The following is a 55,975-nucleotide window of genomic DNA, read 5'->3' on the forward strand; positions in this document are numbered from 1 at the left end:
ACAAGGTGAGCTGGAACTTCGACATGGTTCTGATGAGCCAGAACCGCGACAGCGTGCTGGTCGAGGACGGCACGCGGGTCGATGTGCCGGCCGGCCAGCAACACGACAATCCGTTCATCCATCAGATCGAGGTCGAGGGGCTGGGCAGACTGGAAGCCTTCCCCAATGGCGATGCGGCGCACTATGCCGGCATGCTTGCAGCCGCCAAGGGGCTGCAGCGCTCCGGCCGCTATTCGCTGCGCTGGCCGGGCTGGTCGGCGTTCTGGGCGCCGCTGAAGGAGCTTGGCTTCCTTTCCGAAGACAAGGTGCCCGGCGTTGGCGCCAGCCCGCGCGAATTTCTCGGCCGGCTGCTCGGCCCGCAACTGCACTATGGCACCGATGAGAAGGACCTTTGCGTGATGCGCAACGTCTTTACCGGCATCCAAGGCGGTCGCTGCAAGACGGTGACGTCGGACCTGGTCATCGAACGCGATCTGGCCTCCGGCCTGTTCGGCATGAGCCTCGGCGTCGGCTATCCCGCCAGCATCGTGGCGCAGATGCTGGCGCGGGGCGAAATCACTGAACCCGGGCTGCTCAACCCGCTGCTGCATGTGCCCGACGGCCGCTTCCTCGACGAACTGGCTCGGCGCGGTATACGAGTATCCGAAACGATCAGCTGGGACTGAAGGATTTTCGAACGGTGGTCGCCGCCGGCAACGGCGCTGCCGCTCAAAAAGCACCCGCCAAGGGTGGAACAACAAAGTGAAAACAACAAACGACAACAAGGAGGAATGCCCAATGAAGATTGCCAAGCTTTTCATCGCAGGCCTTGCGCTCGCCGGCCTCACAGCCGCCGCCAGCGCTGGAACGCTCGACGACATCACCAAGCGCGGTGAGCTGCGCGTTGCCGTGCAGACGCAAGGACCGCCCTTCTCGCTGGTCGGCGCCGCCGGCGAGCGCACCGGCAGTTCGGTCGAGCTCGCTGAGCTGATGGCCAAGGAAATGGGCGTGAAGATCACCTTTCTCGATTTCGACTGGGATGGACTGATCCCGGCGCTGCTCTCGGGCAAGGCCGATCTTCTGGTCGCCGACATGACGCCGACGCTGGCGCGGGCGATGAAGGTCGCGTTCACCAAGCCCTACATGTACACGGGCAGCACCGTCTTCACCAAGGCAGACGGCAAGTTCAAATCCACCGAGGATTGCAAGGCGAAAGGCACCAGGATCGCAGTGCTGCTCGGCGCCACCGGCGAGAAAGAGGCCAAGACGGCCTTCCCCGATGCCGAGATCAAGAGCTACAAGGGCGGCGGCCCGCTGCTGCTCGACGCCGTCAACAACGGCCAGGCCGATTGCGGCGTCAACGACGTGTCGGCGGTCAAGGGCCAGTCGACCGCCTATCCGGCCGGCAGCTTCACCATCATGCCGGACATGCTGTCGAAGGAGCCGCTGGCCTTCGCCACGCGCTATGACGAGCAGGACCTGCTGATCTGGATGAACCTGTTCCTCGACCAGGTCAGCCTCGACGGCCGCCTGCAGAAGAACCTCGACTACTGGGTCAATTCCGACGACTGGAAGAAAGACCACTAAGCAGCAATAGGCCCGAACAGCTTTGCGCGCGCCTCGCGCCGCGAAGCTGTTCGGAATCCGTTTCGCCCGGGGGAAATCCGCCCAACGATGCTCGAAAACTTCAGCTTCCGCACCATCGTCGAATATCTGCCCTTGTTCGGGCAAGGACTCGTCACGACCGTGTGGCTGTCCCTTCTCTCCTTTGCCGGCGCGCTTGCCGTCGGCATCTTGCTTAGCGCCATGAACCTGCAGCGCGGGTGGCTGTTTCGCGTGCCGGCCAAGGCCTATATCGACGCGGTGCGCGCCACGCCCTTGCTGGCGCAGCTCTATTTCCTCTATTTCGGCCTGCCCCGCCTCGGCATCATCCTGCCCGAGCTCGTCGTCGGCATTCTCGCTTTGTCGCTGAATAGCGGCGCCTATGTCGCCGAGATCATTCGCGCCGGCATCCTGTCGATCCCGCGCGGCCAGGTCGAGGCCGGCGTCGCCTCGGGGATGACCTATGTCCAGCGCATGCGCCTGGTCATCCTGCCGCAAGCGTTCAAGGTCACGATCCCGCCGCTGCTCGGACAGGCGATCGTGCTGGTCAAGGATTCCGCGTTGCTATCGCTGATCGCGGTCGCCGAACTGACGCGCGCCGGACAATTGCTCGCCTCCGACCGCTTCATGCCGGCGGAAGGTTTTATCACCATCGCCGCCTTCTATCTCCTGCTCTATTACGGGCTGAAGGGACTGGCGGCGCTGTCCGGGCGCTGGCTCGGCCAAGCGGGGGCCCGGACATGATCTGGCAGCAGCTGCAAAGCCTCGCCGGCAGCTATCCCCTCGCCTTGCGCGGCCTCGGCATGACTGTGATGCTGTCGCTGATCAGCCTGGTGCTAGGCACGCTGATCGGCTTTGGCCTCGGCATCCTGCGGACCGGCGGCAACCGGCTGATCAGCAGCGTGATCGGCGCCTGGGTCGACCTGATCCGCGGCACACCATTCCTGGTGCAGATCTTCCTGATCTTCTTCATCCTGCCGGAACTCGGCATCGAGCTGGACGCCTTCAGCGCCGGCATCATCGCGCTGACCAATCTGGCTGCTTGCTTCATCTGCGAGATCGTCGTCGCCGGCATCCGCTCGGTGCCGACCGGCCAGGTCGAGGCGGCGCTGGCGTCCGGCCTGTCGCGTTGGCAGCGTATGCGCCAGGTGGTGCTGCCGCAGGCGATGCGCATCGTGCTGCCGCCGCTGGTCGGGCAATATGTGCTGCTGATCAAGGATTCCTCGGTTGTTTCGGCCATCGGGCTCACCGACCTCACCCGCGTCGGCTGGCTGGTGGTGCAGCGTGTGCCCAACGGGCTGCTGGTCTTCTTCCTCGTCGGCCTCGGCTACTTCATCGTCTGCTATCCGCTGATCATGCTGGCCCGCCGGCTGGAGCAGCGCATCGGTGCGGCTCATGGCGAGGTGCAATTGTGACGAACTCCAGCAGCAGCACCGGCATGATCGAGTTTCGCGGCGTCAACAAATGGTTCGGCACGCTCAATGTGCTCAGGGATATCACGCTGAGCGTCGAGCCGCGCGAAGTGGTCGTCGTCTGCGGGCCGAGCGGCTCGGGCAAGAGCACCTTGATCCGCTGCATCAACGGTCTGGAGACGATCCGCGACGGCGACCTGGTGGTCGACGGCCAGCGCCTCGGCGACCCCGCCACCAACATGGCGCGGCTGCGCACCGAGATCGGCTTCGTCTTCCAGTCCTTCAACCTCTATCCGCACAAGACAGCGCTCGAAAACGTGACGCTGGCGCCGATCCATGTCCGCAAGATCCCGCGCGCTGAAGCCGAGAAGGCCGGGCGCGAGCTGCTCGCCAAGGTCGGCCTTGCCGACAAGGTGAATGCCTATCCCGCGCAACTCTCCGGCGGCCAACAGCAGCGCGTGGCGATTGCGCGCTGCCTCGGCATGCGCCCCAAGATCATGCTGTTCGACGAGCCGACCTCGGCGCTCGACCCCGAGATGATCTCGGAAGTCCTCGACGTCATGGTCGCGGTCGCCGAGGAAGGCATGACCATGATGGTGGTGACCCACGAGATGGGCTTTGCCCGCAAGGTCGCGCAGCGGGTGGTGTTCATGGATGCCGGCGCCATCGTCGAAAGCGGTACGCCCGACGAGTTCTTCTCGCACCCGAAGACCGACCGCAGCCGTGCCTTTCTCAGCAAGATCCTGCGGCATTAGGGCCAAACTCAATCAGCTGGCCGCCGCCAAAGGCCGAGGGAAACGGACATTCGAAGCCGGTCGTCCAAAAGGCCGCTGCGCGCCAAGAGCGGTCATCGCCGAACCACTACTCAGGCGTCGCGTTTGGGCCGGAAGCGGAATGGCGGCTTTTGGCGTCCGAAGAACGATAGCGGACGTTCAGCCCAGTGGGACCAAGGTCTGAAGCTGACTCTTTCGAGACCTCCGGGGGTCGATGCTCTATCCCGAAACCGGACGTTGATCGCGACCAGCGCGGATGACCCTATCCGGACCTTGCTGCCAAGAAATCCCTCCCCGAAAGCGGACGTCGAGCACAACCAGCGCTGGACCCAATCCTGACCTTCCCTACATGACCTCATTCCCGAAATCAGACATTTCGCCCGACGGCATCATACCCATGGTTCCTTGTCCAACTCCGTCCGGGTGGCCGGCGTTCGGCTCGTGGTTCATGCGGTCAGGACATCCTCAATCTTGATCGGCAATGTCCGCACACGCTTGCCCGTCGCGTGGAACACCGCGTTGGCAATTGCCGGAGCGGTACCAACCAGCGCGATCTCGCCCAGCCCTTTCACGCCAACCGGGTTCACATGTGGATCGACCTCATCGACGAACAGCGCCTCCAGCTTCGGAGTATCAAGATTCACAGGCACGAGATAGTCAGCCATGTGGGCGTTGACCGGCCGTCCGTCACGCACATCCAGAACAGTGCGTTCCATCAACGCCATGCCGATACCGCCGATCATGCCGCCCGTGCATTGGCTACTGGCAAGCAGCGGGTTAACTACCCGCCCGATGCCATACGCACCGGCAAGGCGACGTACCCTGATCGTTCCGACGTCCGGATCGACCGAAACTTCGGCAAAAACTGCCCCGAAGGAATGCATCGAATACTTTTCGGCAATCTCCGGATCGCGTTGGGCCGAACCGTCAGCCTCGATCGGATTGCCCGCCTTGGCCAAGATGTCCTGGTAGGACAGTCCCGGCGATGCGTCTCCGCGTCGACGGAGGCCTCCGTCCACCCATTCAAGAACTTCCATCGAAGCCTCAAAGACAGGCGAGCCAGCATCGGCAATCGCCTGGCGAGTTGCCTGAGACTGCACTTCCAGGCAAGCGGCACGGATGGCGGACCCCACCGAAGCCATCGTCCAGGAGCCGCCGTGCGACGGTGTTGGCGGGTAGTCCGTCGTGCCAAGCCCGAACCGTACCTGTTCCGGCTGCAGCCCCAGGAATTCTGCCGCCACCTGCGTCATTGACGTATAAGTGCCCGGCCCCATGTCGCTGGCGGCCGCTTCAACTTCGGCAGTTCCGTCCGCGAGCAGCCGCACCCTGGCGCTCGAGGGCGCATGGAAAGCTGGGTAGGTGGCGGTTGCGGTGCCCATGCCGATCAGAAGACGTCCATCGCGCATGGAACGCGGTTCGGGAGTCCTTCGAGCCCAACCGAAGCGTTCGGCACCAAGTTCGTAACACTGGATCAGGGAGCGACTGGAGAAAGGCTTGTTTTCAGCTTCGTCAATCTGCGGCTCGTTCCGGCGTCTCAACTCGATCGGGTCGATCCCTAGCTTGTAGGACAGCTCGTCCATGGCGCTTTCGAGCGCAAAGATGCCGCTTGCCTCGCCCGGGCCGCGCATGTGGTTCGGCGTGGCGGTATCGAGTTGTGCAAGGCGGTACTGGGTGCGCAAGTTCGGGCAGGAGTACAGGTACTCGGTGACCGCAGTCAGGGCTTCCGTGAACTGCTCGTAGCGGCTCGTCTCTCCGGTACCTTCGTGGATAACGCCCGTAAGCTTGCCATCGGGAGTGGCACCCAGCGCAACCCTCTGAAGCGACCGCGGCCGATGGCCCGTCGTGAAGAACATCTGCTTGCGGGTGAGCACAAGCTTGACGGGCCGCTGGACCTGCCGCGCTGCAATTGCCGCCAGCGTCACGTGCGGCCATGTCCTCAGGCTCGTGCCGAAGGCTCCGCCGATGAAGGGGCAGATGACCTCGACGTTCTCGATAGGCAGGCCGAACACCGCGGCGATCTCGGCCTGCTCGTTGACGAGAAACTGGCTCTTGCTCCACAGGGTCAGCCGATCGCCATTCCAGGCAGCGACCGTCGCATGCGGCTCCATAGGGTTATGGTTCTCACGGGCGATGTCATAGTTCTCGTCGACCTTGATGGCGGCCTCCGCCACTGCGGCATCGGCATCGCCCCGCGATCGGTCCGCCTTGCCCGTCCCTGGAACGATTCTGGCTACCTCCTCATCTGCGTGATCGACGATCGGTCGGTGAGCGTCATAGGCAATACGGAGCGCCGCGGCAGCGCGCTCGGCATGGTCGATGGTATCCGCCACGACGATGGCGACGGGCTGGCCGTAGAAGCGAACGCTGTCGTCCTGCAGCACGTGCAGCCGTTCACCGACCGCTGGATCGATGATGCCCTTGTGCGGCAGATAAGGCAGTTTCGGAGCATTGCGATGGGTGATCAACGCGACGACGCCGGGCATGCGCTCGACCTCGACGCCTTCGATTCCCGTGACTCGGCCAAGACCGACGGTCGCGCTTACGAGCGCGGCGTAGAGCTGACCTGGCTGGTTGAAATCGGCGGGGTAGCGCGCCTTGCCTGTGACCTTGGTGCGGCCATCGACCCGCGTCAAAGGTTTTCCAATGACGTTCATGCTCATGCGACCTCTCCCGCCATCTGCAGCGCCCGGACGATCGTCCTGGGCAAGAGCGCGACCTTGAAGGCGTTGTGGTGCAACGGCCGAACGCCCTCGGTGGCAAGTTGCGCGGCTTCCTCGAAGGCCTGCCTGTCCGGCTTCCTTCCGGCAAGCGCGGCCTCGCAGGCGCGAAGCCGCCACGGACGCGTGCCTACGCCGCCTGCTGCAATTCGCGCCTCGCGGATCACGCCGTCCTCGATGGCAAGGGCGGCTGCGGCCGACACCAAAGCAAATTCGTAGGAGGCACGGTCGCGGACCTTGAGGTATCGAGCTCTGAGCGCATAGGGTCCGCCCGGCACGCGGATTTCGACAATCAGTTCGCCCGGCAGCAATGTGTGTTCGAGATGCGGCGTATCACCTGGCAGCCGGAAGAGTTCCTCCACCGGGAAGCTGCGCTCGCCCTGCGGACCTTGCACGCGCATGGCGGCATCGAGTGCGACCAGCGCTACCGCGACATCCGACGGGTGCGTCGCCACGCAATGATCGCTCGTGCCAAGGATGGCATGGCCAGCGTTCAGCCCGTCGATGGCGGCGCAGCCTGATCCGGGAGTGCGCTTGTTGCAGCCGACATCAAGCATGCGGAAGTATGGACAGCGCACCCGCTGCAACATGTTCCCGCCCATGGAAGCCATGTTCCGCAATTGTGGCGAAGCGCCTTCGATCAGGCTTTCCGCGATCAGTGGCTGCAGGCGCTGAACGTCGGAATCCGCGGCGACTTCGGCCATGCGCGCGAGCGCGCCAATGACCAGGTCTTCGCCTTCCAAACGGATGCCGCCCAGAGGAAGCCTATTAATGTCGACCAGCCGCTCCGGGCGCTCCACCTCGTCCCGCATCAGATCGACGAGCGTGGTGCCGCCGGCAATGTAACGTGCACCCGTAGCGGCAGCGGCGATGGCGGCCTCGGTGCTGCCTGCCTTTTCCAGCGTGAAGGGAAACATGGGTCAGCTCCTTTCCGCCGCGTCCGCGACTGCCGCGACGATGCCCGGGTAGGCGCCGCAGCGGCAGATGTTGCCGCTCATCCAGAACTGGATTTCGTCAGGCGATCGCGCGTGACCTTCGGCGATGCAGCCAAGACCGGACATGATCTGGCCGGATGTGCAGAAACCGCATTGGAGGCCCTCGTGCTCCACGAAAGCCGCCTGAAGAGGGTGAAGCTCACCGTCCTTTTCCAGCCCTTCAATAGTCTGGATCTCGGCACCATCGTGCATGGACGCAAGTGTCAGGCATGAGACGATGCGCTTGCCGTCGACAAGGATGGTGCACGCACCACAGGCACCCTGGTTACAGCCCTTCTTGGTTCCGGGGAGATCGAGCGTTTCTCGCAGGACATCGAGGATAGACTGACGCGGGTCGACAGTGAGGGTATGGGCACGACCGTTCACGGTCATCGATACGGCCATGACACTGCTGACACCTGCCGGGGAGCTTGTTGCCGCCGCTGATTGAAGCGGCAATGCGGCCAGCGCTACCGCCCCGGCTGTTGCCTGAAGCGCTTCCCGACGCGAAATGATTGGACCAGGCGAATGCATTTCCGACGAATTCTCGGCCATGAAGGAACATCCTCTTCAGCTCAGATGATCGCGAAGAGGATAGTTCCTATGCCGCTGTGTCACTGTCGCGATATTTCGGGAATTGTCTGAATCTTGCGGCCATCGGCGGACAGCGAGACGGCTCCGCGCAAAGGCTTGTGCGGACCCCGTTCAGGGCATTTGATGGCAGGACGCTCGCCCTGTTCGACGGCTGGGGTCTGGGGTGGCACGCAATTTCATAGTCGGCGCCGGAACTCGCTCGGCGTGAGGCCAACCACCTTGTGGAAATTCGCCGAGAAAGATGAGGGTGTTTGGTACCCTATCACAAGAGCGATGTCGGTGATGCGCAACGTCCGGTCTTTCAGGAGCTTCTTCGCATAGGCGATCCGCTGCCGGGTCAGCCATTCATGCGGCGTACACCCGGTCGCCATGCGGAAGGCCGTGCAAAAATGGAAGCGGCTCAAATTGACCAGATCGGCTAATTCCTGGACCCGGATATCCTGCGCAAAATTTTCCCGCACATAGGCGGTGACGCGCTTGACCTGCCAGCCCGCCAGCCCCCGCCGCGGTCCAGACGAGATCGGCATCGAAGTTGCTGAGTGGGCTCTGAGGAGCTGAAGGCACACAAGATCGAGGAGCTGCTCAACGAACAGGTGCGACATCGCGTCTCCCGAACTGATCTCGTCGTTGATCAACGACATGATCGTGAACAGTTTGGGATCGCTAAAATTCACGCGGTCAAGCAGCTCGGGCTCGCGGCCATTGCCTACCTGATCGGCACACGACAGGAGGCGATTATGGCCCAAAAAGATGTTCGAGACCTCGACGGCACCGTCCGCCCGCCACTGACCATCATGCCCTCTCGCTGCGAATGTTATGGTCCCGATCGCCGCGGGAGCACGAATAATCTGGCCGCCGATCTTCACCGAGGCCATACCATGCCCGGCGTACTTCGCAGAGATGACATGATCTTTCAGGGGCGGTAAATTGTATTCGAACGGCTCGTTCCGCCATCGGCCGACTAAACGGGTATCGCCTGAAAATACCTCTGGAATCACGGGTGGCATAATGCCCCGTTGCAAACGACTTATATGAACCGTCGCGTCCGCAAGCGCTTGTTGTCGCCCCATCTGGGATTTCTCTTGTCGAGCTGTAAGAGCCTATGCCCTTGCGCAACACTAGCATTTGTCGTTTCGCCCGAAAACATCGTTCAAACAGTCAAACCTACTGTCTTGCGCGAATTGCAGCTTTGAATCGTGGCTGCTTTTCTGCCTATCGGCAGGTCGCCGGCGTGCCCACACCGCTCAGCTGAACATCCGCAATGGGTCCGATTCCGGCCGCACCGCGAGCGTCAGCTTCGGAGAAGCGCCGGAAAGTCGGCAATTGGCGCAACCACGACCAATAGCTTCGCGCTGCCGATGTCCGCTTTCGAGTAACAGCGAAATTGCTTCGAATGACCAAGATGGGCTCAAAGCTGTCATTCGTGGCCGACCGCTTTGATCTGCGGACTTGTCGATTGGTTGCACTGGCGCTTCCGTCGGACGAAGATTGACCGGCGGGATGAGTGGGCGTGGCTGTCTGTTGTCATCCGAGTCCTGCAGGGGGAGCTAACCAGCGGACCGGGCCCACTGGTGTAGATAGCGAAACTACGCACTCGTCTGCATCGAGCTCAGTAGGCGTCGCTCTTCTTCGACAATATAATCGCGGATGACTGGGACATCGTCACGGCGAGTCGAGATCAGTATCTGGAAGACAAAATTTGAACCGTTTAGGAAGCCGAGTTCGGCCGACGCCAGATAGAAATCCCACATACGGCAGAAGCGTTCGCCCATCATGGCGACTGCCTCCTCGCGCCTGGCCTCATAACCGAGACGCCAATCGTGGATCGTCCAGTAATAGTGCAGCCGCAAATTTTCGCAGTCGGCGCACCAGATCCCCGTGCGCTCCAACGAGGCAAACACCTCTGACAAAGCCGGCACATACCCACCTGGAAAGATATACTTGCGGATGAACGGCGCCGTCGTACCAGGCGGTGACATGCGTCCGATCGCATGAACCAATGCGAAGCCGCCCTCCTTTAACAATCTATTAATGATCGTGAAATAGCTGTCGAAATGAACGACGCCCACGTGCTCCATCATTCCGATCGAGACAACACGGTCGAACTGTCCGCTGATCTCGCGATAGTCGACCTCGCGAAAATCGATCTGATGAGCGACCCCGGCCTCGATCGCTCGAAGCCGAGACGCCGCCAATTGCTCCGTCGAAACGTTGATCGCCGTGACCTTCACGTCGCAATACTTGGCGAGATAGATGGCGAGAGCGCCCCAGCCTGAGCCGATTTCCAGCACATGCATGCCCGGCTCTAGCTTGAGCTTCGCGGCAATGTGGCGATGCTTGTCCATCTGCGCTTGCTGCAGACTGTTGTCCGGTGCCGTGTAATAGGCGCACGAATAGGTCATTGTCTCGTCGAGCCATAGCTCATAAAATTTCGTCGGGATGTCGTAGTGATGCTGAACGTTTTTGGCGGCGAGACCGAGCTTGTTGTTCTGCTGGCGCCGGCGCAACGCACGCCAGACTTTCCGCAACGCCTTCTGAACAGGGTGGGCTGCCAACCCAGTGCGGTTGACGGAAAAAAGTGACAAGAGGTCAAATGCTTTGCCACCGTTCTCGATCGACAAGCGGCCATCCATGTAGGCTTCGGCCGCCTTCAGTTCCGGATTGAAGAAGATCTCGCGTTCGACCGCTCTGTCGGTTAGGCGGATCGTCACGTCGGGCCCATCCTGTCCACTGCCGAAGGCTTGCCTGAAGCCGTCCTCGAATATGACAGTCAGGCACCCGTTTTTTACAAAACGGGAAAGCAGATTTGGCAGCAGACGCATTGTGGCTCGTTTCTCGTCACTTGCCCCGTAAGTATGACTACCAAGTGTCGGTACATCAATACCGATCTGGGGGCGGAGAGGGATCGGACTTCAGAAGTCTCCTCCCAATGCCGAAGTAGCGACCCATCCGGGGCAGCCTGCCCGGCGATCAGAAATGTCTGCTTCTGGCGCAATAAGATGTCCAGGGTGGTCGCCGGCAGCGTCTGCTATCCGCAATCGCAAAGATCGCCTCAAGGGCGGACATTCGGCGCAAAGGTGTCATGCACGGCTCCGTTTGCGAGAGTCTGCTTCGGGTCAGATCGCGTCATGCGACGCTCGCAATTGAACGACCGCAGAGGGATCAGATCGCGTCATGCCTGCGTTCCTCAGAGCGTCGCCAGCCGGGAATTTGTTATGGTCTTTCCATAGGCTCGGCGCAGCGTCCGCTTCTCCTCCAGCGCAACGATGACGGGTGTGGCAAAATCCGTGTTGTACATGCCGGCAAGCCGTGTCAGCCCGCCTGGCGTGAAGACGTTGATCTCCAGAAGTTTGTCGCCGACGATGTCGAGCCCAACCAGAAACATGCCGTCGCTGATCAATTTGGGGCGCACCATCTCGGCAATGCCCAACATCGTGTCCGTTACCTTGACCTTGCGGGCTGTTCCGGCAGCATGGATATTGGACCGGACGTCGCCCTTGGCTGGAACGCGGCGAAAGGCTGCGTAATTGCCGTCGCGCGCCAGCGGCAGGCCGTTCATCAGGAAAAGACGCACGTCACCAGCCTTGGCCTCCGGAATGTAGACCTGCGCGATGAGATAGCCGGCGCCGCTGGCCGCCTCGAAGATCTGGTTGAGGTTGGAATCGGTAGGCTTTGCGATATGGAATACGTTCTTGCCACCCGACCCTTGCAGCGGTTTGACGATGCAGCCCTTCGAGTTTTTGTCGATGAATGCGCGGATCTCGGTGATATTGCGCGATATCAGGGTAGCCGGCCTGACCGCCTCGGGAAAGGACTGAAGGTAGAGCTTGCTCTGTGCCTGCCCCAGGCCGTCCGGATCGTTGACGACGATCACGCCGCGTTCTGCTGCGAGCCGCCCGAACATAACGCCTGCGTTAGCGGCCCATGGTCGATCGGTGACGTCCAGCGACGGGTCGTTGCGCAGAAACACAATGTCGATATCGCTTATCGCGAAGGTCTTTTTCTGCTTCGCGGCATCCTTCAGGGCAGCATGCAGCTTGTCGGGCGTCTTGTAGGAAGCATCCGGCAGAACCGCGACGCTGACAGCCAGACCGTCATCCGGACGCAGTATGAAGTCGCCTGGTTCAACATAGACAACAGAATGGCCGCGCTGGACCGCAGCCAGCGCCAACGCTGTTGTCGTATAGCCAGGTGTCTCGCTCTCAATGGAATTGACAAAAAACGCAATGCGCATTGAGGAGACTCCGCTCAAGTTTCAACCATATCGATCGGATCGATTCCCGCCATCGCTTTCTTGAGGCGCGGACGGGCCGAGTCGGAAGAGAGAAACGCAGGTTCGAGGCGCGGCGCGCGCAGTAGGCCGCGCGCGTTGAGTTCCTGGATCGGGCCAAAATGCGCGGCAGAAATCTTGCCGATCCAGAAGGGAGTGAGGCTGCCGCCATTCTTGAGATGATCGAGGATCTGCGCCAGGCCGCGCAGATAGATGGCATCTTTTGCGAGGCCACCGCCTCGATAGACACGCAGGACGACGTTGAAGGCGCTGTGATCGTCGAGGCCAAAATCCCTGTGGAGAATGCGGAAGGCTTCCTCGAACGTTGCGGCGTCGAGCATCGTCTGACACGCGATGACCCTGGCCGCGATCAGCCTCAAGCGTGCTGCGGTCATGCCGCCGACCAGATATTCCGCCAGCACGGCCAGTCCCTCCTGCATGCCCTCGTAGCCGGCGAGCCCGTTGCGGAAGATGGCGAGCCCCTGCGCATCACCGTTGAAATAGGTCAGCAGATGAACACCGATCTCGTGACTGAGCAGCGCAGTCAGACGCTCCGATGGAAGGTTGGTATCGCGCGAAACCAGCAGTCGGTTTCGCGAGACCAGGAGGCCGGCCGGCAGGTCGCCGCGTATCTCCACGGAAGCATCGAAATCGGGGTAGGCGGCCCGGTATCCGGCGATCATGTCTCGCGCGGCCGCGGCAACGGCGTCAGCATCCAGGCCCTTCTGCCGGGCCGCTGAAGCAACTCGCGGTAGCCTTTCGAGAATGGTGCGTGCCCTCGCCGCCAGGCTCGGCTCGACGCTGCCATAGAGCGCGCGTCCGAGTTCGACGAAGCGGGGCGTTTCGCGTGCCGCGAGCATCGACAGCTGGAGATCGAGTTCCTGCTGCTTTTCGGAGAGCAGCTTGGTCAGGAGCGGATCTTCCAGGTGATCGAGCGAGACCGAATAGAGCGTCCGCTTCTGGGCGGCGACCTCGAACTCGAGTGGCCTGTAGAGCAGCGCGGGCACACGCTCGAAGCCGCCTGCCCGGAATTCAAGCCAGGCTGGTTCGGCATTGATCGGCGTGACGGCAAGCAGGAAATCGAACGCCGACGCGACGTTGTCGAGCGCCCGATCAGCGCGCACGACGGCGTCGATATAGGCGCGGCGCCCCAATGACCGATGGGTTGCCGGCTGTTCCAGCCTTGATGCCCTCAGGAAGGCGCTGACGGCCTGAAGCGCGGAATCGACCATGTTGGCGACGATGAGGTCGTGGAGTTCAGGGTAGACGCGCTTGGTGCCCGGCACCCGGTAGATAGGTGCGAAGCGTACCGTCAGGCACGCCGCATCACCGAGATCATCCAGCAGCCGTGCTTCGGCGCGTGTCGTGGGGTTGAGTTCTTCGACGCGGGGCGTGCGGTATTTTGCTTCGCGTGCAGACGCAGCGGTGGCGAAGCGCTTGAGTGCCGCTCTCTCCGCCACCGTGTCGCCGCAGGCCAGCGCAATCTCGAAGGGCGGCAGGAACGGAATATCCTCGGTCAGGAACCGGTCTTCGGCCAACTCGCCGATGTCCAGCATGAGGAATGCGCCGCAGTGATCGCGCATCCTCCGCGCCACCAGCCGCGCGACCTCGCCGGCGAGGCCAATGTCGGCCGCGATCAGATAGGACGCGTTGGCGGAGACGGCATGGAATGCCGCGTCCTGATGCGACCCGACATGGACGCACAGAAAGGGCAGCGGCCGATCCACGTGCAGACGGTTGCCGTTGCCGAACTCGCGGCGGATCGGCTTGCCGTCCCGGAAAAGCGCGTCCAAGTCCGATTCGATTTGCGCCAACGGCGCCGCGGGCTCAACGAGCTTGGGCTTCATCGCATGGCCCGCAGCGCCGACTCCAAGACCGGCACCGTAGACGCCAGCATGGCGCGCAGCCGTTCGATTGTTCCCCAGTCGGGATCGCCGCTCCATTCGTCCATGAAAATCTTCTTGAACTCTACCGCGATGGCGCACCCGGTTTCTGGAAAATTGGCATGGACGAAACGGGTCTGTTCGCCCTTGCCCTGGAAGGATACATTCTCGCGCACGTCGATCGGCTCGCCGTTGAGACGCTGGCCGCGAAGCGTCTCGACGAAAGCGTCGACGACCGGCGCCCAGCGCTCGCGGTCCATCGAGGACGTACCAATGTTGATGTCGGGCGCGGCGTCGCGAGACGTAGGCATGGCCTCCGGCCCCTCGCGCCGGTGATTATAGCTATGGACGTCGACAAGAACGAACTTGCCATAGCGCTTCTCGATATCGGCGAGGACACGGTTCAGCTCACGGTAGAAGGCGTCATGAAAGGAAAGAGACTCCTTAACGATGTCCTCATCCAACTGCCCTCGCCAGACCTTCAGACCCCAGGACTGATCCGGCGACCGGTAGACCGCGGCGTCGCGCGCGCGGTTCAGATCTACCTGGAAGCGCGATCGATGAACGACGATCTGGGTCGGAAAATCGGCGATGAAGCGCTCGGTGAACGGGTCCTCTTCTCGACGCCGGTCAGGATCGGAGAGACACATGGCCGATCGACAAGCCCCGCCCACGTCGGTGCCGCTATGGATAGCTGTACCGACTACAGGAGATTCTCCGAGCTTGATTGTCCAGCCTGCCGGTGATCCGCACCGATCGTTATTGGAAATCATCTTGTTCATAGTCCATCGAATGCGCGGAGAGTGCGGACGGTTCCGATTCATCGAACAAGCGATCGTTAGCCCCGCCCTGAATCAGCAGGCAGCGCCCCGCTGCGGCCAGCCGATATCCCCCTTGCGGGGAGATTGCGCTTTCGCATCGTCCCGACCCCCATCTCCAACTTTGAAGGACAAGGTGCGGCGGCGCGGCCAGCCGATCTCCCTAGTTTCGAGAGGCCGAAGAACCCACGCTTATTGCGTGTCGGCGTGGGCCCTGAGTTCTGCCCGCTTCTCGTCCGAGACAACGGCAAGGTCGAGCACCTTCTGCAACTCGGCGGCATGGTGGAATGACGGTTCGGCCTGCACGCCAGTGCGCACGGCATCGACAAAGCGCTGGTAGTTGGTCGGCACCGTTCCGGCATCGAGGGCTTGCCATTTGGCGTTCTCGATGTTCTCGCCCATGCACGCTTTCAGCTCCGAGCCGTTCAGATTGTGCACGACTTCGATGCCGCCCTTGTCGCCATAGATGCGCAGCCGCAATTCGTTGAGGTGGCCGGTTGCCCAGCGGCTGGCATGGACGACGCCGAAGGCGCCGTTGCTGAAATCCAGCGCCATGGTGAAACTGTCGTTGGCGTCGAGCTCGTACTCGCCGATCCGGTTGCCGGGCGCCTTGTCGAATGACCTGAGGCGGCAGTACACATGATCGATGTCGAGCACGGCGCCATAGCTGGCGAAGTCGAGGATATGGATGCCGACGTCGCCCAGCACGCCATTGGAGCCATGGCCGCGCGACAGCCGCCAGAGCCATTTCGGATCGGTGCGCCAGTCGCCCCAGAATTTGGAAACCAGCCAGCTCTGCAGATAGGACGCTTCGACATGCCTGACCTGGCCGATCTCGCCGGCAAGCACCATGGCGCGCGCTTTCTGCAGCGGGGCGACGTTGCGATAGGTCAGGTTGACCATGTTGATGATGCCGGCCTGCTCGGCGGCATCGGCCATTTCACTGGCCCGCTGGTAATTTTCGGCCAGCGGTTTTTCGCACAGCACCGGCTTGCCTGCCGCGATCAGCATCATGGTGGTCGGGTGGTGAATGCGGTCCGGCGTCACGTTCGCCACCGCGTCGAACTTATCCCATGCGAGCGCGTCTTCCAGCGACGCGAACCGGTTGGGGATACCGTAGCTGTCCGAGAACTTGTCGACACGCGCGCGGTCGACATCAACGGCGCCGATCAGTTCGACGCCCTCGATCCTGCTGAACTGCCTGGCGTGTTCTTCCGCCATCCAGCCGGTGCCGAGTATCAGGAGACGCATGTTTTTTTATCCTTAGGATGAGGCTTTATCTTCTTGTTCGACCATGGATTTTCGAACCGAGGTTCGGCTAGCGATAGCCGGCTTCGCCCGCAGCATGGAGTTTCCCGCCGCGCTCGACGATCGGCTCGAGCGCCTTTTCCACCGGCACGTTCGGCGCGTCGAGGATGGTCGGATTTGCGCCCTGCGGGTTGTGCGCCCATTTCACGGCGTTGCGCAGCACCTTCTGGACGGTGGCGTCGTGATAGGTCGGATAGGTCTCGTGACCTGGCCTGAAATAGAAGATATTGCCGGCGCCACGGCGATAGGTCAGCCCCGACCGGAACACTTCGCCGCCCTGGAACCAGGAGATGAACACCGTTTCCAGCGCCTCCGGCACGGCGAACTGCTCGCCATACATCTCCTCGTTTTCGAGCTCGAAATACTCGCCGATTCCGGCAGCGATCGGATGGTTGGGGCTCGTCACCCAGAGCCGCTCGCGCTCGCCAGCCTCGCGCCATTTCAGCGTGCAGGGCGTGCCCATCAGTTTCTTGAATATCTTCGAGAAATGGCCGGAATGAAGGACGATCAGCCCCATGCCTTCCCAGACCCGGCGCGCGACGCGCTCGACGACTTCGTCGGCGACGGCGCCATGGTCCTTGTGTCCCCACCACAGCAGGACATCGGTTTGCGCCAAACGGTCGGCCGGCAGGCCATGCTCCGGTTGCTCGAGCGTCGCCCACGACACGGAAATGCCGGGGTCGAGCTTCAGCGCGTTGGCGATCGTTGCGTGCATGCCCTCGGGGTAGATCCCCGCGACCACCTCATTGGTCCGCTCATGGATATTCTCGCCCCAGACGACAGCGCGTATAGTCATGACATCCTCTTGATTGGTTGAAGCCGCCGCCCCGGTACATCCAGTCATAGTATCCCTGGCCGGGATTGAAAACGCTTTCGAGGTCGGTTGCTGACAATTGGGTGGAAATCAGGCGGGGAAAGTCCACACGGCAAAGCCAGCGGTCCTGGCGGGACAGCGCCCCCCTCTGTCCTGCCGGACATCTCCCCACCTGGGGGGAATGTCACACCGGCTTTCGCAAATAGCCAACGTTGCAGGAACGAGCGGAGCGTCGAAACTGCCGATCTCCCCACTTGTGGGGGAGATGTCCGGCAGGACAGAGGGGGGGCGCGAAGGATCGCTACAGAGCGGCTTTCATTCTGCGCCGCTGCTGGTCTACGCGCCGCGCCCTTCCGACGCGACCTGCATCAGCGGCTTGTTAGCCGCGCACGACGAGGCGTTTGATCTTGCCTTTCTTGAAGGCGGCGAGGAAACGGGCATAGTCCTTGAAAGCGACGCAGCCGCTCGATTCCGCGCGGCCGCCGCGCAGCAGGTAGGTATGGGCAAGAAAGCCGTCGCGGCCGTACTTGTTCTTGCCATCGACCGGAATGAGACGCAGCGCCTCCACCCCATGGAAGCGCGATTCGCGCAGCCTCAAATCGTAGGTGTGGGGCGGTGTCGGGCCGACATTCTTCAGGTTGGCGTAGCGCGGCTGGTCGGCCATCGAGCCTCGTCCCGAATGCGCCTCGAGCCGCGAACCGTCCGGCATATAGACGGTTTTCGCCGAAATGTCGTAGACGGCGACGCCGCCGCCGACGCTGGGCTTGTTAAACAGGTTGCGGAAGACCCCGCCGCCCGCCGGGCTGTCGGGTTTGGCATAGGCCAGCATGTCTGCGGCCTTGGCCTTGGACCGCTTGGCCGGCTTGCCCGGGCTGCTTTGCATGCCCCGGCTGGCTTGCATGCTTGGCATCGCCGCCGGTGACGAACTCCTCGGTGACAAGACTGGCGCCCGGGGTATCTCGACCTGTGGAGCGTCGGCGGTCTGCACCTTGTTCGCTTTGGATGACTGAGACTGGACCTTGGCGGCCCTCGATGCCTGGACCTTGGGCGCTTTGGCCTTGGGTGCCTCGACCTTGGGCGCCTCGGCTGGCTGGTCGATTTCCGCTCGCGGGCGCCAGGTCGGCAAGGGAATGCTGTCAGGCATCTCGTCCTGCGGCGGCAGCGAGGCCATCTGCACCTCGCCCTCTTGCGGCTCCTGTGGAATAGAAGGCTCGCTTGCCGCAACAGCTGGGGGCAGCACGTCGATCATCTCTCCCGGCAATGCATTTGCAAGCGCCAGCGCCAGACCGGAGGATCGTTCGGATTCCGCAATCTCGGGCCCGAAGCGCACGGCCGCGGGACCATGCTGATCGGGCCGGCGCACCGGCTCCGCAGCGCGCCCGGCCGCCGGAAGGCTGGCAAGCATAGGAGGTGCCGCGGTGACGTGGGCGAAGGCAGCAGCGAGCTTTTGCGGCGACAGCGCGGCTTTCGCCACCACACCGTCGAAGCGCGCTTGGGGCGAGATTTTTGCGACAACAGGCACGGTATTCGGCTTCGCTAACGGCTTTAGACGCGCCAACTTGCCTTCATGCACGAAGCTCGCGGCAGCCTGCGCGCAACCGGCATCGCATCGGCTGAGCAGCGATGCCTGACGCTGCCGGCTTGCCAGTGACGGCGCCCACGAACTGGCCCATGAATTGGGAAGCGAGCGATCGGCGAGCGCGATGGTTCGCGGCGCGAGCAGGCTTTGCGGAAGACTGTTGGAGGCAGCGGTGAGCGAGGTTCCCATCGAATGGAGGCCGGCCATGGTCGCCACCGACCACAGAGCGATCGCAACGCCAACAACGGGAATCGCGACCCAGCGCAGGCCGGGCCTCATCGAAGTCAATCCAGTATCAGGATTATCACCCCGGCTTTTCAAACGCACAAACGCCATACAACCAACCTCAATCGGCCTTGCGGCATGCGGGGCTCGCAGCCGTCACAATCACAGTCGCCTAGTGCCCCCTGCACGCTTCGCGTCTGTTGCCAATTGATTCAAAAGATGGACAAACTTGGTTAACCAATCCCTCTACCGATCGCCGATTGGGCGAAGGTCGATATCAAAAAAGCTCCCTCCACGACTATGAAAATGGTGGAAATGTCCACCGTATAAGGCTTTGCTGCCCGTTTTTGCCAACCGAGTCAAGAAACCGAAAGGACTAGACCTTGCCTGGGCGGGCGTCAGCTGAGGCTGTTTTGGGATAAAAAGCGTCGCATCACCCATGATCGTCTGCGCGCAACGAGGCCCGCGTTCTCCGTCGGAGACGCGGGCCTTGTCATTGCATACGCTATGCGGCGCGCAGGTCTTCCGCCGGGCGCAAATTCTGGTTCATGCGGAACAGGTTCAGCGGGTCATAACGCTGCTTGATCTCTAGAAGTCGCCGATAGTTGCCGCCATAGGCTGCTTCGACCCGGTCGACCTCGTCCTCGGGCATGAAGTTCACATAGGCCGTGCCGGCGGCATAGGGCGAAGCCGCCTCGTAAACACCGCGCGCCCAGTCGATGCAGGCGCGGTCCATTTGCGGTTCGCGCCAGCGGGCGTGGACATTCATGACGAAATGCGCGCTGCGTTGCGGAAACGCCGTTGCATCCGCTGTCACGCGGCCCGCGGCACCGCCGACATGGGCGAAGAATATCTCGCATTCAGGCCCCGGAAGCTTGGGTATCGCGGCCGTGATAACCTCGATCGCGCTGTCGGAGAGCTCGGTGAAGTCGTGGCTCTTCCAGTAGTTTCGGGCGCCGGGCGCCAGCAATGGATCGAATGCCTGCTCCCAGCCGGTGAACGGGTTAGGGGCGACAACATCGGCAATCGGTGTGCCGATGGCGCGAAGCCTTTGCGTCGCTTTCTCGCCCTCCTGAAGGTCGCCGCAATAGCACATGGCCAGGACCAGCACCTCCTTGCCATGCCATTCGGCCGGCAGGAACGGCAGCGGCGGCGCCTGCCGCATGACCACCCAGCAGGTCAGCTCATTGGGCGCTGCTTCGAGCGCCGCTCGGTACTCCCGCAACACGTTTTGGGCATCGGCAAAGGGGTGAACGACAAGCCCCGACAGCACCTGCGGACCGACTTGATGGAGCTTGAACTCGAAAGCCGTGACGACGCCGAAATTGCCGCCGCCGCCGCGCAGCGCCCAGAACAGGTCCGGATTTTCGGTCTGGCTGGCGCGCAGCAGCTTGCCGTCGGCGGTAACCACATCGGCGCAGAGAAGATTGTCGATGGTCAGGCCGAATTTCCGCGTGATCCAGCCGAAGCCGCCGCCCAGCGTCAGGCCTGAAATGCCCGTCGTCGAGTTGATCCCGGTCGGCACCGCCAGTTCGAAGGCCTGTGTTTCCGCGTCGACGTCGGCGAGCGTCGCGCCAGGTTCCACCCATGCCCGCCGCGTCGCCGGATCGACCCGCACCGACTTCATCGGCGACAGATCGATCATTAGGCCGCCGTCGCAGACGGCGCTGCCGGCGATGTTGTGGCCGCCGCCGCGAACCGCGACGAGCAGCCTGTTTTCCCTGGCAAAATTCACGGCGGCGATAACGTCGGCGGCACCGGCGCAGCGCACGATCATCCCTGGCCGCCGGTCGATCATGGCATTCCAGATGCTGCGTGCCTCGTCATAGGCGGCGTCGCCTTCCCTCAGCACGGTGCCGCGCAATTGCGCCGAAAGCGCGTCCAGGGCCGCGGCATCGACTGTCGTCTTGCCGCGTTCAAGCGTGGTGAGGCTCATGCTGTTCATGGCTTTCCTCCCGATTGTTTTTGAGCCGTTTTCCCTCCACCCGTTTCCAAGTTTGCCCTTATATTAGAGGTCAAGCAAGTTCCTAGTGGCTTGCCGGGCGGTATTGCGCAACCCGCCTAACGCCGTAAGGCGGTCCGCCGGTTCGGTCGAGGAACTACGCAGCGGTCCGCGGAGTTAGGCATATCAGCAACCAATGCATAGGAGAGCTCTGATGGCACCGCGCAGAAAACCCGACGATCCATCCGAAGGCCCGACAATCGAAAAGCAGGACTGGGACGCGATTAAAGGCGGCGAAATTATGCCAGACAGCGTGCCAGGAAACGGCGACATCCGGTACGACCTCGAGAAGGAGGCTGAACTGCCCGAGGAAGACGACGACAATCCGTACCAGGAAAGTGACGAGGCGTTGCCGGACGACGAAGAGGAACGCGCCATCTCGCGCAACCCCTCGAAGCAAGATATCGACGAGCCGTGAACGACAGCATTCAATGGCGCAGCTAGCCGGCCCGTTCCGGGTGCGCTCCAGGCTCCATGAAGGTTCCTGCATCAACAGAAAAGGCCCCGCGGGGAGGAAGCGCAGGGCCTTGTCCGAATGCCGTCCGAACGGCTTTCCAGTCGCTGTAGAACGACTGCGCTTCCAACCGTGGCTGGCGGATCTTGTTCCATCGAAACCGAAAAAAGATGGGCGCTCGTTCGCTGCTTCGCCAGCATTGCTGCTTGGATTGTCATTGGCTCAATCACAATTTCTGTCTGATGGAACAACTCCAAAAAACGCTCGTTGGATAATCATCGCAATCAGCGAGGCAACTCGAATGGAGACCGATCATGAAGAAAATTCTTTCTGCAACCGTACTCAGCATCGCCCTTGCCACTTCGGCGATGGCGCAATCAACCGGCACAGGATCCGGCACCAGCGATCCGGGAGCGGGCACCGGGACAGGCACTGGCACTGGCAATATGGCTCCCGGCACCGATAACGCAACTCCTGCCGATCCAAACGTAACCGGTTCGACAACCACAGGCCCCGACGGCATGGGTGACCGGTGTAAGGATATGGCAGGCGCCGATGCGAATACAAACTCCGCCAGTGGCACTGCAACTTCGGACATGGAGAATTGCCCCAAGTGACGGAGCTCGCGCTTTGTTGAGCACGCTGTAGTGCCTTCGTTTGCGCATGATGCGCCGCACCACTTGTTAGACAAAGCCGGGAACCGGCTTTGTCTTGCCGCTTAATCGCGCGCCCAATGTCAGTGCCTGCGGAAAATTCCGGATAATGGCCGCCATCAAGGTGGCGTTACCGGGGCGAAGGGCAATTCCAGCAATCGCTGCAGCGGCGTAGACCCGCGTCGAAAATAGTTTTTTCCAGGCCGCCTCATAGCGTCTGCCGACAGCCTCACGCCCTGCTGCGCGGTCTGGCGCGCATGCGAGTTCGCAGGCCAGCAGCCAGCCGGACTGAAGCGCCATCGAGATGCCCTCGGCGACAACGGGATGAGACTCTCCGGCTGCATTGCCGACGCGGAAGATGTCCCGCTCGTAGCAGGAGCGAATTCCCGGCCGGATCGGACCTGCGGCAAGCCACGGACCGTCGGGGTGAGCTGACTCCAGGGCATCCCTGACACCCCGGCACGATTCCATCAGATGACGGGAGACCGCATCGGCCGCCGACAAATGGCTCTGCTGGTTGGGGCCAGGCTGTTTGCGCAACAGTGCGAGCATATCGCGGCGAATGCAGCACGAAATCGACAGCCGGCCATGATCCGCCGAAACCATGCCGCCATAACCGCCCGGAAACACCAGCAGAGGCATCAAATCAGGCGCCAGGGACGACCCGGTGAAATGCGCCTTGAAGCCGAGCAGGTCCGAAGGGCGGTTGGTCTTCCCGAGCTGGCTGGGCAGCGGTCCTGGTTCCCAGGAGCCGTGTGCGGCGACAATCACCGGCGCACGCAACATCGTCGTTTCGTTCCCGGCTTGAATTCGCACCATTTGCGTCTCGCCATCCCGATCGATGGCGACGGCGCGGCAAGGCTGAAAGATTTCGACGCCCGCCGATCGCGCCGCCTGCAAAAGCAGACAGTCGAGAATATCCCGGCCGAGCGCCCGGCCGAAGCCAGGGTTGGCAGAAGGCCCATCGTTTGCACGAGGCCCATCGTTTGCACGAGGCCCATCTTTTGCACGAGGCATGGGTGCCTCGACACTCGCATCGCCGGAAAAGAAGCCGACGCGGCGGATTTCGGGGCCGGCATTGGCACGCCAGGCATCGCCGATTTCCAGCTGGTCCAGAAGCGCAAGATTGCTTGCCGACATGTATTCGCCGCAGACCTTGCGGCGCGGGAACACGTTCTTTTCCACAATAGCCACGGCCCATCCGCGCCGGGCCAGCGTCAGCGCGGCGGACGTGCCCGCCGGGCCGGCGCCTATAATGATCGCGTCATGGGTCGACAATCGCGTCATAGGTCATCACCGGCGGCGGCACCGACAAAAATGTGGGAAAAAAGGCCGGCACGCCGTTCCTCGACCGGTTTGCCGTTTGCTGCGAGCCAGAGACCGGAAAGCTCGCTGCCGCGAAAACCGGCACGCACGCTTTGAGCCGCGTCGTTTCGGGTCACGTCATTGGCGCCGATTGCCGGCAGAAGACGCGTCGCGGCCAACGCCAGTTTCGCTCGCAACGGCTCTGTCGCCAGCAGCAGCGGGGCCTTCGGCGCCATCAGCGAAAACAGACGCACGAGCTCGGCATCGTCGAAATGATGCAGAAACAGATTGACGGTGATCGCGTCGAACCGCGTGCCCTCATTCTCTCTCGCCCAGTCGAAGACATCGGCGGTGACGCCTTCGACCGTCCATCCCAGCCTGTCAAAATCACCTTCCAACTGCGCGGTGACGAGGTCGACGCGGTCGAGCATTATCAGTTGGACCCCAGGCCAATGCCCGGCCATGCGCCGCGCTATCGCCAGCATGAAGGATCCATCGCCGGCGCCGATCTCCAGTATCCGGCGTGGCGGCCTTGGCACAAATTTCCGGAGCAGCGACGCCATGATCCTCGCCTGAAACATCAGCGCGTTGATCCGACGGAGGTCGCGGCGCGCGGCAAGCGCTCGCGGATCGTCGCCCGCAAGTCCGTCGAGGATTTCCGGCTCAAGCTGGCGCTGCTCCAGGCCGCTCATGACACCGTTCGGAAAAGCATGGTTTCGGCCGTCAGCCCGGGTCCGAACGACATGCCGCAGCCGAGTTGGCCTGGTGGCGCCTTCAACATCTCTTTCATCACGAACATGACGGTCGCGGACGACATGTTTCCGTACTGGCGCAACACCTCGCGCGATGGCTCCAGCGCGGTGGGTGCAAGCTTCAGAGCCCTTTCGACGGCGTCGAGAACCGAACGTCCACCCGGGTGCACGGCCCAGAGCTCGATCGCCTCGGTCGGCCGATCGCCGAGGATGGCATCTTGGTTGCTCCGCAACACCTCATGGATCGCTGCTGGAACCTGGCCGGAAAGGACCATTTCGAAGCCGTGGTCGCGAATGCTCCAGCTCATCAGATCCCGCCGCTCGTTCGCCACGATACAGTAAAAGCTTTCGAGCTCGATGCCGTGCGGCTCGGCGGTGACGAGCGCAGCCGCGCAGCCGTCGCCCCAGAGGCAGAACGACAGCAGCTTTTCCAGCCCGCTGGATTCCCGCAGATGCATCGTGCAAAGTTCAATATTGACCAGCAGGACCCTCGCCTGCGGGTCGGAGCGGACGATGTGGCGGGCAAGCTTGAGGCCATTGATCGCCGCGTAGCAGCCCATAAACCCGATCATCGTGCGTTCAACCCTTTCCGGCAGGCCGCATCGCGCAACCAGCTCCAGGTCGATGCCCGGCGCTGAAAAACCGGTGCAGGTGGTAACGATAAGATGGGTGATGCGGGAAACGCCGCCACCAAGCTCTAACCCCTCGACGCCTTTTTTCGCCAGAACAGGTGCGGCATCTCCGAACATTGCCATTCTCTCGGCCGTTCCAGGAAAGGCGCCCCGGATGAACCTCCCGGCCAGGTCTGCTGACGGTCCTTCGGGGTCGCTGGCAGGTGCAAAGCAGGAATAGCGGTGCTCGATGCCGGCAAGGTCAGCCATGCGTTTAAAAATTCTTCGGCGATCGGCCGCAAGCATGGAGGCCGCGAAACGCAGATAGAATTGATGAACCTCGTGCTCCGGCACCGCTGTCGCGATCCGGTTGATATACGCTTTGGCCGGCATATTCTGTCTCCTCGGCGTGTGCACGGTATAAATTTGGGGCCACCGCCGGAGGTTGTTTGGTCATCGGCACCAGATGCTGGACATCAGGTTTTGAGTGTTGTTCGATGAACGTTTCTGAGAATTGATTTCATCCCGAGGTTCAGCATGTGCTGTTGCCGGGCGATGCTGCGGTTCGCCGGCACTAGGAATATAGGCTCCATTACCGAGGCGTCCACCAGGAGCCCGCGCTTCGGGCCGAGGCGCCGTTGCGTCCGGCCCTCACCGGGCACGGCCTTTTTGCTGATCGATGGAACACTAGGGCACACTAACAGTTGTAGGATGACAGCGAATATCTCTTGGATATTGGCTGCTGGATCGGGGCCGGTTGGCCGCGCTCTTCCAGAGGCGCGGGCTCCCCGATCCCTGCCGGCTTGAAGCCCAATTTTGGGAACAATGGCCAGCTGCCATAAGGGTCGCGGTAAAGACAAGGAGAGCTGTCATGAACAACATCATTTGGCTGGTCGGGGCCATCGTTATCGTAATAGCGATACTTAGCTTCCTTGGACTACGTTAGGATTCGCCTTTAGCGAAATCCGACGCGTGAATAGGCAGTTACTTGGGACGGCTTTGGAACCCACAGATGGGTCCGCAGGCCTAGCAGCTATCCGCGCTAACGACCCGCTCCTTCACCGGGCGAAGTTCCCTGCCCAATCGATACCATCCACGACCCAGTGCTCTCATTTGACGCCGCGTCTCCTGCCTTGAGCGGGTGACGTCTCCGTCCGCTCGAGTTTGCGGCTGCGGCGCGTGAAAATCACCCTCGGGCGGTTGACCTTCCAGCTGCTGGAAGGTCTATTTCCTTGCGAACGGAGATTTTCATCATGAACATTGGCATTGCATCCGAGAAATCCGGGCTGCCGTCCAAGACGATACGCTACTACGAGGACATCGGGCTTTTGCGCCCGTCCCGGACAGACAACGGCTATCGCGACTATTCGGTAGCCGACATCCACCGCCTCCGGTTTCTGCAGCGCTCGCGCAGCCTGGGTTTTTCGGTCGACGAATGCCGCCAGTTGCTGTCGCTCTATCAAGACAAGGACCGCGAGAGCGCCGACGTCAAATCTATCGCCGAAGCCAAGCTGGTGGAGATCGACAGGAAGATCGCCGAACTCGTGGGATTGCGCGGCCTGCTGCATCATCTGGTCGAGCACTGTCACGGCGACGAGAGGCCGGACTGCCCGATCATCGACGAATTGGCGGGAGAGGGCGTGGTTCAGTGAAATGGACCGCCGCCGCGGTGATGCTGTCGCTTGCCTGCGCCTCCGCGGTGGTGGCCGCGGCCGGACCTGACCCAATCGTCGCGACGCGCCAGTCCGCGATGAAGGAGATGGCCGCTGCCGCAAAGACGATCGCCGGGATGTTCGATGGCAAGCTGGCCTATGACGCTGTGGCGTTTAAGGCGGCGGCCGGGACGTTACGAACCCGCACCGGCCCTGCCCTCATTGCGGAATTTCCCATCGGGACATTGGGTCCGCCTTCGGGCGCCAGGTTGGAAATCGACCAGGCCCGTTCGGAATTCGAGGCGCTGGCCCGTCACATCGGGATGCTGGCGAGCACACTGGCCGCCAAGGCCGAGCGGGCGCCCCCCAGTATCACCGACGACATGAGGATGGGTTCCGGCCCGGCGATGGGCGGCGGCAGCCTGCTTGGCAAGCGGCCGGCAGCGGCAGAAGCCGATCCTGCCAAGGCTCCCGCCGAGCACCTCCTGCATCTTATCCTGCAGGATTGCTCAAGCTGTCATTCGAGGTTCCGGCAGAAGGTCCTGTGATCGCCGAGCGATCCGCGAGATCACCGGATGGCTGATTGGCCGGGTGCGGCCCTGATTGACGTTGCGGTGCCTTTTCTTCATTGTCCTGTTGCTGCCTCCGAGGTTCAGCAATGAAGCGCAGTCTCGCTTTCGGTGTGATTGTGATCGCCGTCGTCGGCCTGCTGGGCGGCAGCGCACTTTTGATTGCTGGCCAGTCCAGAGTCTCGCAAGATGCAATCCAGTCATCGGTTATCCGCACCCCTGAATTGATTGACAGCGCCTGGAAGCTACCCGTGGCTGCCACTTTCAATGCCGACGTCACATGGCAATCAAACGGATCAAGGTGCGGCCCGGCAAGCGTCGCAAACACATTCCGCTCCATCGGCGAGGAGGAGACAACCGAAGCCGAAGTCCTCGCCGGAACCGGAAAGTGCTGGACAGGCTTTTGCGTCATCGGGCTCACGCTGGAAGAGCTTGCCGAGGTCGCTCGAACGAACACCAGGCGGAAGGTCTCGGTGCTTCGGAATCTGAGCGCTGATGCGTTTCGCGAGCACATGAAGCGGGCCAACGATCCCGGCCGCCGTTACATCGTCAACTTCACCCGTGAGAAGATTTTCGGCGCCGGCGCTGGCCATTTTTCCCCAGTCGGAGGATATCTGGAGGCCGAGGACATGGTCTTCGTCCTCGACGTAAACGAGGACTACAAGCCCTGGCTGATCGAGCGTGAGCGCCTGTTTTCAGCCATAAACACAATCGACAGCGATGGCGACAAAAAGCGCGGCTTGCTGCTTATCGAGTAGCACGGTCGCAAGCAGTTTCGCAGACCGCCAACGATCGTAGTGCCCCCGGCTCGGCGCCGGGGCTGGGGCAATCTCGCCGTACTGCAAAAAGGCGGTCAGGGATGCGCGGGTCGAGGCGCTGTTGGGCTTCCTCAAGGAAGTCGCCGGCGGTAGCTATCTCAGCGACGCCGAAGTCCCCGGCATTGCCAAAGCGGAGCTCGAGGAATTTCGCGCGCCCCTCGACGCCGCCCTATTAGATTAAGCTGCCTTAATCCATGAGCCGAGCCCCTGCGGATGCTTTCAATCGACCAGCACGGCGACCACTGCGGTGCAGTCGCCCGCCTTGACCAGTCCGGGGAAATGCCGCGCGGCCAGCATGCCGCCCATTCTTGCCCTGATCTCTTGAGGTGCGGGACCGGTGCGGCCGATGGAGTGGATGCGCGCCAGGACCTGGCCCTCTTCGACAGGCTCGCTCAGATCGATCAACGTTTCGATCATCCCATCGTCCTCGGCGAACGAGAAGCAATCGCCCGACGGCATGTCTAGCCAGCGGGTCGGCTGCATCTCGACCGCACCGGAGACAATGCCGCCATGGCGCAGCACATTGAGCACGCCGCGACGAGCGATCCGCACCGTTTCCGCGCGGGAGGTGCCACCGCCGCCAAGCTCCGTGGTGATGAACAGCTTGCCCATCTCTTCGGCGGCAGTGTCGAACATGCCGACCGCATCGATCTCCAGCATCTTCATCGACCACGGCGCCGAGAACGCTTCGACCGCCGCGAAGCCCTTCGCCTCCAGCACTTTGTCGGGCCGGATATGGGCGGCACAGAACGGCACGAAGTCGAGCGTCTTGCCGCCGGAATGGAAGTCGAGCGCGATATCGGTGCGCGGCAAAAGTTCGCGCTGGAAGTAATCGGCGATTTTCTCGGTCACCGTGCCGTCGGGCCGGCCGGGAAAGCTGCGATTCAGATTGCCCTTATCGATCGGCGAGGTGCGGGTGCCGGCACGGAACGCCGGATAGTTCATCGCCGGCACGATGATCACCGTGCCGCTGACGTGCTTCGGATCGAGCGTACGGGCGAGATCGTAGAGCGCCAGCGGCCCCTCATATTCGTCGCCATGATTGCCGCCGGTGAGCAATGCGCTCGGCCCGCTGCCGTTGCGGATCACGCAGATCGGGATCATCACCGATCCCCAGGCCGAATCGTCACGGCTGTAAGGCAGCCGCAGGAATCCGTGTTGCACGCCGTCGCGGTCGAAATCGACGGTCGGCGTGATCGGTGAGGGGCGAAGGCTGGACATCGGGCTCAATTCTTCACCACCAGCTTGCGCGGCACACTGGCCAGGCACTCGACCCCTATCTCGGTGATCAGGATGGATTCGGTGATCTCGAGCCCCATCGTCTCCAGCCACAGGCCGGTCATGAAATGGAAGGTCATGCCCGGCTTCAACTCGGTGCGGTCGCCGGGGCGCAGGCTCATGGTGCGCTCGCCCCAGTCCGGCGGATAGGAAAGCCCGATCGGATAGCCGGTGCGGTTGTCCTTGACGATGCCGTATTTCTTCAGCACCGCGAAGAAGGCGCTGGCGATGTCCTCGCAGCTGTTGCCAGGCTTTGCCGCGGCAAGCCCGGCCTCCATGCCTTCCAGCGTCGCCTTTTCGGCATCGAGGAATTCCTGAGTGGGTTTACCAAGGAACACAGTCCGGGAAAGCGGACAGTGATAGCGGTTATAGCAGCCGGCAATCTCGAAGAAGGTACCCTCGCCCGACTTCATCGGCCGGTCGTCCCAGGTCAGATGTGGCGCCGACGCATCGGGGCCCGATGGCAGCAGCGGTACGATCGCTGGATAGTCGCCACCGATCCCGTCGACGCCGCGCGTGCCGGCATCATAGATCTCGGCGACCAGATCGCATTTGCGCATGCCGACTTCGATCTTGTCGACGATACGCTGGTGCATCGCTTCGACGATCCGGGCGGCCTTGCGCATATAGTCGATTTCGGTCGGGCTCTTCACCGCACGCTGCCAATTGACGAGTGCCGTAGCATCGACGAAGCGGGCGTTGGGCAGATGCTTTTGCAGCGAAGCAAAGGCGGCGGCCGAGAACCAGTAATTGTCCATCTCGACGCCGATGCTGAGCTTGCCCCAGCCGCGATCGGCCAGCACCTGCGAGAGAAAATCCATCGGGTGGCGTTCGGTCGACTGCACATAGTGGTCGGCATAGCCGACGATATTGTCGTGCGCGAGATACGCGGTGCGCTTGGCGCCGTTGGCGTCCTGACCGCGCCCGTACCACACCGGTTCGCCCGACGGCGGCACGATGACGGCCTGATGCACGTAGAACGACCAGCCGTCATAGCCGGTCAGCCAGGCCATATTGGACGGATCGCTGACAATAAGGAGATCGACACCCTTGGCCTCCATGGCCTTCCGTGTCTTGGCGAGGCGATCCGCATATTCGCCGCGCGAGAATTTGAGATTGGGCTGCATTGTTCTTGGTCCTCGTTTGTTGGGCCTTGCGGCCAGCATCAGCTTTCGAAAATAGTCCCGGCATTCCCCGCCCGCGCACGGTCGCGGGCGAGCGTGGCGATCGCCGTGTCCTGGACGCCGGTGCCGGTCAAGTCGGCGATGGTGATGTCGCTGGCTGAGCGCCGGCTGTGCTTTTCGCCGGCGATGATCTGGCCGAGTTCGGTCACTTCGGCATCGGCCGCCATCACGCCCGCCGCGATGGCATGGTGCAGTTCGCCTAGCAGCCGCGTCTGTTTCGCGCTGTCGGCGACGTAGAGATCGGCCATGCGCAGGATCGCCGGAGCGATCTCGTTCTTGTGCTCGGCGTCCGAGCCCATAGCGGTGATGTGCTGGCCGGCCACGACGAAGCCGGCTTTGATCAGCGGCTCGGTCGACGGCGTCGTGGTGACGATGATGTCGGCATCGGCGGCCGCATTTGCCGCGTCGGGGTCGGCGCGCACGGCGATGCCTAGTCTTTCGCGCAATGCATCCGCCGCAGCCTCGGCCTTGGCGGCGTCCCTGGCCCAGATGCGGGCCTCGGCGATCGGCCGCACCAGCATAAGCGCCTCGAGCTGCAGTCCAGCCTGGACGCCGGCGCCGAAGATCGCGGCGATCGAGGAGTCCGGCCGCGAAAGGTGTTTAGCCGCGACCGCTCCGGCCGCCGCTGTGCGGATGTCGGTGAGATAACCATTGTCGAGCAGCAGCGCATCGACCAGCCCGGTTTTTGACGACAGCAGCACCATCATGCCGTTGACGCTGGGCAGGCCGAGCTTCGGATTGTCGAAGAAGCCGGGACTGATCTTGATGGCAAAACCGTCTATCCCAGGCACATAGGCGGTCTTGACGTCGACCTCGCCGCGATGCTCGGGAATGTCGAGCCGCAGGATCGGCGGCATCGCCACCGGCAAGGTGGCAAGCGCGCGGAACGCATTCTCGACGCAGGCGACGGCATCGAGATCGAGCTTCACGATCGCGCGCAATTCGGCTTCGGTGAGTATCGTCATTCGGCTCATGCGGCGTTCTCCTCAATTGCTGCGCCGCAAACGACTTTCCTGTGCAATGTCATGTCGATGTTGCGGCCCGACAGAATGAGCACCGTGGGGCCGCTCGCCCTGACTTTGCCGGACAGCACGGCGGCGATGCCGACCGCGCCGGCGCCTTCGACGATCTCGCGCTCCTGTTCATAGGCATGGCGGATGCCGGCGGCGATCTCGCCCTCGTCGAGCAGGATCGCGTCGTCGATCAGGTCGCGGCACATCGAGAAGGTCAGCCGGTTGTTGAGGCCGATGCCACCGCCAAGCGAATCCGCCAGCGTCGGCAGTTCCTCGACTAAAACTGGATGTCCGGCATTGAGGCTCGCCTTCATCGCGGCACCCCGCGCCATCGAAACGCCGATGACCTTCGTGCTCGGACTGACGCCCTTCACGGCCGCGGTGACACCCGCTGCCAGTCCGCCGCCGGACAGCGGCACCAGCACCAAAGCGGCGTCCGCAACCTGCTCGATGATCTCCAGCCCGAGCGTGCCTTGCCCGGCGATGATACCAGGATGGTCGAAGGGCGGCAGCATGACCAGCCCCTCTTCCGCGACCAGCCGGTCGACCTCCTGCTGCGCATCGTCCTGGCTGTTGCCGACGATGCGGATCTCGGCGCCAAGCCGACGGATTTCATCGAGCTTATTCTGCGGCACCCGTCGCGACATGCAGATCGTCGCGCGCATGCCTTCGAGCTTCGCCGCATGAGCCAGCGCCCGGCCGTGATTGCCGGTCGAGGCGGCGACCACGCCTCGCGCCTTCTCCTCGGCGTTCAGCGACGCGATGGCGTTCGAGGCGCCGCGCAGCTTGAAGCTGCCGGTGGTCTGCCGATGTTCGAGCTTGAGATAAACAGGCGCACCCAAGTGCCCGGAAAGACTCGGAGAAAGCGCGGTCGGCGTGCGTTCGACCTTAGCTGCGATGCGCTCGCGCGCCGCGCGGATATGGGAGAGGGTGACGTGGTTCGCGATCATGACCTTTGCTTTGCAATCAATTCAAAGGCAGCGTCATCAGACGGCCGAATTCGGCACGCGGCTCGTCGTCCCCGCAAAGCCGCAGACAGTTCCAGGCCGTCGCCTGGTTGCTGGTGACGACCGGACGGCCGATCGCCTCTTCGATGCCGACCACGGCAAGTGCTGCCCGCAGCGCAGTGCAGGAGACGAACAGCGCGTCGGCTTTTTCGTCCATCGCATCGAGCGACAGATCGACCAGCGACGCAGGCGCAATCCGCGCCATCTCGCGGTCGTCCTCGAAGCCGAGACAGGTGAAGCTGGCGATCTCGAAATCATGCGCCGCGAAATAGGCCGCCATCGGCCGGCTGGTTTCGACCGTATAGGGAGTAAGGATGCTGATCGTCCTGGCGCCCAGCGCCTTCAAACCACGCACGGCTGCCATCGGCGGCGTAACCACCGGCACGCCGGGCTTGGCCGCCTGCACCGCCGCCTCGATCTCGGCATCGCCGATGACCACGGAGGCCGAGGTGCAGGAATAGCAGATCGCGTCGAGCGGCTCATCGGGCAGGATGAGCGCCGCGCCCGCCGTAAGCGACGGCTGCATCTTGCGCAAATTGTCCGGCGTCGTCGGATTGGCGTAGGGAATGCGCGCGACATAAACGCCGATCCGGTCGCTCGCCACCATGCGGCGAAAATCCGGTTCGGTCGTATGGTCGGTCGCAAGGATGATCAACCCGACGCGCTTTTCCAGGGGACGCGCGTCGAGCCCCGGCCGTGCCGGCGTCAGTCTGATCTCGGGCGAGTTTTTCATGAAAGACTACCTCTCGATCTTGCCGTAACGGCGTTCCAGCCAGCGTAGCAGCACGACCGAGAAAAGACTGATGACGAGGAAGAAGGCGCCGACCAAGGTCATCGGCTCGACATAGCGGTAATAGGTATTGGCGACGCTCTTGGCCTGGTTCATCAGTTCCAGCACGGTGATCGCCGACAGCAGCGGCGTCTCCTTGAACATCGCGATGAAGTAGTTGGCAAGCGCCGGGATCATCGGCGGAATCGCCTGCGGCATGATAATGTGAGTCCAGGTCTGCCTGGCGTTCAGATTGCAGGCCTTGGCGGCTTCCCATTGGCCGCGCGGCACATTCTCGATACCGGCGCGATAGACTTCAGCCGTGTAGGTGCCGTAATGCAGGCCGAGGCCGATGACGCCGGCCACCAGCGGCGGCAGCAGGATACCGATATCGGGCAGCACGTAGAAGATGAAATAGAGCTGCACCAAAAGCGGCGTGCCGCGAATGAATTCGGCGAGGAAGCCGACGGTGCGCGACAAGCCCTTGTTCGGCGAGCGCCGCGCCAGCGCGATGGCCAGCCCCACGATCGCGGCCAGAACCGAGCCGAGCAGCGTCGCCAGGATGGTGATCTTCACGCCCTGGATCAGCGTCGGCATGATCTCCCAGACGAAATTCCAATCCCACTCCATTATGAGGCCCGATCCATCATACGCGCACCCCGTCGAGGCCGCGCGCCATGCGGCGTTCCAGCGATCTCACGCCCCAGGAAATGATCAGCGCAAGGACGAAATAGATGATGAGAATGGTGGTGAACGGCACCAGCGTGTTGCCGGTCTGCGAGCGCACCACCTGCGCCTGGAAGGTCAGATCGGCGAGCGAGATCAGGGAAACGACGGCGGTGGCCTTGAGCAATTCGATGGCGTTGTTGCCGAAGGTCGGCAGCATGACCAGCAGCGCCTGCGGCAGGATGACATGGCGCATGCCTTGCCAGCGGCCGAGATTGAGCGCGGTGCAGGCCTCGTACTGTTCGCGGCCGATCGACTGGATGGCGCCGCGCACCACCTCCGCCGCATAGGCGCCGACATTGAGGCCGAGCGCCAGCACGCCCGCCTGCAGCGGTGTCAGCGAAATGCCGATGAAGGGCAGCACGAAATAGGCCCAGAACAGCTGCACGAAGATCGAGGTGCCGCGGAAGAATTCGATATAGGCGGTGGCCAGCGCCCGAATGGCGAAAAAACGCGACAGCCGCCCCAGCCCGGCGAGAAACGCCATGATCAGGGCAAGCACCGACCCCATCAGCGTCAGCTCGATGGTAACAAGCGCTCCCTGCATTATCAGGCCGAAATAGCCGGACCATTGGGTCATTGTGTCGAGAGTTCCCGCGTTGAATGTCTAGCGAGACGTTGTTTCCAGCGTCCTTCTCCCCGTTCACGGGGGAGATGATGCCGGCAGGCAGATGGAGGGGCGGCGCGAACCAACCAAAGTATGGCGCTGCCCCCATCCGACCCTTCGAGCCACCTTCTCCCCGCGAACGGGGAGAAGGAAAAGGGCGCCTACTTTGCCGAGCAGAGCTTGTCGCGGCTTGTCGACATCGCTGCCGCTGCCGAGAAGCCGTAAGGCTCGATGATCTTGGCGAATTCACCGGACTCCTTCAGCTTGGCCAACTCGACGTCATAGGCGTCGCGCAGCGCTTCGTCGCCCTTCTTGAAGGCTGCGCCGTCGCAATAGACCGGCGCGCCGACCACCGGAGCGACAACTTCGAGGTTCGGGTCGTTGGCCTTCTTGACCAGATCATTGATCGACAGCACTGGCAGCGAATAGGCATCGATGCGGCCGTCCTGCAGCATCTTCAGGCCGCTCTGGCCGTCCGGCACGACGATGACGCGGTCACGTGGCACACCAGCGGTGAGCGCCAGCTTCTCCTCGGTGCCGCCGCCCGGCGCCCCGATCGTCGCGGTGGCATCCTTGGCGACATCCTCGTAGCTCTTGAAGCCCTTGGGGTTGCCCTTCTTCACCAGCATCGCCTCGGCGTCGCACAGCACCGGCTCCGAATAGACAACGGCCGCGCAACGCTCCGGCTTCATAAACAGGCCGGCGGTGACGACGTCGAAACGGCCGGCCTGCAGGCCGGGAATCATGGCGCCATATTCCGAGATCGAGGCGACGATGTCGTTGACGCCGAGGCGCTTGAAGATTTCACGCGCCACATCGGGCGCCGCGCCCGAAACCTTGCCGTCGGCCGCAACCGCCGTGTATGGCGGCTCATTGGCGATGGCGACGCGGGCGAAGCCCTGTGCCTTGAGCTCTTCGAGCTTGCTGTCGTCGGCCGATCCCGCGGTCGAGGCGGCCAGAATTGCGGTTAGTGCAACACCGGCCACGCCGGCCAGAATGCCAAGTTTCTTCATTGTTCCCAACTCCTTGCTTCTCTTCTTGGTTTGGTCGTTCTACGGGACGGCTTCGCCGCCCCTTGAGGACGGCTTCGCCGCCTTGGCATGGCGGTCAGACGCGATGTCCGGCCGCGATGATCTTCTTCAGGAAGCCTTGCGTGCGCTCCTGCTTGGGATTGCGGAAAATCTCGTCGGGCTTGCCTTCTTCGACTATCTTCCCGCGGTCGAAAAACAGCACCCGGTCGGCGAAATCATGGGCAAAACCCATTTCATGGGTGACGAGCAGCATGGTCATGTCTGTCTCGGAGCAGAGCCGCCACAACACGTTCAGCACCTCCTCGACCAGTTCCGGATCGAGCGCCGATGTCACCTCGTCAAACAGCATGATCCTGGGCTGCAGCGCCAGCGCCCGGGCGATCGCCACGCGCTGCTTCTGCCCTCCGGAGAGCTGCGCCGGCATCGCTTTCGCCTTGTCGGCCATGCCGACCATGTCGAGCAGTTCCATCGCCCGTTTTTCGGCGGCGGCGCGCGGTATGCCCTTGGTCAAGATCGGCGCCAGCGTGACGTTGTCGATGACACTCTTGTGCGGAAACAGGTTGAACAGCTGGAAGACCATGCCGATCTTCTGGCGCATTCTTGCCAGATGCCGTTCGTCGGCGGGTAGCAACTGGCCGTTGCGCTCCATGTGGTAGAGCTGCTCGCCGTCGATCTGGATGTGGCCGCTGTCGATCCTCTCCAGCGTCATCAGGATGCGCAGGATCGTCGTCTTGCCCGAGCCGGATGGGCCGATCAGCGCCAGCTTCTCGCGCGGCATGACCTGCATCGACAGGCCGTCCAACACCTTGAAGGTGCCGAAGCTTTTCGAAATGCCGTCGATCTTGATGATGGGCGCGGACAATGAATTCCCCGTTGCTGGAGAAGCTTGGTGCCTTCAACGATGCGGAACGCGCCAAATCATGTCAATCAGGAAAATAAACTCATGACAATGTTTTCTGGCTCCGCACAATTCCGCGGCGATCTTTGCCTAGATCGCCAGCAGGAGATGCTCCGGATCGCCGAGCAGAAGTTTGGTGACAACGCTCAGGCCGGCGCGCAGTTCCTCCTCGGTAGTCGAGCCCAGCGAGATGCGCACTGCCGGCTGCCAGGGCTCCTGGGAAATACGGAAGGATGTGCCTGGCGCGATCGCCACGCCCTGCAAACGGGCCTGCGAGACGAAACTCTCCTCGGCGCGGTCGCCGGGTAGCCGCAGCCACAGATGCAATCCGTCGCGATGGACACGATAGTCGACCCCGGCAAGCACCTGAGCGGCAATCTCCTGCCGCCGCCGCAGTGCCGAACGTTGCCAGCCGACAAGCTCCATCGCCGTGCCGTCGGTCACCCATTTTGTCGCGATCTCCGCCACCAGCGGCGTCGCCATCCAGTTGGAGACGAGATGCCGGTTGGCGACGGCGGCGACATAGCGGTCGGGCGCCGCGAGATAACCAATGCGCAGGCCTGGCACCACGATCTTGGTGAAGGAGGTGACGTAGAGCGTGCGCTCGGGCGCGAAGGCGGCGACCGGCGGCGGACGCCCCTCGACCAGCGGGCCGAGCACGTCGTTCTCGATGATGGCGATGTCATGCCTGCGCGCCACCGCGGCGATCTGCTCGCGCCGCGCGGCGTCCATAAGCGTTGCGGTCGGATTGATCACCGAGGGCTGCACGAACACGGCGCGAATGTCGGAAAGCTGGCACGCCTTGTCGAGCGCTTCCGGGATCAGGCCGTTGTCGTCGATCGGCAGGCCCTCGAGGTTGAAGCCGAGATAGCGCGCCAGCGGGATCAGCGTGTGATGGCCGATCGCCTCGGTGGCGACCGTCGAACCGGGCGGCGCCACGCTCATCAGCGCCACCGTCATGCCCGCCGTGGCGCCGTTGGTCAGGCTGACATTCTGCGACGACACATCGAGACCGCACAGCCGCAGCCATTCGACCGCCACCGCGCGGTGGCGCGGGAACACCATGTTCGGCCGGAACGACAGCGCCGAGCTCGACGGCAGGTTCTCGGCAAGCCAGCCCAGCGCCTGCTTCAGCCGCTCCAGATGCATCGGCTCGCAGACCGGCTTCAGGATGGAGAGGTCGATGACCTCGCCAAGGCGTTCCGGCAGGTAGGGCGGCTCCGGCTCGCGGCGCTGCGTCTGGACAAAGCTGCCGCGGCCGATCTCGCCGGAGATGAGACCCCGACGGATCAGTTCCTCATAGGCGCGGCTGACCGTCTGCACGGATAGCTTCAGGTCGTCGGCCAGCCGGCGATGCGTCGGCAGCCGCGCGCCGTTGGCCAAGCGGCCATCATGAATGGCGCGCGCGAACTGATCGGCGAGCGATTGATAGGCCGGCCGCCGGATGAGCGCGGGATCTGGACGCCACAATGTCATGACTTATTAGAGATCGAAATCAGTGCAATTGACAATCGAAATAATGCGCCGTCATGGTGTCGGGACTGAAAAAAGTGGACACTTATGGCCGCACCGAAACTCGATCAGATCGACCTGAAAATCCTCGACGCGGTCCAGCGCGACGGCCGCATCACCAAGCTGGCGCTCGCCGACAAGGTCGGCCTGTCACCGACGCCGTGCTGGATGCGGCTGCGCAAGCTGGAGAAGGCCGGCATCGTCTCCGGCTATCACGCCAAGGTCGCGATGCGCGCCGTCGCGCCGGTCGCCACCGTACTGATGGAGGTGACGCTGGCCAGCCACCGCCAGACCGATTTCGACCGTTTCGAGCGCGTCATCCGCGACATCCCCGAAATTGTCGCCTGCTGGTCGGTGGGCGGCGGCGTCGATTATCTGCTGAAAGTGATGGCGCGCGACATCGACGCCTACCAGCGGCTGGTCGACGTCCTGCTCGAACGCGAGATCGGCATCGACCGCTATTTCACCTACATCGTCACCAAGACGGTGAAGGAGGAAATGGCCTTGCCGGTGGCCGATCTGTTGCCGGCGTCGTCGTAACGCTAGAGAGTTCGTCTGCCGGGGCGATGCAATAGAGACAATCTCTCTACACGCGGGCGCCGAAACAGCCTCTTTGTCCGGGCCGCGCGAATAGTCTTCCCGTATCACTTCGAACCGGGAGACTTCGAAATGTCCGCGCATTTTGCCCGCCCACAACGCCACGAAGCGCTTGACCGTCTAGCCGACCGCCGGCTGCTGCGCGAACTCGCCTATGTCGACGGCCACTGGACTGCGAGTGAAGCCGCCGAGAGCTTCGAGGTAATCGATCCTGCCACAGGCATCACCGTTGCCTGGGTTGCCGCGCTCGATAGCAGGCAGACGAGCAAGGCGATCGACGCGGCCTCCCGCGCCTTTCCCGCCTGGCGCGCGGCTCTCCCACAGGAACGCGCGAGAATTCTTAGAAAATGGTTCGACCTGATCATCGCTGCCAAGGATGATCTGGCGCTGTTGATGACGCTCGAACAGGGCAAGCCGTTTAGGGAAGCGCTTGGCGAGATCGACTACGCCGCCTCCTTCGTCGAGTGGTATGCCGAGGAGGCAAAACGCCTCAACGCCGAAAGCGTCAGCAGCCACTTGCCAAACGCCGAGATGATGGTGCGGCGCGAACCGCTCGGCGTCGTCGGCGTTGTCACCCCGTGGAATTTTCCCGCGGCCATGCTGACCCGCAAGGCGGCGGCCGCCCTTGCCGCCGGCTGCACCATCGTCGCGCACCCTTCGTCGGAAACCCCGCTGTCGGCACTGGCGCTGGCCGAACTCGGGGAACGCGCCGGCCTGCCGGCAGGCGTCTTCAACGTTCTCACCGGCAAGGCTTCGACCATTGTTGGGCGGATGTGCGAAGACGCTCGCATACGCGCCATGAGTTTCACTGGCTCGACCGAGATCGGCAGGCTGATCGCCGCGCAAAGTGCGCCGACGATGAAGCGGCTGGTGATGGAGCTTGGCGGCCATGCGCCGCTGATCGTCTTCGCCGACGCCGATCCCGACAAGGCTGTGGCCATCGCCGTCGATGCCAAATTCGCCACCTCCGGCCAGGATTGCCTCGCCGCCAACCGCATCTATGTCCAGCGTCCGATCTACGATCGTTTCTGCGCCGCCTTCGCCAGGCGCATCGAGACGCTGCGGACCGGCAATGGCCTGGCTGATGACACCGACATCGGGCCTTTGATGCATGAGCGCGGGGTCAAGAAGGTCGAGGAGCAGGTCGCCGATGCGCTCGCCCATGGCGCACGCTGCCTCACCGGCGGCAAACGCGATTCTGCAGGACCGCTGTTCTACCGCCCGACCCTGCTCGCCGATGTCACCGACGCCGCGCTGATCATGCGCGAGGAAACTTTTGGTCCGGTCGCCGCCGTGACGCCCTTCGACAGCGAGGATGAGGTCATCGCTCGCGCCAACGCCACCGAATACGGGCTTGTCGCCTATGTCGTCACCGAGAACGGCGGCCGCCAATTGCGCATGGGCCGCGCGCTCGACTATGGCATGGTCGCCATCAACCGCGTGAAGATCACCGGCGCGCCGATCCCCTTCGGCGGCGTCAAACAGTCCGGCATCGGCCGCGAGGGCTCGCGCCACGGGCTCGAAGCCTTTACCGATCTCAAATATCTCTGCCTGGACGTCGCGTAAGCCGCTGACACTTTTCCTCAGGAGTAAAAAAGATGCTCGACCAGTCCAACGAACTCGCCGCCTGGGACCGCGACCACTTCTTCCATCCCTCGACCCATATGGGTACCCACGCGCGCGGCGAGAGCCCGACCCGCGTGATCGCCGGCGGCGAAGGCGTCACCATCTGGGACAACAATGGCCGCAAGAGCATCGATGCCTTCGCCGGCCTCTATTGCGTCAATGTCGGCTATGGCCGGCAGAAGATCGCCGACGCCATCGCCGCGCAAGCCAAGAACCTCGCCTATTACCACGCCTATGTCGGCCACGGTACCGAGGCGTCGATCAAGCTTTCCAAGATGATCATCGACCGCGCCCCGCAAGGTATGTCGAGGGTTTATTTCGGCCTTTCCGGCTCCGACGCCAACGAAACCAACATCAAGCTGATCTGGTACTACAACAACGTGCTCGGCCGGCCGGAGAAGAAGAAGATCATCTCGCGCTGGCGCGGCTATCACGGCTCAGGCGTGATGACGGGGTCGCTGACCGGGCTCGACCTGTTCCACAACGCCTTCGACCTGCCGCGTGCGCCGATCCTGCACACCGAAGCGCCCTACTATTTCCGCCGCGCCGACCGCTCGATGAGCGAGGAACAGTTTTCCCAACACTGCGCCGACAAGCTCGAAGAGATGATCCTGGCTGAGGGGCCGGACACGGTCGCCGCCTTCATCGGTGAGCCGATCCTCGGCACCGGCGGCATCGTACCGCCGCCCGCTCTCTACTGGGAAAAGATCCAGGCGGTGCTGAAGAAATATGATGTGCTGCTGGTCGCCGACGAGGTCGTTACCGGCTTCGGCCGGTTGGGCACCATGTTCGGCTCCGACCGTTACGGCATCAGGCCCGACCTGATCACCATCGCCAAGGGCCTGACCTCGGCCTATGCGCCGCTGTCGGGCGTCATCGTCTCGGACAAGGTCTGGCAGGTGCTGGTGCAGGGTTCCGACAAGCTCGGCTCGCTCGGCCATGGCTGGACCTATTCAGCGCATCCGATCTGCGTTGCCGCCGGTGTCGCCAACCTCGAACTGATCGACGAGATGGACCTGGTGACCAACGCCGCCGAGACAGGCGCCTATTTCCGTGCCGAACTGGCGAAAGCCGTCAGCGGCCATAAAAACGTCGGCGAGGTGCGCGGTGACGGCATGCTGGCGGCAATCGAGTTCGTCGCCGACAGAAATGATCGCGTGTTCTTCGATGCATCGCAAAAGATCGGGCCGCAGGTCGCAACCGCCCTCGCCGCAAGCGGTGTCATCGGCCGCGCCATGCCGCAGGGCGACATTCTCGGCTTTGCGCCGCCGCTCTGCCTCACCCGCGAAGAGGCCGACATCATCGTCTCGAAGACGGCCGATGCGGTGAAAAGCGTGTTTGCAAACATCTGAAGATCGACATGAACGCCATGACCAAAACCCTCCCCGCCACCATGGCCGCCGTGCAGCTGACCGGTCACGGCGGGCCGGAAAAGCTCGTCTACCGCACCGACGTGAAAGTGCCCTCGCCCGCCCCAGGTGAAGTGCTGGTCAAGGTCACCGCTTGCGGCATGAACAACACCGATGTCTGGGTGCGTCAGGGCGCCTATGGCACGGAAGAAGATGCTGCCGCGGTATCGACTTGGCGCCGCCAAGGCAACACGCTGACTTTCCCGCGCATCCAGGGCACAGACACGGTCGGCCACATCGTCGCCGTCGGCGATGGCGTCTCGCCGGACCGTATCTGCGAGCGGGTGATGGTCGATTTCTCGATCTACAACCGCGACGACGATTCCCTCGCCGACATCGACTATATGGGCCACGGCCGTGACGGCGGCTATGCCGAATACCAGGCTGTGCCGGCCGAGAACGCCCATGTCGTCGATACCGAAATGACCGATGTCGAACTCGCCACCTTCTGCTGCGCCTATCTCACAGGCGAACAGATGCTGGAACGTGCCGCACTAAGAGTTGGCGAGCGTGTGCTGGTCACTGGCGCTTCTGGCGGCGTCGGCTCCGGCATCGTGCAGCTGGCGCGGGCGCGCGGCGCCATCCCCTATGCCGTCGTCGGCAAGGGCAAGGAACAGGCGGTGCTCGACATCGGGGCCGAAGCGGTGATCACTCGTGGCATCGCCGACCTGCCCGCCGCCGTGAACGCAGCGACCGAGGGCCGGCCGATCGACGTGGTTGCTGACCTGGTCGGCGGCGCCATGTTCAACGACCTCTTGCGCATCCTCAGGCCCGAAGGTCGCTACACGACGGCCGGCGCGATTGCCGGCCCGGTCGTGCAGCTCGATCTGCGCACTATGTATCTCAAGCAGTTGCAGCTGCACGGGTCCAGTCAGGGCACGCGACTCGATTTCCGCCGTATCGTCCGCTACATCGAGGACAAGAAGATCCGACCGCTGGTCGGCGGCGTCTACAAGCTCTCCGATTTCCACCGCGCCCAGGCGGATTTCATTGCCAAGGATTTCGTCGGCAAGCTGGTGGTCGTTCCGGATGCCGTCTCGGATCTCGCTGCAACCCGTTGACAGCCAAGGCTAACGAGGGCTCGGGCTGTTCGCCGACACGGTAAGGTCGAGCGCGACATGGCCTTGCGGCGCGCCGAAGCGAAGGAAAGCTTCCGACAGCGTCGCGAACACCGGTCCAGCGTCGCCCCTCAGCTTCGTGCAGAAATTCTTCGACCTGTCGAAGACCCCCGAGGCCTTGAGGAAGTCGATGCAGCCGTAGATCTCGTCCATGTGGTGGCCCTCGCCGAGCGGATAGAGCGAGAACTGCGCGGCGACCTCTTGTCCGAGTTTTTTCGCACCGTCGACATGCGCCCGCGCCGCGCCGATGCGCTCGGCCAGGGACAGCTCGTGGCTGCTGCCGGAAATCGGTGTGCAGATCGGATCGTCAGGCTCGCCAGGGCAGCCACGCGACACCGTCGCCGACAACACGCAATGCACACCACTTGCCGCCGCCGAGGCGAACAGATCGCGTATGGCCGGAAAAAGCTGTTCCGGCGGGCCGACGATCAGCGTCGAGATGTCGTCGGTCTCAATGCGGAAATTCGGCCGATAGAAATCCATCGCCGAAATTGCCTTGAGGATGACGCCGACGAAATCATCGCACATCGGATACAGGGAAATCTGTGCACCTGAAAACATAGTCGCCTCGCTCCGCTGGCATTACCCAGATCAGCTTGAGGGACCGAAGGCTTGCACCTTCCATCTCAGCCCCGGCAATACGGAGCGCCCCTGTCGATATGGGCGACGTAGCAGCTGTGCGAACGATGTTCAAGCAATGGCCAGCTCTAATTTAGTCTGGCATCGTGCTGCAGGAGCCGAACTTTCTCCTCAAGCGCGTTTCCATGCGGAAACAACGCTGAACCCTTCAGCGCGATGGACGACTTGCTCTCGAGCACCGCACGAGGATTTGCTCCGGGCCACCTAACCCATCGCAGCATACGCCTCGGTGACGATCCGCTGGCACTCGATGAGGCGGCGCGGAGCCTTAGAGCATCCGAAAGGTAACCGCCGGCTGTCCAGGCAGCCCATCGCTGTACCCGACACACCGCCGCAGATTTTCAATCTCCGCCCCCCAAGCGGACCGCCGCACCGGCCGAACAACTGAACGCCCGCGCCTCTGGCGGAGAGAGCGGGCCGATCGGGTCGCGGTCCTGTTTCATGACGTTGGACTGAGATCGCGGTTTCGCCTTCGACGCTCGATGATGCGTCCGTTTCGACGAACAGCGTCGGCTGCCATCAGCGCCGGGAATGTTCCAGCCTCACGGCGAGCGGGCCCTGTCCTGATGAGTTCCGTCAGCGTCGCCGAGCGCTACGTTCCCCACACGAAGTCGAGGTCTGCCCGCATCGCGTGTTGGTAGAAAGCAGTGCATCAGCCCGGTTCGATTATCGCTCCCTCCACAAAACCAGTGACGAAGGTTTTGACCCGTCGATCAGCATGGCCAGCCATCCACGTCATCGCCGCTGGTCCAACCCACAGCGACCGGTCGGGCGCACTTGGGTTTGCTGACCTGGATGGTCCGGCCGGTGCGTCCGGCCGTTGCGGATTGCGCCACTGAACGACCGAGTTCCGGTAGGTTCTCTTGATTGCACGGCACAGGAACTTGTACCTGCGTTCGACGTTGGCCGCGGCGTTAGCTTCCGCAGGTCCCGTCGAGATCGCGAAACTGCCCTCCACTATGACCGTTTCGGTCATCTTGCATCGCAGGAATTGAATCGTGGAATTCTCATCACGGCAATACCAATCGTTATGTGCCTGAATGAACTCCGCTGAAAGCCGTGGCAGGTCCTCGGGAGACCAGATCATGCAGTAGCTGCCGATAGCAGAAATGTCTCGAGTGGTTGGAGGCGTGACCGTCTTCCACCGCGGGCCATCGACGAACAGGATAGCCGGATCGCGCAAAAGTTCGGTTACCAGAGCAGCCTCGTCATCAGTATGCATAATGAAACGAAGTTGGCTTCTCATTGTTCGACCCAATCGAGCAAGATGTCCGGTCGCGAAGACTTTCACGACCACATCCGTTTTGGAACACGGAAACAGGTCCTTAGCACTAGTCCCTAAAGTTCGTCCTTAACCCGGCTAGCCGAACGCGCTGTCAGCAGCCCGAGCAGGCATAGCAGTCCGCCGAGGCAGTTTTTTGTTTCAGGTTTCAGGTCCGACCTGCTTGACCGCGGCTTCGAGTGATCTTTCAAACGCGTCGACCACCTGATCGACCTGGGGTTCGGTGATGATCAGCGGCGGGCAGAAGGCCAGCGCGTCGCCCATGTTGCGCGAGATGACGCCGTTCTGTTGCATAAAGCCGTTGACGAGCCCGCCCAGCGCGCCGGCCGTCTCCCACGGCGCCTTGCTCGCCTGGTCGCCGACCAGTTCGACCGCCGCGATCAGGCCGACGCCGCGCACCTCGCCGACAAGCGGGTGCGAAGCGAGGTTGCGCAACCGTTTCTGCAAATGCGCGCCGACCGTGCGCGCATTGCCGACAAGGTCGCGCTCCTCGATCAGCTTTAGGTTCTCGAACGCGACCGCGGCCGCAACGGGATGGCCGCCGCCGGTGAAGCCGTGACCGAAGGTACCGATCCGGTTGCTTTCGTCGGCAATCGGCTCGAACATTTTCTCGTTGATCAGCAGGGCCGAGATCGGCAGGTAGGATGAAGAGATCTGTTTCGACAGCACCATGATGTCGGGCCTGATACCGAAGGTCTGCGAGCCGAACATTTCGCCGGTTCGGCCAAAGCCGCAGATGACTTCGTCGGCAACGAGCAGGATGTCGTATTTCGACAGCACCGCCTGGATCTTCTCCCAGTAGCCGGCCGGCGGAACGATGACGCCGCCGGCGCCCATGATCGGTTCGCCGAAGAAGGCGGCGATGGTTTCCGGGCCCTCGGCCAGGATCAGCTTTTCCAGGTCGTCGGCAAGCCGGCTCGAAAACTGCTTTTCGCTCTCGCCAGGCAGCGCCTCGCGCCAGTGGTGCGGCGTCGACGTGTGCAGCACATTGGCGATCGGCAGGTCGAAAGAAATGTGGTTGTTGGGCAGGCCGGTCAGGCTTGCCGCGGCAATGGTGACGCCGTGATAGCCGCGATTGCGGCTGATGATCTTCTTGCGTGCCGGCTGGCCGAGCGCGTTGGACCGGTACCAGATCATCTTCATGGCCGTATCGTTGGCCTCGGAGCCGGAATTGGTGAAATACGCCTTGCTCATCGACACTGGCGCCATCTGCACAAGCTTCTCGGCGAGATCGATCAGCGGCGAATGCGATTTGGAACCGAAGTCGTGATAGTAAGGCAGCTTGGACATCTGGCGCACCGCCGCGTCCACCAGCCGCTTCTCGGAGAAGCCGACCGCGACGCTCCAAAGCCCGGCCATCGCTTCGATATAGCGGTTCCCGGCGAGATCCTCGACATAGATGCCGTCGCCCTTCTCGATGACGAGCGGCCCTGCTTCCTCATGCTTGCGGGCATTGGTGTAGCCGTGCAGGTGGTAGCTGATGTCGCGAGCTTCGGGAGAATTCGGTCGAGCGTCCATGATGGTTCCTGTCCTGCATGCCGGGACGTGGGTCCTGCCGCCGTTCGGCGCGCATCGGCAGGTCCCTCTGGCATTAATGCTGTTTGGTGCATCTGTTTCTTGTAAGGGTGTCAAGCCCTTTCGAAAGCGCTGGCGGATGGACGGAAGACATGCAGAATTTCAGCTTCGAGGCCGCAGAACGCGAGAACCTGCGCCAAGCCCGCTGTGCGCATCGCCGAGACGTCATTCCTAAACGGCTCACCAGGCACAACATCGAGGCTGAGGTGGCCTGATCGTGGACCACGTCGACTGCATCGTTGCCGGCGCCGGGGTCGTCGGCCTCGCGATCGCGCGCGAGATGGCGCAGCGCGGCATGGACACCCTGATCCTCGAAGCCGAGAACGCCATCGGCACCGGGATTAGCTCGCGCAATTCCGAGGTTATCCATGCCGGCATCCACTATTCGGCCGGATCGCTGAAGGCCCGGCTCTGCGTGGTAGGCCGGGAAAAGCTCTACCGTTATTGCCAGGAGCGGGCGGTGCCGCATGCGCGCTGCGGCAAGCTCATCGTCGCCACGAATGCCGGACAGGAGCCGGTGCTCGCTTCCATCCTGGCCAACGCCTCTGCTTGCGGCGCGGGCAACCTGACGCCCTTAACCGCCGCCGAGGCGCGCAGGCTGGAGCCGAAGCTGCGATGCACGGCGGCCCTTTTGTCTCCCGCAACCGGCATCATCGACAGCCACGCCCTGATGCTGGCGCTGCTGGGCGACGCCGAGAAGCACGGGGCGACACTCAGCCTCAACACCCGCATCGTCGCCGGCCGCATCGAGAGTGGGCGCATCGTGCTCGACACGGTCGACAGCACCAGCGGCGGCTTTGAAATCGCCACCGCGCGCTTCATCAACGCCGCCGGGCTTGGCGCCACGGCACTTGCCGGCTCGCTTGACGGGCTCGAGCGGCAATTCGTGCCAGAACTACGCTACGCCAAGGGCAATTATTTTTCGGTCGCCGGCCGGGCGCCGTTCTCGCGACTGGTCTATCCCATACCCGAACCCGGCGGGCTCGGCGTGCATCTGACGCTCGACCTCGACGGCGTCGCCCGCTTCGGGCCTGACGTCGAATGGACGGATCAACTCGACTATCGCGTTGATCCAGCGCGTGGCGAGCGCTTTTACGACGAGGTCCGCAAATACTGGCCGGACCTCGCCGATGGCAGCCTGCAGCCGGCCTATAGCGGCATCCGGCCGAAGCTCTCCGGTCCCGGCGAAGCCAATGCCGACTTCGTCATCCAGGACGCGGCGGTGCACGGCGTGGAGAGCCTCGTCAATTTGTTCGGCATCGAGAGCCCCGGCCTGACCTCAAGCCTGGCGATCGCCGACCATGTCGCGCAGCGCCTCGCGCCGAAGGCAAGCTAACCGAGGCGACCTGCGCGAGCGTGCCCGCTGCCAAAAGCATAATCCAAAACGCCCGTAAGCCATCTGTGAGCCGGGGTCGCAGAACCTGGGTGCCTCGATTATCGGGACCATCGATATGAAGAACCGTTTCGAAGCCATACCGAACCCAAGCTGCCGGTTCGAGGTCTGGGACAATGAGACCGGCGAGCCCGTCGTCCATCGCGATCGGTTGCTCACCTTCCCCTCGGCGAAGTCGGCGGCAAGGATCGCCGACTTCCTCAACCACAGCCGCAGCCACCGGTGCCGCGCCGGCGCCGCCGAATGGCGCGTTGCGGACCGCGATGTCGGCTGGGGAGAATGACCGCCAAGCTGCTCAACCTCGCGATCGGCTTATGGCGGAGCTTCGCCGGCTCCCCTTCGAACTCGCCATGACCGATGAACCAAGCCGTGAGCCAGCGCGCGATCCCCAGGATTTGGAGCGCCTGCTGTCTCGGCAGTGGGAGGGAGACATCTACGGCATGGCCGCGCTTTTTGAACCCAACGCCGTCGTCGACAGCGGTGAGGGGCGACTGACGCTGGGCCGCGAAGCGATCCGGGCACTCTTCGCGGACATCATCGCAACGGGCCGAAAATTTGTGGCCGGAAAATCAGCCCCGCCTGTTATCAGCGGAGATTTTGGCACTCACGTCAACCCGCCTTCCCGATGGCACCGTAACCGCCGAGGTCGCCCGCCGCCAGGGCGACGGGACATGGCTATGGGTCATCGATCGATTCGCCGTTGCGTAGCGTCGGCCTGACGCATGTACTCACCGACGGCCTTATCCTTGACGGACCGGGAACCATAATCCGGCACAATGGTTGTGTGGTCACCAAGTGCGCAGCCGATCCACGCGCAATCCACCGACCCGCAGCTTCCCCAAATCGCACCCACTGCCCCGGAAGCCCTGCCCGATCCAACCCTGCCCGACCAGACGCCGCCTGACCAGACGCCGCCTGACCAGGCCCTGCCCGACCAAGCCGTGCCGGATCAAGGCTTCACCGACCAGAACTTTACTGGCATTGCGATCGTCGCCCTCGAGGATTTGCCTCCGGAGCTCAAAACACAAGCCGAGGCCGTGATCACCCAGGAAGATCTGCTTACCCTGCAGAGCTCGATCGATGCGTCGCCGCAGGCAGCAACGGCGCTGGCGGCGAGCGGCCTGGATTCCTCGCAAGTTGTCGCCGCCAACATCGACGGCAATGGCACGCTGACGCTAATCATCCAGACAACGACCTGATCGGCGGTCCGGCGTGGCGGCCGGAGCACTCGGCTTCGGCCGTAAGAACCCAGTACGGCGGGAACACCGTCATGGTCGAAGCCGCAGTTCGCAACTTCACCCTCAACTTCGGGCCGCAGCATCCCTCTGCTCACGGCGTTCTGCGGCTGGTGCTGGAACTGGACGGCGAGATCGTCGACTGCGCCGATCCCCATATCGGCCTGCTCCACCGCGGCACGGAAAAACTTATCGAGTACAAGACCTATCTGCAGGCCCTGCCCTATTTCGACCGGCTCGATTACGTGGCGCCGATGAACCAGGAGCATGCGTTCTGCCTCGCCGCCGAGAAGCTGCTCGAAATCTCGGTCCCGAAGCGCGGACAGCTCATCCGTGTTCTCTTTTGCGAAATCGGCCGGCTCTTGTCGCATCTCCTCAACGTTACGACACAGGCCATGGACATTGGCGCGCTCACCCCGCCGCTCTGGGGTTTCGCCGAGCGCGAGAAGCTGATGGTTTTCTACGAGCGCGCCTCCGGCGCCCGCATGCATGCTAATTATTTCAGGGTCGGCGGCGTGCATCAGGACTTGCCTGCGAAGCTTCTGGACGACATCTGGGCTTTCTGCGACCCGTTCCTCAAGGTCTGCGACAACCTCGACGAATTGCTCACCGGCAACCGCATCTTCAAGCAGCGCAATGTCGATGTCGGTGTGATCGGGCAGGACGACGCCTGGGCCTGGGGCTTCTCCGGCCCCATGGTGCGCGGGTCGGGAGCGGCATGGGATTTGCGCAAGGCACAGCCATATGAATGCTACCCCGAGATGGATTTCGACATTCCGATCGGCAAGAACGGCGACTGCTATGACCGCTATCTCGTCCGCATGGAGGAAATGCGCCAATCGGTCCGGATCATGAAGCAATGCCTGGAGAAATTGAGATCGCCCGAAGGCCGCGGGCCGGTCGCGATCCCGAACCAGAAGATCACGCCGCCCCCGCGGGCGTCGATGAAACGCTCAATGGAAGCGACGATCCACCACTTCAAACTCTACACAGAGGGTATTCGCGTGCCCGAAGGAGAGGTCTACGCCGCGGTGGAGGCGCCGAAGGGCGAGTTCGGCGTCTATCTGGTGTCGAACGGCAGCAATACTCCGTATCGATGCAAGATCCGGGCGCCGTCCTTTGCCCATTTGCAGGCGATGGATTTTCTGTCGCGGGGGCACATGATCGCCGATGTCGCTGCGATCATCGGGTCGCTCGATATCGTGTTCGGCGAGATCGACCGCTGACCACCCACAGGGCGTTTCAGATTTCGAGCAAGGCGTAAGGACGGCCGGTCGGCTTCACCACGTGCATGGCGACGTTATATACCGGGGCACCGCCGGGCGTGCGACCTTCATAGACGCCGCGATGCGCGTGGCCATGCACCACGGCGCTGACCTTGAACCGATCGATCGTCTCCGCCAGGCGCGACGAGCCCAGGAACGGAAAAATCTCCAATGGCTCGCCAGCGACTGTCTCGACGACCGGAGCGTAGTGCAGGACGACGAGCGTACGATTGGTGCGAACCTGCCGCATTGCGTTTTCGAGCCGCATCGACTCGCTGACGCTTTCAGCGACCATCGCCTTGATCGCCGGCTCGCCGAACGAGCCGAGCATGCGTGATCCAAAACCGCCAATGAAACCCTTCACGCCGACAAAGCCGACCTCCTTGATTTCCGCCGTCTGACCGTCAAGAAGATGGACGCCTGCCTGCCGAAGGATGTGGGCGACGTCCTCGACCGCACCGGATTCATAGTCATGGTTGCCGAGCACGGCGACGACCGGGATTGCGCAGGCGCGCAAATCCTCAGCAAGGATTTCGGCCTCTCGGGGCCTGCCGAGATTGGTGAGGTCGCCAGTGAGAACGAGGACGTCCGCTTCGCGCGAGACCTCGCCGAAGAGATCACGACAAGAGGTCTCGGCGTCTTCCTGCACGTGCAGGTCGCCAATAGCCGCAATCCTCACCGTGTCGCCGTTCCCAACCCTTGCCTTGGCGGTTATGCCCTTCTCAGCCATCACGAAATTCTCCTGTTCCACCGACGCCGGCAAAGCCCCATTCCTTAACGTCGATCTCGTAGTCAGTCGGCGAAAGCAGCCGTCCGCGGCAGATCTTCATTCGGGGAGTGGGCAGCTCCCTCTGCTTGGCGAGACGGTCAAGCAATTCGTCGAGCAGCCAGGCCGGTACATGATCGCGCTCGCTCGGATAGATCCATCGGAAATTGAGAAGCTGCATCAACAGCACCTCCCAATGAACTTCGAGGTAGGAAAGCAGCCGGTGCCAGTCGATCTGATCCTGCGCCTTGAGGAGTGTATGAGCGACGTCGGCGCCGTCATGGCGGCCTCTGTCTTGGATGAAGCACTTGGACCAGATAAGCTCGGTCGGACCGACGATCCGCACCCGACTGCCCAGCAAATCGATTTGCCTTGCGTGCTCCAACCACAGGTCGCTAACAGGCATGGTTCCGTTCGCCGAGGCGAATATGACGTCAAAGAAATGCGTGCCCTTGAAGACCTTGCCGAGCCACCGGTCATCCAATATCTCGACCGCATAACCGGCCTGCTTGAAATGAGCGAGAATGCGGGCGTAATCGCCGGCCTTGCAGAAAATGTCGAGATCCTTCGTCTGGCGCGTAACGCCTGTGTAGGCGCTCACCGCGTAGGTGCCGGCGACAAGAAAGGGAATGTCCGTCGCGGCAAGCTCGCGGATCGCCTCGGTGTAGAACACCTCGGCCTCGGCGTAGAGAAGCGTTGGCTCCGCTTTTGCGTCGATCGTCGGAACCGATGCCGGGATGGCGCGTCCCTTTGGAGAATCGTTGGTCATGAAATCGTGGCTCCGAGGCACCCGCAACCTGCAACTGTCCGTCTTTAAACAAAGCCGCCGCCCCATGGTTCCGTTGCCGACAAGGCGGAGCCTTTTTCGCCGCTAGTGAGTTGAAGGTGTGGACAAACCAGCGGCACGGAGGTGACTATGGAGGGCGAGCGCAGGGCGGTACGCGTCAGGCTGAGTGGAAGGGTGCAAGGCGTCTCTTTTCGCGTGTGGACACGGACCGAAGCCGAGAAGCTCGGTCTGTCCGGATGGGTTCGCAACGAGGATGACGGATCCGTAACGGCACTGATCGTCGGAGCCGAGGGCGCGGTTTCGACGATGATGAACCGGTTGTGGGAAGGGCCGACCGGGGCGTCGGTCTCCAGCGTGAAATCCCAAGACGTCGATCCCGGCCCCGAGCCGAACGGATTCAGGATTGTCGGCTAGCAAGCGGGTACCGGGTTTGGAAATGCTTAAGCAAAAGCCAGGCCTCAGCAACTCTTGCCTTCCGCCGCCGGGAACAATCGGCAGCCAGCGCCGTTTGAACCGATCAGCCAAGACAAAGTCACTGGAGCAGATGGCTTTCCGCTCAGTTCGGCGAGAAAGCTTCTCGGGTCAGCTTCGGACTACCGACGGACAGTTTAATGTATGCTCTTGCACTAGCCACTGACTACGACGGCACGCTCGCGGAAAACGGGATCGTTTCCGATGCCACCCGTGCCGCGCTCGGGCGGCTGAAGGAAACCGGCCGCAAGTTGATAATGGTCACCGGTCGCGAGCTTGCCGACCTCGAAAGCGTTTTCCCGGAGCTTGGCATTTTCGACAAGGTCGTCGCCGAAAATGGCGCGCTCGTCTACACGCCGGCTTCGAAGGAGGAGCGCATCCTGGCGCCTGCGCCTCCGGCGGAATTCGTCGACAAGCTGATGATCCGCAAGATCGCGCCTCTGTCGATAGGACGTTCCGTCGTCGCCACCAGGGAGCCCAACGAGACCATCGTGCTGGAAGTGATCAAGGACCTTGGCCTGGAGCTGGAGATCATCTTCAACAAGGGTGCCGTCATGGTGCTGCCGAGCGGGGTCAACAAGGCGACCGGTCTTGCGGCTGCCCTCGAGGATCTGGGATTGTCCGCCCACAATGTCGTCGGCATCGGCGATGCGGAGAACGACCATGCCTTTCTGCGCGCCGTCGGCTTCGGAGTTGCAGTCGCCAATGCACTGCCGAAGGTGAGGGAGACGGCGGGCCACGTGACGAATGGTGCCCGCGGCGCGGGCGTGAGGGAGTTGATCGAGGGCCTCATCTCGCATGACGCCGCCTTGCTGGACACGGCGCGGCAACGCATTGAGATTGGCGCGGACGACGGGTCGGGCGCGGTGATGCACCTTTCACCGCGCGGCGGCGGCGTGCTGCTGGCCGGCACGTCGGGGATCGGGAAATCCACCCTCGCCACCGCCCTGACCGAACGCTTCGTCGAGCAAGGCTTCCAGTTTTGCGTGCTCGACCCGGAGGGCGACTACGAGGAACTGGAGGACGTGCTGGTGGTTGGCGACGCCAAAAGCCCGCCGAGCTCGCGCGAAATCTTCGACCTCTTATCCAAACCGTCCAACAATGTCGCCGTCAACATGCTCGGGATCAAGACCGCGGAGCGGCCAAACGCCTTCGCCAAGCTGCTGCCGGAGCTTGCCGCGCTTCGCGCCCGCACCGGACGCCCGCACTGGCTGATCATCGACGAGGCACACCACCTGTTGCCGCATGCGCGGGATGGCACATCCTTTGCGCTTCCAAAAAGCCTTTCGGCGACCATTCTGGTCACAGTTCATCCCGATCTGGTTTCGCGGGACGTGCTGGCAGGTGTTGACACGGTGCTGGCTCTTGGCCCGGAAGCCGACAAGGTCGTCGAAAGCTTCTGTGCCGCAATAGGCGAAGACGTGCCGCAGGGCGTCGTGCCGCCACCGGAAAACAAGGTCTTGTATTGGAACCGGTCGACAGGCGATCCCGCAAGACCGATCTCGATCGAGCGTCCCCGGCAGGAACGCAAGCGCCATATCCGCAAGTATGCCGAGGGTGATCTTGGCGACAATAGTTTCTATTTCCGCGGCGCGGACGGCAAGCTCAACCTGAAAGCGCAAAATCTCATGATGTTCCTCCATATCGCCGAGGGGATCGACGACCGCACCTGGGAGCATCACTTGCGCGCGGGCGACTATTCGGCCTGGTTCCGCGATCAGGTCAAGGACCAGGGACTTGCGGAGGAAGCGGCTGTCATCGAGGATGACGAGAGTCTCGATCCGCATAGAAGCCGCGCCGCCATCGCGGAAGCGGTCCATCGCCGCTACACGGCGCCCGCCGACTGAAATCAGCCCATGCCTGTGGTATCGAGGCGCATTGTATCGCCCTTCGCCGATGGCGGATCGCCGCCGAACGGCATATCCGCACATCAACGACCACTGATGCGAGGCGTGAAAATCGTTTCGCCGCCTCCATCACCCGAACATGCCGGCCCCTAGTGTGAATGCCGGCAGCATGAATGCCCTAGCGTCAATGCATGAATGTTCCTCGCAGCCAGGCGAAGAAACCGAACCTCTCGGACATTGCCGCACGGACGCGAGAGGCAGCCCATCGCGCTCGTATCGTGGCGCCGACATGGCAGTGGCAGACAATTTCGTGCAACTGCCAGTCAGTCAGTTCGAAGAAGCGCCTGGCTTCACCGTAGGTGTCGTCTCTCAAGCCTTGCGCACGAAAGATCGGGTCCTCGAAGGCAACCGTGAGAGGCGAGTCGTTGTAACGCATTTTTTCGCGTATCTCAGGGGACTTATATTCGGTGCCCGTCAGCGCTTCGAGACGCCGATCGGGATTTTTCTCCAGCAGTTTCGCCCAACGTTCGAGACGCTGGCTTCGGGTCGCTACGAGGTCTGTTGCTTCAGCGTGAACGTCGGCAACGGTATGCAGTTGGTCAAGTGTCTGGTGCTTCACGGCCGCCTCCTATTCAGCAGGTGAGTTCGTCCCACCCTGAAATGGAAATTATGGCGCTCCACGACGCCGACAAGGCCCTTATGCGCCGACCATTCGATCACTTTTCTGACGGCGCCGTCCTGCGTGAGCGCTCGATGCCTGCGGGGTCATCGGAGGCTCCCATCGGAACCATAGGCAAGCGTGGTCGTTCTGCGTGCATCGGCCCGTAGAGCGAAACCGTCGAAACGGGTGGCGTCAAAATCCGGCCGACGTCGGCGACCAGCCAAGGCAGAGTGCAGCGAGCGGAAGGAAATCACACCATGGCCATTCTTCCCACTCCCGAACCAACGCCCACTCCGGCGCCCACGCCACCGCCGTTTCCTGAACCGAAGCCTGTACGTGAGCCGGATCCGGACAGACTTCCCGACGAAGCTCCCGTCCCCAATCCGGATGAAAATGATGCGCCGCTGAAAATCGGTCCTAAAGCATCCAATCCCGACATTTGACGGAGCGGATTGGCGTCAAGCGATCGGGGAGACGCTCGTTCCAAATCGCTCAGTGCCCGATGTCGAGTGGCCAGCATGCGCGATGCCGTCGCCGGCAGGCATCAGATCGAACGCTGTGGCGAAGCGAACTCGGAGGCCTGCCGTAGATGCTGGCGCAGCAGCGCCTCGGCCCATTCGATCTCGCCCGCTTCGACGGCATCGAGAATGGCCAGATGTTCCCGGCAGGACTGCTCGATGCGTTCCGCCGGCAATTCCTCGAAACCCGCTGATTCCTGCAACCGGCGCAAATTGTTCTGCTGGCGCACCGCATCGGCCAGGAACCGGTTGCCGGAGCAGGCCGCGAGTCCTTCGTGAAAGGATGCATTGATCCGGAACCATTCGTCGCCGCCGATCAGTGTCTTGCCCGTCGACACGATCGCCAGAATGCGCTCGTGAGCGCGCCGGACAGGCGCCAGCTGCTGAGGACCCGCATTGAACATGGGCGACCGCAGCGCCGCGCATTCGACGGCCATCCGGAATTCATAGCTTTCCCGGTAGGCGTCCTCGCCGACAAGTGTGTCGGCGAAACGCCAGCCATGCCCCGGCAGGCGCTGCACCAGCCCTTCGGCGGCAAAGCGGAGCAGGAGCTTGCGCACGACGCCGCGCGACACCTGATAGCGCGGCATCAATTCCGCCTCGGACACCTCCTGGGGCAGTTGGCCAAGCGCGCGCTCCCGCATCATCCTGCGGTAAAGCTCCTCGAGCGGAGAGCTGGGTAGGATATCCTCCGGGTCGAGGTCGGCGACATCGCGCGCCAATTGCAGCCCCCTCGTCTCGAAGGGACTTAAGATGCCCTGGGCGACCAGCAGTTCCAGCGCCGCGCTGACGGGGGAACGCGAAACGCCGAACGTGCGGGCAAGGTCCGGCACCGAGACGCGGGTTCCGACCGTCCAGCCTGAATCCCTGATCCGCTCCAGGATCCGCCGCGCCAGATCGATCTGCAGCGGACTGGCCGCCTCGCTGCGTGCCGGCCGGTCGATCATCGTTTCGTTCATAGGCACTTCCTCAAGCTTTCGCATTATAGATATGCGCC

At 62.6% G+C, this 55,975-nt stretch carries 54 protein-coding genes and 1 riboswitch (1 of these 55 only partly in view); of the genes, 22 read left to right on the forward strand and 32 right to left on the reverse strand.

Annotated features, from left to right (window positions below; genetic code table 11):
- The 5 genes from CIT31_RS12200 to CIT31_RS12220 all read left to right on the forward strand — a co-directional run.
- Positions 1-665: the 3' portion of a saccharopine dehydrogenase family protein gene (locus CIT31_RS12200; RefSeq protein ID WP_095518779.1), read on the forward strand. 499 nt of this gene lie to the left of the window's left edge; only the last 665 of its 1,164 coding nucleotides appear in the window; its start codon lies off the left edge, out of view; its stop codon occupies positions 663-665.
- Positions 666-777: 112 nt separating this feature from the next.
- Positions 778-1,566: an ABC transporter substrate-binding protein gene (locus CIT31_RS12205; protein ID WP_095518780.1), complete on the forward strand. Its 789-nt coding sequence runs from the start codon at positions 778-780 to the stop codon at positions 1,564-1,566.
- A gap of 87 nt (positions 1,567-1,653) precedes the next feature.
- A complete protein-coding gene (locus CIT31_RS12210) occupies positions 1,654-2,325 on the forward strand; it encodes an amino acid ABC transporter permease (RefSeq protein WP_095518781.1) in 672 nt (223 codons plus the stop codon).
- Positions 2,322-2,996: an amino acid ABC transporter permease gene (locus CIT31_RS12215; RefSeq protein ID WP_095518782.1), complete on the forward strand. Its 675-nt coding sequence runs from the start codon at positions 2,322-2,324 to the stop codon at positions 2,994-2,996. Before CIT31_RS12210 ends, CIT31_RS12215 begins: the two co-directional genes overlap by 4 nt.
- Before the next feature lie 23 nt (positions 2,997-3,019).
- Complete coding sequence (locus CIT31_RS12220) at positions 3,020-3,748, forward strand: amino acid ABC transporter ATP-binding protein (protein ID WP_095518783.1); 729 nt, start codon at positions 3,020-3,022, stop codon at positions 3,746-3,748.
- Between the two features lie 464 nt (positions 3,749-4,212).
- Here the strand turns inward: CIT31_RS12220 and CIT31_RS12225 are convergent, their stop codons facing one another.
- From CIT31_RS12225 to CIT31_RS12285, 12 genes are all read right to left on the reverse strand, one after another.
- Positions 4,213-6,426 (reverse strand): xanthine dehydrogenase family protein molybdopterin-binding subunit, encoded by a 2,214-nt coding sequence (locus CIT31_RS12225; protein WP_095518784.1) that lies wholly within the window; start codon positions 6,424-6,426, stop codon positions 4,213-4,215.
- Complete coding sequence (locus tag CIT31_RS12230; protein ID WP_095518785.1) at positions 6,423-7,400, reverse strand: FAD binding domain-containing protein; 978 nt, start codon at positions 7,398-7,400, stop codon at positions 6,423-6,425. The genes CIT31_RS12225 and CIT31_RS12230 overlap by 4 nt, the downstream gene beginning before the upstream one ends.
- Before the next feature lie 3 nt (positions 7,401-7,403).
- Entirely contained in the window at positions 7,404-8,012 is a 609-nt protein-coding gene (locus tag CIT31_RS12235; protein ID WP_095518786.1) for a (2Fe-2S)-binding protein, read from the reverse strand.
- A gap of 215 nt (positions 8,013-8,227) precedes the next feature.
- Entirely contained in the window at positions 8,228-9,121 is an 894-nt protein-coding gene (locus tag CIT31_RS12240; protein ID WP_095518787.1) for a helix-turn-helix domain-containing protein, read from the reverse strand.
- A 516-nt stretch (positions 9,122-9,637) separates the two neighbouring features.
- A complete protein-coding gene (locus tag CIT31_RS12245) occupies positions 9,638-10,873 on the reverse strand; it encodes an SAM-dependent methyltransferase (protein ID WP_095518788.1) in 1,236 nt (411 codons plus the stop codon).
- A gap of 365 nt (positions 10,874-11,238) precedes the next feature.
- Complete coding sequence (locus CIT31_RS12250; RefSeq protein WP_095518789.1) at positions 11,239-12,285, reverse strand: glutathione synthetase; 1,047 nt, start codon at positions 12,283-12,285, stop codon at positions 11,239-11,241.
- Between the two features lie 14 nt (positions 12,286-12,299).
- Complete coding sequence (locus tag CIT31_RS12255; protein WP_095518790.1) at positions 12,300-14,168, reverse strand: flavohemoglobin expression-modulating QEGLA motif protein; 1,869 nt, start codon at positions 14,166-14,168, stop codon at positions 12,300-12,302.
- Positions 14,165-14,986, reverse strand: a complete 822-nt coding sequence (locus tag CIT31_RS12260; RefSeq protein WP_095518791.1) for an N-formylglutamate amidohydrolase — start codon at positions 14,984-14,986, stop codon at positions 14,165-14,167. Before CIT31_RS12260 ends, CIT31_RS12255 begins: the two co-directional genes overlap by 4 nt.
- Before the next feature lie 228 nt (positions 14,987-15,214).
- Positions 15,215-16,273: a Gfo/Idh/MocA family protein gene (locus CIT31_RS12265; RefSeq protein WP_095518792.1), complete on the reverse strand. Its 1,059-nt coding sequence runs from the start codon at positions 16,271-16,273 to the stop codon at positions 15,215-15,217.
- Between the two features lie 67 nt (positions 16,274-16,340).
- Positions 16,341-17,126, reverse strand: coding sequence for a ThuA domain-containing protein (locus CIT31_RS12270; RefSeq protein ID WP_095518793.1), 786 nt, complete (start codon positions 17,124-17,126; stop codon positions 16,341-16,343).
- A gap of 397 nt (positions 17,127-17,523) precedes the next feature.
- A complete protein-coding gene (locus tag CIT31_RS12280) occupies positions 17,524-19,002 on the reverse strand; it encodes a tlde1 domain-containing protein (protein WP_095518794.1) in 1,479 nt (492 codons plus the stop codon).
- Positions 19,003-19,453: 451 nt separating this feature from the next.
- Complete coding sequence (locus CIT31_RS12285) at positions 19,454-20,893, reverse strand: FAD-binding oxidoreductase (protein WP_095518795.1); 1,440 nt, start codon at positions 20,891-20,893, stop codon at positions 19,454-19,456.
- Between the two features lie 211 nt (positions 20,894-21,104).
- Between CIT31_RS12285 and CIT31_RS12290 the strand changes: the two genes are divergently transcribed.
- Complete coding sequence (locus CIT31_RS12290; RefSeq protein ID WP_206073355.1) at positions 21,105-21,368, forward strand: hypothetical protein; 264 nt, start codon at positions 21,105-21,107, stop codon at positions 21,366-21,368.
- A 350-nt stretch (positions 21,369-21,718) separates the two neighbouring features.
- Positions 21,719-22,021 (forward strand): hypothetical protein, encoded by a 303-nt coding sequence (locus tag CIT31_RS12295; protein ID WP_245316192.1) that lies wholly within the window; start codon positions 21,719-21,721, stop codon positions 22,019-22,021.
- A 66-nt stretch (positions 22,022-22,087) separates the two neighbouring features.
- Here the strand turns inward: CIT31_RS12295 and CIT31_RS12300 are convergent, their stop codons facing one another.
- From CIT31_RS12300 to CIT31_RS12310, 3 genes are read right to left on the reverse strand one after another with little or no spacing between them, the layout of a single operon-like run.
- On the reverse strand, positions 22,088-23,344 hold the full coding sequence (locus tag CIT31_RS12300) for an NAD(P)/FAD-dependent oxidoreductase (protein WP_095518797.1): 1,257 nt from the start codon (positions 23,342-23,344) through the stop codon (positions 22,088-22,090).
- Entirely contained in the window at positions 23,341-24,054 is a 714-nt protein-coding gene (locus tag CIT31_RS12305) for a methyltransferase domain-containing protein (RefSeq protein ID WP_095518798.1), read from the reverse strand. The genes CIT31_RS12300 and CIT31_RS12305 overlap by 4 nt, the downstream gene beginning before the upstream one ends.
- Positions 24,051-25,118 (reverse strand): type III polyketide synthase, encoded by a 1,068-nt coding sequence (locus CIT31_RS12310; protein ID WP_095518799.1) that lies wholly within the window; start codon positions 25,116-25,118, stop codon positions 24,051-24,053. The genes CIT31_RS12305 and CIT31_RS12310 overlap by 4 nt, the downstream gene beginning before the upstream one ends.
- A gap of 860 nt (positions 25,119-25,978) precedes the next feature.
- On the opposite strand from CIT31_RS12310, the gene cueR reads away from it, so the two are divergent.
- From cueR to CIT31_RS12325, 3 genes are all read left to right on the forward strand, one after another.
- A complete protein-coding gene (cueR, locus tag CIT31_RS12315; protein WP_095518800.1) occupies positions 25,979-26,377 on the forward strand; it encodes a Cu(I)-responsive transcriptional regulator in 399 nt (132 codons plus the stop codon).
- Positions 26,374-26,925 (forward strand): cytochrome c, encoded by a 552-nt coding sequence (locus CIT31_RS12320; RefSeq protein ID WP_245316194.1) that lies wholly within the window; start codon positions 26,374-26,376, stop codon positions 26,923-26,925. The genes cueR and CIT31_RS12320 overlap by 4 nt, the downstream gene beginning before the upstream one ends.
- A gap of 110 nt (positions 26,926-27,035) precedes the next feature.
- Entirely contained in the window at positions 27,036-27,704 is a 669-nt protein-coding gene (locus tag CIT31_RS12325; protein ID WP_095518801.1) for a phytochelatin synthase family protein, read from the forward strand.
- A gap of 279 nt (positions 27,705-27,983) precedes the next feature.
- Here CIT31_RS12325 and doeB read toward each other — a convergent pair whose 3' ends face one another.
- The 10 genes from doeB to ehuR form a co-directional block, all read right to left on the reverse strand.
- Positions 27,984-28,985: a N(2)-acetyl-L-2,4-diaminobutanoate deacetylase DoeB gene (gene doeB, locus CIT31_RS12335; RefSeq protein WP_095518802.1), complete on the reverse strand. Its 1,002-nt coding sequence runs from the start codon at positions 28,983-28,985 to the stop codon at positions 27,984-27,986.
- 5 nt (positions 28,986-28,990) lie between these two features.
- The gene (gene doeA / locus CIT31_RS12340) at positions 28,991-30,169 is read right to left on the reverse strand and encodes an ectoine hydrolase DoeA (protein ID WP_095519350.1); all 1,179 of its coding nucleotides are present in this window, start codon (positions 30,167-30,169) and stop codon (positions 28,991-28,993) included.
- Positions 30,170-30,207: 38 nt separating this feature from the next.
- Positions 30,208-31,200, reverse strand: a complete 993-nt coding sequence (locus tag CIT31_RS12345) for a cyclodeaminase (protein WP_095518803.1) — start codon at positions 31,198-31,200, stop codon at positions 30,208-30,210.
- On the reverse strand, positions 31,197-32,189 hold the full coding sequence (gene eutB, locus CIT31_RS12350; RefSeq protein WP_095518804.1) for a hydroxyectoine utilization dehydratase EutB: 993 nt from the start codon (positions 32,187-32,189) through the stop codon (positions 31,197-31,199). The genes CIT31_RS12345 and eutB overlap by 4 nt, the downstream gene beginning before the upstream one ends.
- Before the next feature lie 16 nt (positions 32,190-32,205).
- The gene (eutA, locus tag CIT31_RS12355; protein ID WP_095518805.1) at positions 32,206-32,979 is read right to left on the reverse strand and encodes an ectoine utilization protein EutA; all 774 of its coding nucleotides are present in this window, start codon (positions 32,977-32,979) and stop codon (positions 32,206-32,208) included.
- A gap of 6 nt (positions 32,980-32,985) precedes the next feature.
- Positions 32,986-33,645: an ectoine/hydroxyectoine ABC transporter permease subunit EhuD gene (gene ehuD, locus CIT31_RS12360; protein WP_029350592.1), complete on the reverse strand. Its 660-nt coding sequence runs from the start codon at positions 33,643-33,645 to the stop codon at positions 32,986-32,988.
- A gap of 16 nt (positions 33,646-33,661) precedes the next feature.
- Positions 33,662-34,321, reverse strand: coding sequence for an ectoine/hydroxyectoine ABC transporter permease subunit EhuC (gene ehuC, locus CIT31_RS12365; protein WP_065006649.1), 660 nt, complete (start codon positions 34,319-34,321; stop codon positions 33,662-33,664).
- A 188-nt stretch (positions 34,322-34,509) separates the two neighbouring features.
- Positions 34,510-35,361, reverse strand: coding sequence for an ectoine/hydroxyectoine ABC transporter substrate-binding protein EhuB (ehuB, locus tag CIT31_RS12370; protein ID WP_029350588.1), 852 nt, complete (start codon positions 35,359-35,361; stop codon positions 34,510-34,512).
- A 94-nt stretch (positions 35,362-35,455) separates the two neighbouring features.
- A complete protein-coding gene (gene ehuA / locus CIT31_RS12375) occupies positions 35,456-36,241 on the reverse strand; it encodes an ectoine/hydroxyectoine ABC transporter ATP-binding protein EhuA (RefSeq protein WP_095518806.1) in 786 nt (261 codons plus the stop codon).
- 126 nt (positions 36,242-36,367) lie between these two features.
- A complete protein-coding gene (ehuR, locus tag CIT31_RS12380) occupies positions 36,368-37,753 on the reverse strand; it encodes a MocR-like ectoine utilization transcription factor EhuR (protein WP_095518807.1) in 1,386 nt (461 codons plus the stop codon).
- Positions 37,754-37,837: 84 nt separating this feature from the next.
- Between ehuR and CIT31_RS12385 the strand changes: the two genes are divergently transcribed.
- The 4 genes from CIT31_RS12385 to CIT31_RS12400 all read left to right on the forward strand — a co-directional run bounded on the left by CIT31_RS12385 (position 37,838) and on the right by CIT31_RS12400 (position 42,482).
- Positions 37,838-38,329: an Lrp/AsnC family transcriptional regulator gene (locus CIT31_RS12385; protein ID WP_095518808.1), complete on the forward strand. Its 492-nt coding sequence runs from the start codon at positions 37,838-37,840 to the stop codon at positions 38,327-38,329.
- Positions 38,330-38,458: 129 nt separating this feature from the next.
- Entirely contained in the window at positions 38,459-39,952 is a 1,494-nt protein-coding gene (locus CIT31_RS12390; protein WP_095518809.1) for an NAD-dependent succinate-semialdehyde dehydrogenase, read from the forward strand.
- A gap of 32 nt (positions 39,953-39,984) precedes the next feature.
- Positions 39,985-41,364 carry an aspartate aminotransferase family protein gene (locus tag CIT31_RS12395; protein ID WP_095518810.1) on the forward strand — a complete coding sequence of 460 codons (1,380 nt, stop codon included), beginning with the start codon at positions 39,985-39,987 and terminating at the stop codon, positions 41,362-41,364.
- A gap of 8 nt (positions 41,365-41,372) precedes the next feature.
- Entirely contained in the window at positions 41,373-42,482 is a 1,110-nt protein-coding gene (locus CIT31_RS12400; RefSeq protein WP_095518811.1) for an alcohol dehydrogenase family protein, read from the forward strand.
- A gap of 9 nt (positions 42,483-42,491) precedes the next feature.
- Here CIT31_RS12400 and CIT31_RS12405 read toward each other — a convergent pair whose 3' ends face one another.
- The 3 genes from CIT31_RS12405 to CIT31_RS12415 form a co-directional block, all read right to left on the reverse strand.
- Complete coding sequence (locus tag CIT31_RS12405) at positions 42,492-43,100, reverse strand: YkoF family thiamine/hydroxymethylpyrimidine-binding protein (protein ID WP_095518812.1); 609 nt, start codon at positions 43,098-43,100, stop codon at positions 42,492-42,494.
- Positions 43,091-43,202, reverse strand: a riboswitch (TPP riboswitch). Its footprint overlaps the gene before it by 10 nt.
- 628 nt (positions 43,203-43,830) lie before the next feature.
- Positions 43,831-44,469, reverse strand: coding sequence for a hypothetical protein (locus tag CIT31_RS12410; RefSeq protein ID WP_133116140.1), 639 nt, complete (start codon positions 44,467-44,469; stop codon positions 43,831-43,833).
- Between the two features lie 132 nt (positions 44,470-44,601).
- Positions 44,602-45,978: an aspartate aminotransferase family protein gene (locus tag CIT31_RS12415; RefSeq protein WP_095518814.1), complete on the reverse strand. Its 1,377-nt coding sequence runs from the start codon at positions 45,976-45,978 to the stop codon at positions 44,602-44,604.
- Positions 45,979-46,127: 149 nt separating this feature from the next.
- Here CIT31_RS12415 and CIT31_RS35730 point away from each other — a divergent pair, with 149 nt between their 5' ends.
- The 5 genes from CIT31_RS35730 to CIT31_RS12440 all read left to right on the forward strand — a co-directional run bounded on the left by CIT31_RS35730 (position 46,128) and on the right by CIT31_RS12440 (position 49,889).
- On the forward strand, positions 46,128-46,250 hold the full coding sequence (locus tag CIT31_RS35730; protein ID WP_280950329.1) for a hypothetical protein: 123 nt from the start codon (positions 46,128-46,130) through the stop codon (positions 46,248-46,250).
- A gap of 2 nt (positions 46,251-46,252) precedes the next feature.
- Positions 46,253-47,371: an NAD(P)/FAD-dependent oxidoreductase gene (locus CIT31_RS12420; protein WP_095518815.1), complete on the forward strand. Its 1,119-nt coding sequence runs from the start codon at positions 46,253-46,255 to the stop codon at positions 47,369-47,371.
- A gap of 115 nt (positions 47,372-47,486) precedes the next feature.
- Positions 47,487-47,711, forward strand: coding sequence for a hypothetical protein (locus CIT31_RS12425; protein ID WP_095518816.1), 225 nt, complete (start codon positions 47,487-47,489; stop codon positions 47,709-47,711).
- A 499-nt stretch (positions 47,712-48,210) separates the two neighbouring features.
- Entirely contained in the window at positions 48,211-48,627 is a 417-nt protein-coding gene (locus CIT31_RS12435) for a hypothetical protein (protein WP_245316195.1), read from the forward strand.
- A 71-nt stretch (positions 48,628-48,698) separates the two neighbouring features.
- Positions 48,699-49,889, forward strand: coding sequence for an NADH-quinone oxidoreductase subunit D (locus tag CIT31_RS12440; protein WP_095518818.1), 1,191 nt, complete (start codon positions 48,699-48,701; stop codon positions 49,887-49,889).
- Between the two features lie 16 nt (positions 49,890-49,905).
- Here the strand turns inward: CIT31_RS12440 and CIT31_RS12445 are convergent, their stop codons facing one another.
- Entirely contained in the window at positions 49,906-50,658 is a 753-nt protein-coding gene (locus tag CIT31_RS12445; protein ID WP_095518819.1) for a metallophosphoesterase family protein, read from the reverse strand.
- Entirely contained in the window at positions 50,651-51,463 is an 813-nt protein-coding gene (locus CIT31_RS12450; RefSeq protein ID WP_095518820.1) for a nucleotidyltransferase family protein, read from the reverse strand. Before CIT31_RS12450 ends, CIT31_RS12445 begins: the two co-directional genes overlap by 8 nt.
- Positions 51,464-51,610: 147 nt before the next feature.
- Here CIT31_RS12450 and CIT31_RS12455 point away from each other — a divergent pair, with 147 nt between their 5' ends.
- Both CIT31_RS12455 and CIT31_RS12460 read left to right on the forward strand, forming a co-directional pair.
- On the forward strand, positions 51,611-51,895 hold the full coding sequence (locus tag CIT31_RS12455) for an acylphosphatase (protein WP_095518821.1): 285 nt from the start codon (positions 51,611-51,613) through the stop codon (positions 51,893-51,895).
- Positions 51,896-52,092: 197 nt separating this feature from the next.
- Positions 52,093-53,799, forward strand: a complete 1,707-nt coding sequence (locus CIT31_RS12460; RefSeq protein WP_095518822.1) for an HAD family hydrolase — start codon at positions 52,093-52,095, stop codon at positions 53,797-53,799.
- Positions 53,800-53,983: 184 nt separating this feature from the next.
- Here CIT31_RS12460 and CIT31_RS35070 read toward each other — a convergent pair whose 3' ends face one another.
- Positions 53,984-54,418 carry a hypothetical protein gene (locus tag CIT31_RS35070; protein WP_082982175.1) on the reverse strand — a complete coding sequence of 145 codons (435 nt, stop codon included), beginning with the start codon at positions 54,416-54,418 and terminating at the stop codon, positions 53,984-53,986.
- 299 nt (positions 54,419-54,717) lie between these two features.
- Between CIT31_RS35070 and CIT31_RS12470 the strand changes: the two genes are divergently transcribed.
- Complete coding sequence (locus tag CIT31_RS12470) at positions 54,718-54,903, forward strand: hypothetical protein (protein WP_036267210.1); 186 nt, start codon at positions 54,718-54,720, stop codon at positions 54,901-54,903.
- 101 nt (positions 54,904-55,004) lie between these two features.
- Here CIT31_RS12470 and CIT31_RS12475 read toward each other — a convergent pair whose 3' ends face one another.
- Positions 55,005-55,937 carry a GntR family transcriptional regulator gene (locus CIT31_RS12475; protein WP_164759971.1) on the reverse strand — a complete coding sequence of 311 codons (933 nt, stop codon included), beginning with the start codon at positions 55,935-55,937 and terminating at the stop codon, positions 55,005-55,007.
- Between the last annotated feature and the right edge of the window lie 38 nt (positions 55,938-55,975).

The organism is Mesorhizobium wenxiniae (assembly GCF_002284535.1).
GTDB classification, from domain to species: Bacteria; Pseudomonadota; Alphaproteobacteria; order Rhizobiales; family Rhizobiaceae; genus Mesorhizobium; species Mesorhizobium wenxiniae.

Coding starts and splice junctions, on each gene's coding strand:
- CIT31_RS12205 (WP_095518780.1), top strand. CDS start 778: ATGAAGATTGCCAAGCTTTTCATCGCAGGCCTTGCGCTCGCCGGCCTC.
- CIT31_RS12210 (WP_095518781.1), top strand. CDS start 1,654: ATGCTCGAAAACTTCAGCTTCCGCACCATCGTCGAATATCTGCCCTTG.
- CIT31_RS12215 (WP_095518782.1), top strand. CDS start 2,322: ATGATCTGGCAGCAGCTGCAAAGCCTCGCCGGCAGCTATCCCCTCGCC.
- CIT31_RS12220 (WP_095518783.1), top strand. CDS start 3,020: ATGATCGAGTTTCGCGGCGTCAACAAATGGTTCGGCACGCTCAATGTG.
- CIT31_RS12225 (WP_095518784.1), bottom strand. CDS start 6,426: ATGAGCATGAACGTCATTGGAAAACCTTTGACGCGGGTCGATGGCCGC.
- CIT31_RS12230 (WP_095518785.1), bottom strand. CDS start 7,400: ATGTTTCCCTTCACGCTGGAAAAGGCAGGCAGCACCGAGGCCGCCATC.
- CIT31_RS12235 (WP_095518786.1), bottom strand. CDS start 8,012: ATGGCCGAGAATTCGTCGGAAATGCATTCGCCTGGTCCAATCATTTCG.
- CIT31_RS12240 (WP_095518787.1), bottom strand. CDS start 9,121: ATGGGGCGACAACAAGCGCTTGCGGACGCGACGGTTCATATAAGTCGT.
- CIT31_RS12245 (WP_095518788.1), bottom strand. CDS start 10,873: ATGCGTCTGCTGCCAAATCTGCTTTCCCGTTTTGTAAAAAACGGGTGC.
- CIT31_RS12250 (WP_095518789.1), bottom strand. CDS start 12,285: ATGCGCATTGCGTTTTTTGTCAATTCCATTGAGAGCGAGACACCTGGC.
- CIT31_RS12255 (WP_095518790.1), bottom strand. CDS start 14,168: ATGAAGCCCAAGCTCGTTGAGCCCGCGGCGCCGTTGGCGCAAATCGAA.
- CIT31_RS12260 (WP_095518791.1), bottom strand. CDS start 14,986: ATGAACAAGATGATTTCCAATAACGATCGGTGCGGATCACCGGCAGGC.
- CIT31_RS12265 (WP_095518792.1), bottom strand. CDS start 16,273: ATGCGTCTCCTGATACTCGGCACCGGCTGGATGGCGGAAGAACACGCC.
- CIT31_RS12270 (WP_095518793.1), bottom strand. CDS start 17,126: ATGACTATACGCGCTGTCGTCTGGGGCGAGAATATCCATGAGCGGACC.
- CIT31_RS12280 (WP_095518794.1), bottom strand. CDS start 19,002: ATGAGGCCCGGCCTGCGCTGGGTCGCGATTCCCGTTGTTGGCGTTGCG.
- CIT31_RS12285 (WP_095518795.1), bottom strand. CDS start 20,893: ATGAACAGCATGAGCCTCACCACGCTTGAACGCGGCAAGACGACAGTC.
- CIT31_RS12290 (WP_206073355.1), top strand. CDS start 21,105: ATGGCACCGCGCAGAAAACCCGACGATCCATCCGAAGGCCCGACAATC.
- CIT31_RS12295 (WP_245316192.1), top strand. CDS start 21,719: ATGAAGAAAATTCTTTCTGCAACCGTACTCAGCATCGCCCTTGCCACT.
- CIT31_RS12300 (WP_095518797.1), bottom strand. CDS start 23,344: ATGACGCGATTGTCGACCCATGACGCGATCATTATAGGCGCCGGCCCG.
- CIT31_RS12305 (WP_095518798.1), bottom strand. CDS start 24,054: ATGAGCGGCCTGGAGCAGCGCCAGCTTGAGCCGGAAATCCTCGACGGA.
- CIT31_RS12310 (WP_095518799.1), bottom strand. CDS start 25,118: ATGCCGGCCAAAGCGTATATCAACCGGATCGCGACAGCGGTGCCGGAG.
- cueR (WP_095518800.1), top strand. CDS start 25,979: ATGAACATTGGCATTGCATCCGAGAAATCCGGGCTGCCGTCCAAGACG.
- CIT31_RS12325 (WP_095518801.1), top strand. CDS start 27,036: ATGAAGCGCAGTCTCGCTTTCGGTGTGATTGTGATCGCCGTCGTCGGC.
- doeB (WP_095518802.1), bottom strand. CDS start 28,985: ATGTCCAGCCTTCGCCCCTCACCGATCACGCCGACCGTCGATTTCGAC.
- doeA (WP_095519350.1), bottom strand. CDS start 30,169: ATGCAGCCCAATCTCAAATTCTCGCGCGGCGAATATGCGGATCGCCTC.
- CIT31_RS12345 (WP_095518803.1), bottom strand. CDS start 31,200: ATGAGCCGAATGACGATACTCACCGAAGCCGAATTGCGCGCGATCGTG.
- eutB (WP_095518804.1), bottom strand. CDS start 32,189: ATGATCGCGAACCACGTCACCCTCTCCCATATCCGCGCGGCGCGCGAG.
- eutA (WP_095518805.1), bottom strand. CDS start 32,979: ATGAAAAACTCGCCCGAGATCAGACTGACGCCGGCACGGCCGGGGCTC.
- ehuD (WP_029350592.1), bottom strand. CDS start 33,645: ATGGAGTGGGATTGGAATTTCGTCTGGGAGATCATGCCGACGCTGATC.
- ehuC (WP_065006649.1), bottom strand. CDS start 34,321: ATGACCCAATGGTCCGGCTATTTCGGCCTGATAATGCAGGGAGCGCTT.
- ehuB (WP_029350588.1), bottom strand. CDS start 35,361: ATGAAGAAACTTGGCATTCTGGCCGGCGTGGCCGGTGTTGCACTAACC.
- ehuR (WP_095518807.1), bottom strand. CDS start 37,753: ATGACATTGTGGCGTCCAGATCCCGCGCTCATCCGGCGGCCGGCCTAT.
- CIT31_RS12385 (WP_095518808.1), top strand. CDS start 37,838: ATGGCCGCACCGAAACTCGATCAGATCGACCTGAAAATCCTCGACGCG.
- CIT31_RS12390 (WP_095518809.1), top strand. CDS start 38,459: ATGTCCGCGCATTTTGCCCGCCCACAACGCCACGAAGCGCTTGACCGT.
- CIT31_RS12395 (WP_095518810.1), top strand. CDS start 39,985: ATGCTCGACCAGTCCAACGAACTCGCCGCCTGGGACCGCGACCACTTC.
- CIT31_RS12400 (WP_095518811.1), top strand. CDS start 41,373: ATGAACGCCATGACCAAAACCCTCCCCGCCACCATGGCCGCCGTGCAG.
- CIT31_RS12405 (WP_095518812.1), bottom strand. CDS start 43,100: ATGTTTTCAGGTGCACAGATTTCCCTGTATCCGATGTGCGATGATTTC.
- CIT31_RS12415 (WP_095518814.1), bottom strand. CDS start 45,978: ATGGACGCTCGACCGAATTCTCCCGAAGCTCGCGACATCAGCTACCAC.
- CIT31_RS35730 (WP_280950329.1), top strand. CDS start 46,128: ATGCAGAATTTCAGCTTCGAGGCCGCAGAACGCGAGAACCTGCGCCAA.
- CIT31_RS12425 (WP_095518816.1), top strand. CDS start 47,487: ATGAAGAACCGTTTCGAAGCCATACCGAACCCAAGCTGCCGGTTCGAG.
- CIT31_RS12440 (WP_095518818.1), top strand. CDS start 48,699: ATGGTCGAAGCCGCAGTTCGCAACTTCACCCTCAACTTCGGGCCGCAG.
- CIT31_RS12445 (WP_095518819.1), bottom strand. CDS start 50,658: ATGGCTGAGAAGGGCATAACCGCCAAGGCAAGGGTTGGGAACGGCGAC.
- CIT31_RS12450 (WP_095518820.1), bottom strand. CDS start 51,463: ATGACCAACGATTCTCCAAAGGGACGCGCCATCCCGGCATCGGTTCCG.
- CIT31_RS12455 (WP_095518821.1), top strand. CDS start 51,611: ATGGAGGGCGAGCGCAGGGCGGTACGCGTCAGGCTGAGTGGAAGGGTG.
- CIT31_RS12460 (WP_095518822.1), top strand. CDS start 52,093: ATGTATGCTCTTGCACTAGCCACTGACTACGACGGCACGCTCGCGGAA.
- CIT31_RS12470 (WP_036267210.1), top strand. CDS start 54,718: ATGGCCATTCTTCCCACTCCCGAACCAACGCCCACTCCGGCGCCCACG.
- CIT31_RS12475 (WP_164759971.1), bottom strand. CDS start 55,937: ATGAACGAAACGATGATCGACCGGCCGGCACGCAGCGAGGCGGCCAGT.